General features: G+C 41.6%; 49 protein-coding genes. 19 read left to right on the forward strand and 30 right to left on the reverse strand.

Going from position 1 to position 55,930, the window contains the following annotated elements:
• The first annotated feature begins 180 nt into the window (after positions 1 to 180).
• The 11 genes from folP (at position 181) to ABIL39_00815 (ending at position 11,464) form a co-directional block, all read left to right on the forward strand.
• A complete protein-coding gene (gene folP / locus ABIL39_00765) occupies positions 181 to 1,368 on the forward strand; it encodes a dihydropteroate synthase (GenBank protein MEO0164655.1) in 1,188 nt (395 codons plus the stop codon).
• Positions 1,365 to 2,120 (forward strand): diadenylate cyclase CdaA, encoded by a 756-nt coding sequence (gene cdaA, locus ABIL39_00770; GenBank protein MEO0164656.1) that lies wholly within the window; start codon positions 1,365 to 1,367, stop codon positions 2,118 to 2,120. Before folP ends, cdaA begins: the two co-directional genes overlap by 4 nt.
• A gap of 62 nt (positions 2,121 to 2,182) precedes the next feature.
• Positions 2,183 to 2,479, forward strand: coding sequence for a lipopolysaccharide assembly protein LapA domain-containing protein (locus tag ABIL39_00775; protein MEO0164657.1), 297 nt, complete (start codon positions 2,183 to 2,185; stop codon positions 2,477 to 2,479).
• A complete protein-coding gene (locus tag ABIL39_00780) occupies positions 2,476 to 3,600 on the forward strand; it encodes a tetratricopeptide repeat protein (protein MEO0164658.1) in 1,125 nt (374 codons plus the stop codon). The genes ABIL39_00775 and ABIL39_00780 overlap by 4 nt, the downstream gene beginning before the upstream one ends.
• Positions 3,555 to 4,325, forward strand: a complete 771-nt coding sequence (locus ABIL39_00785; GenBank protein ID MEO0164659.1) for an SPOR domain-containing protein — start codon at positions 3,555 to 3,557, stop codon at positions 4,323 to 4,325. Before ABIL39_00780 ends, ABIL39_00785 begins: the two co-directional genes overlap by 46 nt.
• 99 nt (positions 4,326 to 4,424) lie before the next feature.
• On the forward strand, positions 4,425 to 6,872 hold the full coding sequence (gene mutS, locus ABIL39_00790) for a DNA mismatch repair protein MutS (protein MEO0164660.1): 2,448 nt from the start codon (positions 4,425 to 4,427) through the stop codon (positions 6,870 to 6,872).
• Positions 6,873 to 6,913: 41 nt separating this feature from the next.
• Positions 6,914 to 7,378 (forward strand): transcriptional repressor, encoded by a 465-nt coding sequence (locus ABIL39_00795; GenBank protein MEO0164661.1) that lies wholly within the window; start codon positions 6,914 to 6,916, stop codon positions 7,376 to 7,378.
• Positions 7,379 to 9,337 carry a fused ferrous iron transport protein A/B gene (locus ABIL39_00800; GenBank protein MEO0164662.1) on the forward strand — a complete coding sequence of 653 codons (1,959 nt, stop codon included), beginning with the start codon at positions 7,379 to 7,381 and terminating at the stop codon, positions 9,335 to 9,337. It abuts the gene before it with no gap.
• 80 nt (positions 9,338 to 9,417) lie between these two features.
• Entirely contained in the window at positions 9,418 to 9,933 is a 516-nt protein-coding gene (locus ABIL39_00805) for an MGMT family protein (protein ID MEO0164663.1), read from the forward strand.
• A 2-nt stretch (positions 9,934 to 9,935) separates the two neighbouring features.
• On the forward strand, positions 9,936 to 10,823 hold the full coding sequence (locus tag ABIL39_00810; protein ID MEO0164664.1) for a histone deacetylase: 888 nt from the start codon (positions 9,936 to 9,938) through the stop codon (positions 10,821 to 10,823).
• A gap of 11 nt (positions 10,824 to 10,834) precedes the next feature.
• On the forward strand, positions 10,835 to 11,464 hold the full coding sequence (locus ABIL39_00815) for a SagB/ThcOx family dehydrogenase (GenBank protein ID MEO0164665.1): 630 nt from the start codon (positions 10,835 to 10,837) through the stop codon (positions 11,462 to 11,464).
• Between the two features lie 7 nt (positions 11,465 to 11,471).
• Here ABIL39_00815 and ABIL39_00820 read toward each other — a convergent pair whose 3' ends face one another.
• The 8 genes from ABIL39_00820 to ABIL39_00855 form a co-directional block, all read right to left on the reverse strand.
• Positions 11,472 to 13,871 carry an AAA family ATPase gene (locus ABIL39_00820; GenBank protein ID MEO0164666.1) on the reverse strand — a complete coding sequence of 800 codons (2,400 nt, stop codon included), beginning with the start codon at positions 13,869 to 13,871 and terminating at the stop codon, positions 11,472 to 11,474.
• A 32-nt stretch (positions 13,872 to 13,903) separates the two neighbouring features.
• Complete coding sequence (locus ABIL39_00825) at positions 13,904 to 14,773, reverse strand: decaprenyl-phosphate phosphoribosyltransferase (GenBank protein MEO0164667.1); 870 nt, start codon at positions 14,771 to 14,773, stop codon at positions 13,904 to 13,906.
• Between the two features lie 30 nt (positions 14,774 to 14,803).
• The gene (locus ABIL39_00830; protein ID MEO0164668.1) at positions 14,804 to 16,168 is read right to left on the reverse strand and encodes a TldD/PmbA family protein; all 1,365 of its coding nucleotides are present in this window, start codon (positions 16,166 to 16,168) and stop codon (positions 14,804 to 14,806) included.
• A gap of 139 nt (positions 16,169 to 16,307) precedes the next feature.
• Positions 16,308 to 19,379: a hypothetical protein gene (locus ABIL39_00835; protein ID MEO0164669.1), complete on the reverse strand. Its 3,072-nt coding sequence runs from the start codon at positions 19,377 to 19,379 to the stop codon at positions 16,308 to 16,310.
• A gap of 1 nt (position 19,380) precedes the next feature.
• Positions 19,381 to 20,136 (reverse strand): response regulator, encoded by a 756-nt coding sequence (locus tag ABIL39_00840; protein ID MEO0164670.1) that lies wholly within the window; start codon positions 20,134 to 20,136, stop codon positions 19,381 to 19,383.
• Positions 20,137 to 20,180: 44 nt separating this feature from the next.
• Complete coding sequence (locus tag ABIL39_00845; protein ID MEO0164671.1) at positions 20,181 to 22,151, reverse strand: cache domain-containing protein; 1,971 nt, start codon at positions 22,149 to 22,151, stop codon at positions 20,181 to 20,183.
• Between the two features lie 188 nt (positions 22,152 to 22,339).
• Complete coding sequence (locus ABIL39_00850) at positions 22,340 to 24,205, reverse strand: ATP-binding protein (GenBank protein MEO0164672.1); 1,866 nt, start codon at positions 24,203 to 24,205, stop codon at positions 22,340 to 22,342.
• A gap of 56 nt (positions 24,206 to 24,261) precedes the next feature.
• Positions 24,262 to 26,232, reverse strand: coding sequence for a Na/Pi symporter (locus ABIL39_00855; GenBank protein ID MEO0164673.1), 1,971 nt, complete (start codon positions 26,230 to 26,232; stop codon positions 24,262 to 24,264).
• A gap of 613 nt (positions 26,233 to 26,845) precedes the next feature.
• Here ABIL39_00855 and ABIL39_00860 point away from each other — a divergent pair.
• Positions 26,846 to 29,056, forward strand: coding sequence for a PAS domain S-box protein (locus tag ABIL39_00860; GenBank protein MEO0164674.1), 2,211 nt, complete (start codon positions 26,846 to 26,848; stop codon positions 29,054 to 29,056).
• On the opposite strand, the gene ABIL39_00865 is transcribed toward ABIL39_00860, so the two are convergent.
• The 3 genes from ABIL39_00865 to ABIL39_00875 are packed head-to-tail and all read right to left on the reverse strand — an operon-like array spanning position 29,057 to position 31,748.
• Positions 29,057 to 30,103: a hypothetical protein gene (locus ABIL39_00865; protein ID MEO0164675.1), complete on the reverse strand. Its 1,047-nt coding sequence runs from the start codon at positions 30,101 to 30,103 to the stop codon at positions 29,057 to 29,059.
• Positions 30,100 to 31,245: a hypothetical protein gene (locus ABIL39_00870; GenBank protein ID MEO0164676.1), complete on the reverse strand. Its 1,146-nt coding sequence runs from the start codon at positions 31,243 to 31,245 to the stop codon at positions 30,100 to 30,102. Before ABIL39_00870 ends, ABIL39_00865 begins: the two co-directional genes overlap by 4 nt.
• The gene (locus tag ABIL39_00875; protein MEO0164677.1) at positions 31,236 to 31,748 is read right to left on the reverse strand and encodes a zf-HC2 domain-containing protein; all 513 of its coding nucleotides are present in this window, start codon (positions 31,746 to 31,748) and stop codon (positions 31,236 to 31,238) included. The genes ABIL39_00870 and ABIL39_00875 overlap by 10 nt, the downstream gene beginning before the upstream one ends.
• Before the next feature lie 83 nt (positions 31,749 to 31,831).
• Between ABIL39_00875 and mnmG the strand changes: the two genes are divergently transcribed.
• Together mnmG and ABIL39_00885 are read left to right on the forward strand one after the other, a co-directional pair.
• A complete protein-coding gene (gene mnmG / locus ABIL39_00880) occupies positions 31,832 to 33,700 on the forward strand; it encodes a tRNA uridine-5-carboxymethylaminomethyl(34) synthesis enzyme MnmG (protein ID MEO0164678.1) in 1,869 nt (622 codons plus the stop codon).
• Complete coding sequence (locus tag ABIL39_00885; GenBank protein ID MEO0164679.1) at positions 33,697 to 34,755, forward strand: site-2 protease family protein; 1,059 nt, start codon at positions 33,697 to 33,699, stop codon at positions 34,753 to 34,755. Before mnmG ends, ABIL39_00885 begins: the two co-directional genes overlap by 4 nt.
• A gap of 11 nt (positions 34,756 to 34,766) precedes the next feature.
• On the opposite strand, the gene ABIL39_00890 is transcribed toward ABIL39_00885, so the two are convergent.
• Positions 34,767 to 34,925, reverse strand: coding sequence for a DUF2273 domain-containing protein (locus ABIL39_00890; GenBank protein MEO0164680.1), 159 nt, complete (start codon positions 34,923 to 34,925; stop codon positions 34,767 to 34,769).
• Positions 34,926 to 34,967: 42 nt separating this feature from the next.
• Positions 34,968 to 36,455, reverse strand: a complete 1,488-nt coding sequence (locus tag ABIL39_00895; GenBank protein ID MEO0164681.1) for a hypothetical protein — start codon at positions 36,453 to 36,455, stop codon at positions 34,968 to 34,970.
• A 112-nt stretch (positions 36,456 to 36,567) separates the two neighbouring features.
• Between ABIL39_00895 and ABIL39_00900 the strand changes: the two genes are divergently transcribed.
• From ABIL39_00900 to ABIL39_00920, 5 genes are all read left to right on the forward strand, one after another.
• The gene (locus ABIL39_00900) at positions 36,568 to 37,164 is read left to right on the forward strand and encodes a hypothetical protein (protein MEO0164682.1); all 597 of its coding nucleotides are present in this window, start codon (positions 36,568 to 36,570) and stop codon (positions 37,162 to 37,164) included.
• Between the two features lie 42 nt (positions 37,165 to 37,206).
• Positions 37,207 to 37,731 (forward strand): hypothetical protein, encoded by a 525-nt coding sequence (locus tag ABIL39_00905; GenBank protein MEO0164683.1) that lies wholly within the window; start codon positions 37,207 to 37,209, stop codon positions 37,729 to 37,731.
• A complete protein-coding gene (locus tag ABIL39_00910; GenBank protein ID MEO0164684.1) occupies positions 37,721 to 38,494 on the forward strand; it encodes a hypothetical protein in 774 nt (257 codons plus the stop codon). Before ABIL39_00905 ends, ABIL39_00910 begins: the two co-directional genes overlap by 11 nt.
• 8 nt (positions 38,495 to 38,502) lie before the next feature.
• Positions 38,503 to 40,578, forward strand: coding sequence for an SdrD B-like domain-containing protein (locus ABIL39_00915; protein ID MEO0164685.1), 2,076 nt, complete (start codon positions 38,503 to 38,505; stop codon positions 40,576 to 40,578).
• A 138-nt stretch (positions 40,579 to 40,716) separates the two neighbouring features.
• Positions 40,717 to 40,944, forward strand: coding sequence for a hypothetical protein (locus ABIL39_00920; protein ID MEO0164686.1), 228 nt, complete (start codon positions 40,717 to 40,719; stop codon positions 40,942 to 40,944).
• Between the two features lie 12 nt (positions 40,945 to 40,956).
• Here ABIL39_00920 and ABIL39_00925 read toward each other — a convergent pair whose 3' ends face one another.
• The 17 genes from ABIL39_00925 to ABIL39_01005 form a co-directional block, all read right to left on the reverse strand.
• Positions 40,957 to 41,979, reverse strand: a complete 1,023-nt coding sequence (locus tag ABIL39_00925) for an alcohol dehydrogenase catalytic domain-containing protein (GenBank protein ID MEO0164687.1) — start codon at positions 41,977 to 41,979, stop codon at positions 40,957 to 40,959.
• Between the two features lie 49 nt (positions 41,980 to 42,028).
• Positions 42,029 to 42,817: a 3-hydroxy-5-phosphonooxypentane-2,4-dione thiolase gene (lsrF, locus tag ABIL39_00930; GenBank protein MEO0164688.1), complete on the reverse strand. Its 789-nt coding sequence runs from the start codon at positions 42,815 to 42,817 to the stop codon at positions 42,029 to 42,031.
• Positions 42,795 to 43,856 (reverse strand): M20/M25/M40 family metallo-hydrolase, encoded by a 1,062-nt coding sequence (locus tag ABIL39_00935; GenBank protein ID MEO0164689.1) that lies wholly within the window; start codon positions 43,854 to 43,856, stop codon positions 42,795 to 42,797. Before ABIL39_00935 ends, lsrF begins: the two co-directional genes overlap by 23 nt.
• Entirely contained in the window at positions 43,831 to 44,478 is a 648-nt protein-coding gene (locus tag ABIL39_00940) for a hypothetical protein (GenBank protein MEO0164690.1), read from the reverse strand. The genes ABIL39_00935 and ABIL39_00940 overlap by 26 nt, the downstream gene beginning before the upstream one ends.
• A gap of 14 nt (positions 44,479 to 44,492) precedes the next feature.
• The gene (gene radA, locus ABIL39_00945) at positions 44,493 to 45,821 is read right to left on the reverse strand and encodes a DNA repair protein RadA (protein MEO0164691.1); all 1,329 of its coding nucleotides are present in this window, start codon (positions 45,819 to 45,821) and stop codon (positions 44,493 to 44,495) included.
• 8 nt (positions 45,822 to 45,829) lie between these two features.
• Complete coding sequence (locus ABIL39_00950; protein ID MEO0164692.1) at positions 45,830 to 46,612, reverse strand: MlaD family protein; 783 nt, start codon at positions 46,610 to 46,612, stop codon at positions 45,830 to 45,832.
• A complete protein-coding gene (locus ABIL39_00955; protein MEO0164693.1) occupies positions 46,563 to 47,249 on the reverse strand; it encodes an ATP-binding cassette domain-containing protein in 687 nt (228 codons plus the stop codon). Before ABIL39_00955 ends, ABIL39_00950 begins: the two co-directional genes overlap by 50 nt.
• Positions 47,249 to 47,986, reverse strand: a complete 738-nt coding sequence (locus ABIL39_00960; GenBank protein ID MEO0164694.1) for an ABC transporter permease — start codon at positions 47,984 to 47,986, stop codon at positions 47,249 to 47,251. Before ABIL39_00960 ends, ABIL39_00955 begins: the two co-directional genes overlap by 1 nt.
• Entirely contained in the window at positions 47,973 to 49,346 is a 1,374-nt protein-coding gene (dnaB, locus tag ABIL39_00965) for a replicative DNA helicase (GenBank protein ID MEO0164695.1), read from the reverse strand. The genes ABIL39_00960 and dnaB overlap by 14 nt, the downstream gene beginning before the upstream one ends.
• Positions 49,347 to 49,348: 2 nt before the next feature.
• Positions 49,349 to 50,494: a bifunctional phosphopantothenoylcysteine decarboxylase/phosphopantothenate--cysteine ligase CoaBC gene (gene coaBC, locus ABIL39_00970; GenBank protein MEO0164696.1), complete on the reverse strand. Its 1,146-nt coding sequence runs from the start codon at positions 50,492 to 50,494 to the stop codon at positions 49,349 to 49,351.
• Positions 50,491 to 50,679, reverse strand: a complete 189-nt coding sequence (locus ABIL39_00975) for a hypothetical protein (GenBank protein ID MEO0164697.1) — start codon at positions 50,677 to 50,679, stop codon at positions 50,491 to 50,493. The genes coaBC and ABIL39_00975 overlap by 4 nt, the downstream gene beginning before the upstream one ends.
• 125 nt (positions 50,680 to 50,804) lie before the next feature.
• The gene (cobO, locus tag ABIL39_00980; protein ID MEO0164698.1) at positions 50,805 to 51,314 is read right to left on the reverse strand and encodes a cob(I)yrinic acid a,c-diamide adenosyltransferase; all 510 of its coding nucleotides are present in this window, start codon (positions 51,312 to 51,314) and stop codon (positions 50,805 to 50,807) included.
• Between the two features lie 36 nt (positions 51,315 to 51,350).
• Positions 51,351 to 51,770 carry a PPC domain-containing DNA-binding protein gene (locus ABIL39_00985; protein MEO0164699.1) on the reverse strand — a complete coding sequence of 140 codons (420 nt, stop codon included), beginning with the start codon at positions 51,768 to 51,770 and terminating at the stop codon, positions 51,351 to 51,353.
• 34 nt (positions 51,771 to 51,804) lie between these two features.
• Entirely contained in the window at positions 51,805 to 52,530 is a 726-nt protein-coding gene (locus tag ABIL39_00990) for a biotin--[acetyl-CoA-carboxylase] ligase (protein ID MEO0164700.1), read from the reverse strand.
• A 37-nt stretch (positions 52,531 to 52,567) separates the two neighbouring features.
• Positions 52,568 to 53,815, reverse strand: coding sequence for a 3-ketoacyl-CoA thiolase (locus ABIL39_00995; GenBank protein MEO0164701.1), 1,248 nt, complete (start codon positions 53,813 to 53,815; stop codon positions 52,568 to 52,570).
• A gap of 127 nt (positions 53,816 to 53,942) precedes the next feature.
• Complete coding sequence (locus ABIL39_01000) at positions 53,943 to 55,274, reverse strand: 3-hydroxyacyl-CoA dehydrogenase family protein (GenBank protein MEO0164702.1); 1,332 nt, start codon at positions 55,272 to 55,274, stop codon at positions 53,943 to 53,945.
• A 153-nt stretch (positions 55,275 to 55,427) separates the two neighbouring features.
• On the reverse strand, positions 55,428 to 55,930 hold a 503-nt coding region (locus ABIL39_01005), incomplete at its 5' end, for a FlgD immunoglobulin-like domain containing protein (GenBank protein ID MEO0164703.1).

Below are 55,930 nucleotides of genomic sequence, written 5' to 3' on the forward strand. Positions count from 1 at the left end.
AGTAAAGAGCATGATTAATTCAATTCTAAAACTATACTCTTATTCGCCTGAGAATCTAAATTTATTTTGGGTAAGATTTTATTTTGATGAAAGACGTAAATTTAAGTTTATTCTTTAAATATCTTAATCCAAAAAAGGCGATTTTCATTGACAAAACCCTTAATTATTGTATAATTACCTATGGAAATCCTGTTTAATTTAAAAAAGGAACAACTGTTAAGAGAACTGAAAGAGATTAATGTGGCACCAGAGGCCTATGAGATATTTATCAAAAAAGCCGAACAAAAGATTATTAAATTAAAAAAAATTTCACCAGCCCAGGCAAATATTCTCAAGCAGATTGCCCTAATTTGTGGAGCGGATGTGGCAATCCCCCAGAATATCTATCGGTGTGAAAAAAGGAGAAAATTTGATGTGATTCTTTTCGCTAATCAGCGTGAGCTTGAGAAGATAATAAGCCGTCTCCAGGAACAGCCATGGATGGAAAGCATCGCGCAGGAGTTAGGTATCTTGGCCCAGTCCAACCAGACTCCTGTGGCTAAAATCGGCAATAGAATTATAAAATTTGGAAGAACTTATCTCATGGGAATTATCAATGTTACCCCGGATTCGTTTTATAGCGGTAGCCGTTACCAATCGCTATCAATGGTCAAAAAGGCTCTGGAGGAAATGGAAAAAGAAGGCGCAGATTTTATTGATATCGGCGCCGAGTCCACCCGCCCCGGTGCTCAAATGCTCAGTGCCAAAGAGGAGATAGCCCGGTTACGGATGATTTTTCCTGAAATCGTCAGAGCCACGCGTTTGCCGATTTCCGTCGATACCTATAAAGAAGAGGTTGCTAAATTTGTTTTGGACCAAGGAGTAAAGATCATAAACGACATATCTGGACTTGGTTTCAAACATAAGAACGAAAAGTTTGCCCAATTGATTGCCCGTTATAAAGCAACGCTAGTAATAATGCACATTCAGGGGACACCGCGCACCATGCAAAATAACCCGCATTATGATAACCTGTTATCGGAAATAAAAGAGTATTTCCGGGAACGGATTGATTTTGCACTCCAATGTGGGATTGAACCAGAAAGAATAATTATTGATCCTGGTTTAGGATTTGGGAAACGTTTGGAAGATAATTATGAGCTAATTGAGCGCCTGGGGGAATTGAAGATTTTTGCCCGACCCATACTGGTCGGTCATTCGCGCAAATCCTTCATCGGTAACCCATTTAACCTACCACCGGAGGAACGGCTTGAAGGAACTTTGGGGGTAGCAGCATTACTAATAAAAAACGGTGCCTCGATCTTGCGCGTTCATGATGTCTTAGAGACACGTAAGGTTGCACAATTAATCGACCGCATCGTCCGATGAAATTGTTTGGTTTTATCAATCTTACTACCCTTGATATCATCGATATATTAGTTGTCGCGATACTTATCTATCAATTCTTGAGATTTATAAAAGGAACCAAGGCGACCCCCATTTTATTCGGGCTCATGACAATCTTTATTGTTTCCTTTATTGCCCGATGGTTTAACCTTCGGGCGCTCGCTTGGATTATGAATTCAATTCTTGCCGTCTGGGTTGTAGCCTTTGTAATTCTTTTCCAGCCCGAGATAAGAAATGCGTTGGCGTTTATCGGCCGGCAACGGCCGCTTCGTTTCTTTTTTAAAGTTGAGCCATTCCCCACCGTGAATGAAATCGTCGATGCAGTTAAAAAATTAGCGGAGAATCATCATGGCGGGCTGATTGTCATCCAGAGAAATGATAATCTGGGTGACATCATTGAATCGGGGGTCCGAATCGATGCCACCGTCAATTCCATCCTCATACAGAGCATCTTTTTCCCAGATAATCCACTTCATGACGGTGCTTGTGTAATTCAGGGTGACCGTATTGTCGCTGCTGCCTGTGTGCTGCCTCTAAGTGAAAATCCCGATCTTGGGGGTAAGTTTGGACTCCGCCATCGTGCCGCCCTGGGCGTGGCGGAAAACACCGATGCCTTCTGTATCGTTATCTCCGAAGAGACCGGCAAAATCTCTTTTGCCTACAAGCAAAAAATGGTTACGCGTGTCTCCGCCGATGCCCTGGCAAAGACCTTAAGAAGAGTCTTGCGCGAATAAATAATATATCTTGACAGATGATAATATTTGAGTATCATATGGAGTAATTTGAAGGAGGTTTGATGCGCTTTGTGGGTTTGCTCTTTGTGGTGATTGTGATTGGGTTTATAATTGGTTTCATCGTCCTCAATGTTGATGAAAGGGTAAATATAAACATATTTGGGCAACATTATAGCAACATTGCACTTTCCATGGTTTGTTTTTATTCCTTTGTGGCGGGGATGATTTTCATCCTCGTTTTTGCACTGGCTGATGAGATAGTTTTGAGAAATGCTATTAACAAATTAAAAAAGGAGAACGAAAACATAAAAAAAGAACTGGACGCCCTCCGCAATCTGCCCTTTGAGGAGGAAAAATGACTGTTCTGGTAATCATTGTCATTGCCCTCATTGCCTTTATCACTTACTTCTACTTCCGCCCGCGTCCCAAATCATCGGTAAACATTCCCTACTTAGAATCACTCATTGCGGAACTTGAAAATAATGAGGAGCTGGCAATAAAAAAGTTAAAAGAAGCACTGAATATTGATACCAATCTGGTTGCCGGATATATCCGGTTGGGGAACCTATACCGTAAGCGCGGTGATATCGAGCGGGCAATCAAGATTCATCAGTCATTGACAGTGCGACCCACCCTGCGGCGCGAGGAGGAAAAAAAGATTTACTTTAGTCTGGTGGAAGATTATTTGGCTTCAAACCGCCCCAATCGTGCCATCTCTTTCCTGCGCGAGATTTTAAAGATTGATCGGAACGACGAAAAGGCACGGGATTTACTCTTGAAAATTTATGAAGATTTACAGAGTTATCAGGAATGTATTGCTTTGAGCGAAGAATACCCCGAACAGATTGATGTTCAGCGTCTCGCTTATTACTATGCTGCCCATGCCCATGCGCTAAGCACCGATGCGGGTAACGAACCTGAGGAGAAAAGTAAAGAAGTTCAGCAACTCCTCAAAAAGGCACTAAAAATCAAACCCGATTCGGTCAGCGCGTTATTTTACAATGCTGAATTCTACAAAAATATCGGTGACCTTCGCAAGGCAAAGGAATATTACACAAAAATTCTTGAATTGCAGTCCAATTTCGCGTTTCTGATACTCACCGATTTTGAAAAGGTGGCTTACGAAACCGGGCATTTTGAACAAATAATTCCCCTCTACGAAAAAATATTCAAAGCCAATCCCAAAAATTTTGCTGTGGGTTTTGCCTTGGCTAATTTGTACGAAAAGAAAAACGAAATTGAACAAGCCCGCAGTATTTATCGCAAGACCGGAGAACTATATCCGGAGGCTGTCCTGCCCCACATCTACCTGATGAAGTTATCTGGAGAATCAAAAGAAATCAAAAAAGAAATCGCGGAAATTGAAAAGATACTACTCCCCTATAAGTTTGTTTGTCAGAAATGTGGGACCAAAATTCCCAAATTTAATTTTCTATGTCTAAATTGTCGCGCTGTAGAATCATATTTGCCGCAGCTTTGATTGCCTTTGCGGGTTTCGCTCAAAATATTGATGAGGCAATAAAGCTCTTCAACACCTTTCAATTTGACAAAGCCAAGGAGGCGTTTACCGCATTAGCACGAAATAAAAACCATCCCCGAATTGCTGAAATTTACTATTATCTCGGCAAATTGGCGGTACATCCGGACTCCGCAATCTATTTTTATAAATTAATCATTGATAATTACCCACAATCCCGATATGGGGATATCGCCTACCTGGAAATTGCCAAAATTTTTATCGGTCAGGAAGATTTCAAAAATGCCTTCTTCTATCTAAACGAATTGATTAACCGTTATCCTAACACCGAATTAAAAGATGAAGTATTATTCTGGAGTGGCATTGCTTATATTGAAACCGGAAACAAAACCAGTGGTTATCAGACTCTCCAGGAATTGATCAAAAGATACCCCCATTCAATTTGGTCCAGTCGTGCCCGGGACCTTCTTCCTCCTGGTCCCTCTCCAGCAGCCAAGGAGTATTATACAGTCCAGGTAGGGTCGTTCCGTAATAAAGAAAATGCCCTCAAGCGCGTAGCTGAACTCAAAGAAAAAGGGTTTGAAGCCCGCATTACCGAAGCAGTGGTAATGGAAAAAATCCATTATCGCGTCTGGGTTGGTGAATTTGAAACCCAGGAAGAAGCCAAGGCGCTTGTGGCTAAGCTTGATTCGCTGGGTATCAGGGGGAATGTCGTCAAGGGTTATTGATTCTTTCAATAGCCCATTCGCGATTTCCTCGTTTCAATTAATCAGGATAGCAAAAAATTTAAAGTTTCCTGGTGATATCCTGAAATCATTCACGGGGATATGCAATTAACGCCACTTTTAGAACAATATCAAAGGATAAAAAATAAGTATAAGGATGCACTCCTTCTATTCCGCGTTGGAGATTTCTACGAATTTTATTATGAGGATGCCAAGCGGGCGAGCATTCTACTCGGCATAACCCTCACCTCTAAAACGATTAGCAAAGGCAATCGGGTGCCCCTGGCCGGCATTCCGGTGAAGGCGAGCGAGAGTTACATCGCCAAACTGGTTAAAAATGGCTTTAAAGTGGCAATCTGTGAACAACTGGAGCCAGCAGATAAAGCCAAAAAACTTGTCGCCCGGGATGTGATTGAAGTAATCACTCCTGGGACTGTCTTGCGCCCTTCTCTTTTAGAAGAGAATAAAACCCTCTATGTTGCGGCGATTATCCCGGAAGAAAAAAATACGGGTATTGCCCTTTGTGATATCACTACCGGTGAGTTTTTCAGTGGCGAGATAACATCGGAACAAGTACCAGAAACACTCATGCGCAAAGAAGTCAAAGAATTGGTCATCCCGCAGGGAATTACCCTTGATCTTGAAATTCCTATTACCTCAATCGATGGTTATCACTTTATCTATGAAATCGCCTATCAAAATCTCAAGGAACATTTTAATGTTGTCACCTTAGATGGTTTTGGTTTAGAGGGCAAAAAACTAGCAATCTCGGCGGCGGGTGCATTGCTTTATTATCTTAAAGAAAATCAAAAATCCACCCTACCGCAAATCACGAAATTACGATTATTTGATGCGGGAAATTCTTTATATCTGGATAGCACCACAAGAAAAAATTTGGAATTGGTAGTGAACATCCGAAATGGCGAAACCAATACTTTATACTGGGCGATAGACAACTGCCTGACCCCTGCGGGTAAAAGACTATTGCGTAACCAAATTCTTGAACCCCTCATTGATTGTGAAGCCATAAATGAAAGACTGGATGGGGTTAGCGAATTGAAGGATAAAACCTTTTTGCGCCAGCAGTTGCGCGAGTTCTTAAAAGAAATTCGCGATGTCGAGCGGATCACTACCCGCTTACTTTGTGGGAGGATCACACCCCGGGAGATGAATACGCTTAAAGATTCATTAAAGATCTATCCACAAATAAAAGATCTTCTTAGAAATAGTGATTGTAAGATATTAAAACGAATCTATGATGATATTAATAATTTTGATGGGGTGGTGACAAAAATAGAAAACGCCATTGCTCCGGAACCACCTGCCACACTCGATGAAACTGGCATAATCAAACCGGGATACTCAAAAGAATTGGATGAATTACGAGAATTGGCGCGTAATGCCCGCGAATGGTTGATCCGTTTTCAAAACCAGGAACGGGAAAAAACCGGTATCAACTCCCTGAAAGTTGCTTACAACACAATCTTTGGCTATTATATTGAAGTAAGCAAACCAAACCTCCATCTAGTCCCCGATTATTATATTCGGAAACAGACTCTCGTGAATGCCGAGAGATTTTACACCCCAGAATTAAAAGAATTTGAAGAAAAAATTCTCAATGCTGAAGAAAGAATAAAAAGCTTGGAATACGAAATCTTTGTTAAATTGCGGGATGAAATTGCACAGGAAGGTAAAAAAATTCTTCACAGCACCCAGGCAATTGCCCTATTAGATATGCTCCAGGCATTTGCCGAAAATGCGGTTTTATACAATTATACCCGTCCAGAGATAAACAATGGTGATAGAATCGTTATCACCGAAGGTCGACATCCGGTCCTGGAACGGTTGATGGAAAAAGGTTCATTTGTGCCCAATGATACCGAACTGGACCGTAACCGGAATCAAATTCTCATCCTCACCGGACCCAATATGGCAGGTAAATCCACCTACCTACGCCAGGTAGCTCTGATTATAATCATGGCGCAAATCGGCAGTTTTGTGCCGGCCCGCGAAGCTCAAATTGGTATCGTGGATAAAATCTTCACGCGCATCGGTGCCAGTGATGATATTGCCCGGGGTGTGAGCACCTTTCTTGCCGAAATGATGGAAACCGCTAATATATTAAACAATGTCTCAGAACGGAGCCTGGTCATCCTGGACGAAGTCGGCCGGGGAACCTCTACTTATGATGGCCTTGCCCTTGCCTGGGCAGTCGTTGAAGAATTACATAACAACAAAAAACCCCGCTCCCTGTTTGCCACACATTTTCACGAATTAACCAAAATTGAAGATTTTCTCCCCGGAGTTAAGAATTACAACTTTCTGGTCAAAGAATGGGGTGATGAAATAATCTTCCTGCGTAAATTAAATCCAGGTCCGTCCGACCAATCCTACGGGATTCAGGTTGCGCGGCTGGCCGGGCTGCCCAAATCCGTTATTGACCGTGCCAGAGAAGTACTTGCCAAATTTGAAGAAGGCGAAGTATTCAGCATCCGTAAACTGAAAAAGACAAAATTGACTCAACCGGATCTCTTTATTGATAAAAAATAAAAATGTCTTGACAATTTTGTCTTTTGGATTATAATAAAAAAATGAAAATGAATTTCAAAATCAAAAAAACTTATGAGTACCAATTGTTTTATGATTATGCACGGCGTTACAAACTTAAATCTTCCCGAAAACGAAAATTCATCATGGATTATTTCTTAATGCAGGACAAACATTTAAGTGCCGAAGAGCTCTATCAACAGGTGAAAAATAAAATGCCGAATGTTGGTTATTCCACAATTTACCGAACCTTGAAATTGCTCGTGTTATGCGGTTTAGCAACAGCCCGCCAATTTGAAAAGGGCATTACACGCTATGAACCAATACACCACAAAGAGCACCATGACCATTTCATCTGCACAAGTTGTGGACGCATAATTGAATTCTGCAATCAAAAAATTGAAGATCTCCAGAGGCAGATCGCCCGCCGCTACCGATTTCTCATTTATGAGCATAAACTGGAAATTTACGGAATGTGTCCAAAATGTAAAAAGAAGGAGAAAAGATAAATGGCACTGGTCAATCTAACCTTAATGAGATCAGGGGAGAAAGGGAAGATCGTAGAGATCGTAGGCGGCCGCGGCATCGCCAAACGTCTGGAATCGCTGGGTATTATTCCCGGCGCCGAAGTGACCAAAATAAGTGAACAATTCATGCATGGGCCGATTGTCATAAAAGTCGGTCAGAGTCAGTTAGCGCTCGGCTACGGGATGGCACAGAAGGTGCTGGTAGAGATAACCTATAAGATAAAAAAGATCCTCCTCGTCGGTAACCCCAATGTGGGTAAAAGTGTAATATTTTCCCGTTTAACCGGGGTTGATGTCATCGCCTCTAATTATCCGGGCACGACTGTGGACTATTGTCGGGGTTGCACCGGACATGGAGACAAACGGATTGAAGTAATTGATGTACCGGGCACATACAGTCTGGAACCAACAACCCCAGCGGAGGAAGTAGCAGTCCAGATGTTGAATAAGGCAATTGAAGAAGGCGAAAGTATTGTGGTAAATGTCGTGGATGCGACCAATCTTGAACGGAATTTAAATTTGACCCTTCAACTTTTAAAAAAGAATATTCCTATGCTCATTGCCTTGAATCTCTGGGACGAAGCAAAACATACGGGTATCGAAATTGATGTAAAAAAACTCGAAGAAATTTTAGGTGTACCAATCGTACCCACTGTTGCTGTAACCGGCGAAGGGGTTAAAGAACTTGTGAATAAACTCGACCAGGCAAAAAAAGGGGCTTACAATTTTAAAGATGAGGAACGCTGGAAGATCGTCGGTCAGATAATTGCCCAGGTCCAGGTCATCAAACACCGCCATCATACTTTTTTAGAGAGAATTGGCGACTTGACGATCAATCCGTGGTCAGGAATTCCTGTTGCCATAGTGCTTCTATTCATTCTCTTCCAGTTGATAAGATTAATCGGTGAAGGGTTGATAAATTTTCTATTCGATCCCATTTTCATAAATCTTTGGAAACCCCTGATGCTTTCTTTTTCCTGCCTTTTTGGAGGAACGGGAATAATTCACAATATCCTGATTGGCGAATTGATAAACGGAGATATTGATTTTGGTATCTCATTCGGAATATTGACAACCGGTCTTTATGTTGAATTCGCCCAGGTACTTCCCTATGTCTTTGCCTTCTATTTTATCCTCAGTTTCCTTGAAGACTCCGGCTATCTTCCCCGCCTGGCGGTCCTGGTGGATAAATTTCTGCACTTTTTCGGACTCCATGGCATGGCAATAATTCCGATGCTCCTTGGCTTAGGCTGTAATGTTCCCGGCATGTTGAGTACAAGAATTCTTGAGACGAAAAAAGAAAGATTTATCGCTGCCACACTCATGGCGATATGTATACCCTGCATGGCAATGAATGCCATGATATTCGGACTGGTAGGAAAATACGGAGCTAAAGGTTTGTTTCCGGTCTTTGCTACTTTATTTCTAATATTTTGCCTTGGGGGTATCTTATTAAAGTTCTTCTTTAAGGGCGAAAGTCCGGAAATCTTTACCGAAATTCCAGCCTATCGCATACCATATTTTCCGGCGATGATCAAGAAAGTTTTGATGCGGGTCAAGTGGTTTATTCTGGAAGCGACACCATTTGTCTTGCTGGGCGTGTTGATTGCCAATATCTTTTACACATTTGGAATTTTCCGATTTCTTGCCCAGCTCCTTGATCCCGTGGTAGTTAATCTTCTTTCCTTACCCACGGAAGCCACCATCGCCCTCCTCATCGGATTTCTAAGGAAGGACATTGCGGTTGGCATGCTCGTTCCCTTGAATCTCTCTTTAAAACAATTGATCATCGCCAGCACAGTATTAGCAATGTATTTTCCCTGTGTTGCCACTTTTTCAGTCTTTATAAAAGAATTGGGAATCATCGACACCTTAAAGGCTGCGGGGATAATGCTTTTCACTGCATTTACCGTAGGAGGGATATTAAATCTAATTCTTTAAATTGCCCAATATGATAAAAATTGTTTCAGGATGGATACCAAATGCCTTGCCTTGGTTTATTTTTTAGATATAATTAACTAATGGCAAAAAGAAAGTTATTTTACTATGCAATAAAGACAAAAATTGGCAAGATCTTGATAGTCTGGCAGGTTCAGAATTGTAATTCAAAGATTTACTCCATTCTGCTACCGCCATTTACCCTTCGCACAATAAAAGAGCGATACCCCAAGATCCAACCCAAGGTGAATGGAATAATAAAGAAAGTAGCCAACCAAATAAAACAGTTCACCGCGGGAAAACAGATCCAATTTTCCCTCCAGTTACTAGATCTGACAATTTTAAAAGATTTTCAGAAAAAGGTATTATTATTGACTTACCGCATACCCCGCGGTCAGGTGGAAACCTATGGTTCTATTGCGCGCAAATTAGGCATTCTCAGAGGTGCCCGGGCAGTGGGCCAGGCACTCGCGCACAATCCCTTCCCTTTAATCATTCCCTGCCATCGGGTGATAAAATCTGATGGTTCACTCGGAGGATTTGGAGGTCGGGTAGGCTTAAAAAGAAAATTATTATCATTGGAAGGAGTGAAGGTTTAATTATGAAGTTTGTTTATTCTCCAAATTACTGCGTAGATCTGAAAGGGCATATCTTCCCTACCGAAAAATATCGGCTGATTTATGAGACCTTAAAACAAGAAGGGTTTATCACTGATTCCAATCTTTACCATCCTGAGATGCCTGCACTTGAGGATTTAAAAAAAATCCTTACCCCAGATTACCTTGACGATCTTTTAAACAGCCGTGTTACTTTCCGGACCTGGCGTTCGGAACTACCTGTAGAACCAGAAATAATCAAATGGCAGATATTGGGCTGTGGTGGGTCCTACCTTGCCGGCAAACTTGCTCTAAAGAGCGGTGCCTGTTATCATATTGGAGGTGGATTACACCATGCCTTTGCTGATCATGCTGAAGGTTTTTGTTATCTCAATGATGTAGCGTTTGCCGCTGTGAAACTGCTTGAGGAAGGTGTGAATAAAATAACCGTGATCGACTGCGATCTACACCAGGGTAATGGTACTGCAAAATATTTTCAAAATGAAAACCGAGTTTTCACATTCTCAATTCACCAAGAGCACCTCTATCCCGTAAAAGAAAAATCAGATTTGGATATTGGGCTGGATTTCAATGTCGGCGATGAGGAATATCTTGAGAAACTGCAATGGGCGCTGGAAAAAATATTTAATGAATTTAAACCTGAGTTTGTCATCTATCTTGCGGGTGCTGATCCTTATCTCTATGACCAGTTAGGCAATCTAAGACTCACGATTGAAGGGTTGATAAAAAGAGATGAACTCGTTATAAACTATGCCTACAAAAATAATTTACCCATGATTGTTGTGTTGGGTGGGGGCTATGCCCAAGAACTCGAGGATACAGTCGAAATCCACTGTAATACTGCCCGGATTTTGCATAAAATCTACGGCTGATGGAGGTTAATATGATTTTCTTTAGTATGATCCTTTTAAATCTAATAACCAAGGGGGTTGAGATGATTGAACTCCCTGCACCCCAGTTTACCAATGTCGGGCTGGAGGAGTGTATTAAAAAAAGACGCTCAATAAGAAACTTTGAAGATAAAGAACTCAATCTCCAGCAGATCTCTAATTTGTTATGGGCTGCCCAGGGGGTGACCGATTCCATAAAGGAACTACGGGCTGCGCCGAGTGCTGGCGCTACCTATCCTTTAGAAATTTTTGTGGCTAAAAAAGATGGATTGTTCCGGTATATTCCTCAAGGCCATAAGTTGAAGAGAGAAAGCGCTGAAGATTTAAGAAAAGAACTCGCCCATGCCGCCTGGAACCAGATGTTCATTGCCGATGCGGGCTTGGTGATAATCATCACCGCGGTCTACCAGCGTACTGCCAGCCGGTATGGGGAAAGGGCATACCGTTATATCAACAACGAGGTAGGTCACTGTGCCCAGAATATCCATTTAGAAGCCGTGGCCCTAGGTTTGGGTTCGGTTCCAGTAGGTGCCTTTGATGATGGACGCGTCAAAAAAATACTAAAACTAAAAGACGAAGAACCGCTTTATATCGTTCCGGTCGGTTACCCGAAGATTAAATAGGAACCGCTTATTTCTTAAAAACAACCTCTCCCCTCTCCATATCTACTTTGATCGTACTGTTTTTGGCAAATTCGCCGGCGATTATCTTTTTTGAAAGTGGGTTTTCAATCAATCGTTGAATCGCCCGACGCAAGGGTCTTGCACCATATACCGGGTCAAATCCTTCATGGGCGAGAAAATCTTTAACCTTCTCTGTGAATTCAATATTATAGCCAAACTCGGCAACATTCTTACCAACCTTTTTCAACTCCCGCTCCACAATCCCTTTTATCTCCTCAAAACCCAATGGTTTAAAAACAATCACTTCATCGATCCGGTTCAAAAATTCAGGCTTGACACTCCGCTCTAAAACCCGATAGACTTCTCTCTTGGTTTGTTCATAATCAAATTTACCATTCTTCAAATTTTCAGTAATTATCTCACTCCCTAAATTAGAGGTCATGATCACAATTGTATTTTTAAAATCCACGGTCCGCCCCTGCCCATCCGTTAAACGGCCATCATCCAATAACTGAAGTAAAACATTAAAGACATCTGGATGGGCTTTCTCAAATTCATCAAATAATATCACCCGATATGGTCGGCGTCTTACCGCTTCGGTCAATTGTCCACCTTCTTCATAACCCACATAGCCAGGTGGGGCACCAATCAATCGGGAAACAGTATGTTTTTCCTGATATTCGGTCATGTCAATCCTCACCATGGCATCTTCAGTATCAAAAAGAAATTCGGCAAGGGCTTTTGCGAGTTCAGTTTTACCTACGCCGGTAGGTCCTAAGAATATGAATGAACCGATCGGCCGTTTAGGATCTTTCAAACCAGCCCGGGAACGCCGGATTGCATCACTCACTGCCACCACTGCATCTTCCTGGTCCACCAGTCGTTCATGAATACGTTCTTCCATTTTTAACAACTTATCCATCTCTGATTCCAACATTCGGGAGACTGGAATTCCGGTCCAGGAAGAAATGATTTCGGCAATATCCTCTTCAGTCACGCGGTCATCAATCCCTCTTTGTTTCATCCATTCATTTTTCTTTTTCCGGTATTCTTTTTGGAGTGTCTCGGTTTCATCGCGGAGTTTTGCGGCCAGTTCGTAATTGCGCATTTCTACCGCCCTTTTCCCCTCTTCAGTCAGTTGCTCCAAACGCTTTTCCATCTCCTTTAATTCCTCAGGCATTGAATATATCTCAATCCGGGCTCGAGCACAGGCCTCATCAATCAGGTCAATCGCCTTATCCGGAAGATGTCGTTCGGTGAGATAGCGATGGGAAAGTTTCACGGCGGCATTTATTGCCGAATCGTCAATGATCACACCGTGATGGGATTCATAACGGCTCTTCAGTCCCTGGAGTATTTTGATACTATCCTCAATTGATGGCTCGCCGACATAAACCGGGGCAAAACGTCTCTCCAATGCTGCATCCTTTTCAATATGTTTGCGATATTCGTTCAAAGTCGTGGCACCAATGCACTGTAATTCACCCCTTGCCAATGCGGGCTTGAGCATGTTGGAGGCATCTATCGCTCCCTCCGCAGCCCCGGCTCCAACGATCGTGTGTAATTCATCAATGAATAAAATTATCTCACCTTTACCTTTTCTTATCTCGTCCATTACCGCTTTTAACCGCTCTTCAAATTCGCCCCGGAATTTAGACCCGGCAACGAGTGCCCCCATATCCAGCGCCAGGATTCTTTTATCTTTTAATATCTCTGGAACATTCTTCTCCACAATACGCTGGGCGAGTCCTTCCACAATCGCAGTTTTGCCCACACCAGCTTCGCCGATGAGCACCGGGTTATTTTTGGTTCTTCGGGATAAAATTTGTATCACTCTTTTTATCTCATTATCACGGCCAATAACTGGGTCTAATTTCCCTTGCTTTGCCAGGGCGGTGATATCCCGGGCGTAGCGCTCGAGTGCCATGTATTTACTCTCCGCATCCTGGTCAGTAACTCGTTGGGAACCACGGATAATCTGTAATGCCTGATAGATCTTCTCCTTGGTGATCGCGAATTCGCGCAATATCTTAACAGTCTCCCCTTCGGTCTCTTCGGCGATAGCTAAAAATAAATGCTCGGTTCCCACATACTCATCCTTCATCCGCTGGGCTTCGGCCTGTGCCAAGGAGATCAATTTCTTTGTCCGGGGGGTAATATAGATCTGGGCAGTGGCAGCGCCATACACTTTCGGTCTGAAATCCAGTATGGATTCGAGGCGACGCTGAATCACATCCGGCATGATATCCATCTTTCGCAAGATCTTTGGAACCAGTCCATCTTCTTGTCTTAAAAGCGCCAAAAAAATATGCTCAACATCCAGTTCCTGATGATTATACTCATCAAGGATCTCCTGGGCGAGGGCAATCGCTTCTTGGGCTTTTTGTGTAAATCTATCAAATCTCATACATCCTTTAGACAAAGATTTTCAAGAAATGTTTAGAAAGACAAAATTAAAATGCAGGTTCCAATCCAGAGAAGAAAATTGATAATCAGTGGGGGGTCATTTAACAATGCCTGATTGGGGATATCGGCGCCAGTTTTTTTCTCAATGATATAAAGATAGCGAAACATGCCATAGATAACAAAGGGGATGGTAATAATCAAATTACGGGTGTTAAATTTATGCACTGTCTCAGGTGCAAGCGTGTAAATACAATATGATACAATACAAGCGGAGATGGTAATATTGATCATGTGGTTCAACATATCTACGGAGTAATGAAATAAAACGCGCCGGTGGCGGTTGGCTTCAACACCCAGCAGTAACATTTCTGATTTTCTCTTAGCCAAAATGATGAAGAGTGCAATCAAAAAAGTGCAGAGGATTAACCAAGAAGATATTTCAACATTGATGATTACAGCACCGGCTATAGATCTCAAAACATATCCAATCGCTACCACCAATACATCAAGAATCACCAAAGATTTAAATACTAAAGAGTAACCGATGCTCAAACCTATGTAGCATAAGGCAACCCCAAAAAATTTTTGAGTAATCTGGTGGGCGAGATAGAGTGCAACGGTACCGATGACAGCGGCGCAGATTAGCGCGGGGATAATCTTTATTTTTCCTGAGGCGATAGGACGGCCTTTCTTGGTTGGTATCTCCCGGTCATACCGGTAATCCAAAAGATCATTGATGATATAACCGGTACTACTTAACAAAGAAAAAATTACAAAGCCGGCGCCGGCGGTGAGAACCTTTTCTAAATCATAAAACTCCCTGCTGAAGATCACACCGGCAAATAAAAAGATATTTTTCACCCATTGTTCGGGACGGAGCAATTTTGCATAATCTCTGATCAAATCGCTATCTCTTGGATTTCGGCAGAATTTTCAAAATTCCGTGGCGCTGGTGAATGTGAAATCTTTTATCTTTAACGCCGGCACCACCATTCCACGGGGCATCCGTGCACCGTAACCCGGTTCATCCGCGATAAAGAAGGTATTCCGGGATATCGCCTCAACTCGATTCAGGGCCTCAAAAATATTTTCCGTAAACCGCAGATTTTTTATCCCATGGATGATTTGCCCATCTTCAATCAAAAATGTGCCATCACGGGTCATGCCGGTGAAAACCAGTTTATAAGGGTCAATAACATTGGTATAATGGAGTCGGGTGATGAGAATCCCCTTTTTGGTCGTTTTAATCATCTCTCCTAGAGAACTATCACCCCCCCTCATCACAAGGTGGAGAGGAACTGGACCAAAAGGATTGGGATACATCAGAGCATGGCCCGTGCTCTTTTTCTTTGCCATTGCCGCGGTCAAAGAATCATAAACCACGTTCTTTGCTACACCTTTTTCAATCAAGACGAGTCTTCTTTTGGGAATACCTTCAAAATCAAAGGGGGTTATAAACCCTTTTCGATAAAATGGGTCATCAACAATCGTTATCCGCTCATCAACGATTTTTGTCGACAGTTTCCCACAGAGAAACGAACGTTTCTCTTCATAGGCTTTACCATTGAAGGCATAGTAAGCCAGATAACTTATCAAGTCACTTACTGCCAGTGGTTCAAAGATAGTCGTGTACTTTCCCGGGGTGAGTTCTACCGGATTTCTGGATTTCAATGCCTTTTCAGCCGCAAGTTTTGCCATTTTTTTAAAATCCATATCTATTAAGCTTTTGGCACCCCCCTGGACATACCCGGTAGAATTTTCTGTAGCCATGACAATATTACAGAAAATATCGCTCCCCTGATCATACGCGAAGACCCCCTGGGAATTACCAATAGCAATCGTGGTGGTTCCATTGGAAACTGAACCATAACAGGTGAGATTATTCTCCCGAGCTACGCTGATGATCATCTTTACAATCTCTGCTCTTTTATCCGGCGACATCTGGGCAGTCTTTTTATCAAAATGGATCAAACGTTTATAGGCAGTGGGTTTAATTGCAGGTAAGGAATCAAAATATGGGTTATCCACCTGGAAACGGGCAATGGTTTCGGCCCAGTGTAGCGTCTCCTTAATACGCTGGAAATCGATCGAATTTGTGTATGAAGAACCAATCTTTTTGCCCAAAGCGACACGGATATGGACTCCCGTATTTGCTTCCTGAACATTCTGGTGAATATAATTGTTTGCATACCGGGTTAACGCCGAATCAAAATCAAATATCACAATTTCGGTCTGATCGGCTTTTGATTCTTTTAAAACATAATCAATGATTTTCTTTGCCTGCTTTTTCTCAATCATAGCACTCCTCTTTGGTAGATTTTATATAAAAATTTTCCAAAGTCAATATAGCGATTTAAATCAGGAAATAGTCTTACTGTAATGAAAGCTATTTTTTATCTGCGGCCTATGCTTTCGCTAATTTCAAAAATGAACTCAATTAGAAAATCATACTATGGTAATAGAATCTTTTTTTTGATTCTTTCAAAATCCTCAATTTTTCCAATTCATTACGCACATATAATTCACTACCCCAGATATATAAAATATTCTCACTGGTAGTAATAATTCTCGGACCCATGGTTAAAATACCGGTTATCTTTCCGTCTTGGAACCCGATTATGGCATAAGTGTTCATTTCTTTCCAGGGTTCAAGTACCACTAGCACACTTTTATCACCATTCCGAAATCCCACAAATATCCTCCCATCATAATAGGGGAAAAATGCAGTCGCTTCACTCATCTCATTTATTGTGAAAGTCTTCAAGCTATCCGTTTCAGGATTTAAAATGTAAATATTATTTCCGGTCAATAAAATAATGTCATTGGAATATGGATAAATCCCTAACTTGTTGGTAGCAAATCGAAAATCATTGTACATCTTCACGATGCCCTCGCTAAGGTCCCATATCCTCAATTCTCCATCGGCACTGTTTGAAATGATAAATCTTTTTTTCTTGATTACTATCCCGCAAATTGCCTCCTTGTGGCCAGTCAGGATTTGTGTTATCCCGGAATTTATATCCCATATGATTATTCTTCCATCCCTTTCACCGGTAGCAATGAGATTGTTACGGTCAGAAACAATTAGTGAAGGCTGCGCCAAAGTTTCAAAATTGATCAATCTATTCTTCTTGAAATCCATGGCATTGACCGTATTTTTTTGGTTTATCCAGCAAATGAGCTCATTATGGATGCAAAAATTGGAAATGATTTTTTCTTTGACCTCAATAAAGTAATTCTGATTGTTTATCCCCATTAGCAGGCCTAAAGTTTCATTTCTATCAGAATACGCAATTATCCCTGGACTATAATAAGCTATCTGCTGTGGCTTAGTCTTATCCAACTTTATGGTCTGAAGGAGGTGAGGCAGCAATTGGGGATTTTCATTATTAATCCTTGAAAAATGTGTGGTTTCTATTTTAATCGGTTTTTCTTCAATTGATATTTTGTTGCCAAAAAGGGTCAGAAAATTTTCGCTTTTACTTTTTAACGATTCTTCGGTAGGAAGAACTTTTGTCAACGATTTGGTGAATTCTCCAATGCGAATGTAATCAGCCCAGGCGCGGACTTTTTTTCTGCCAAAGACCTCTTTTATCTCTTCATTGTTCAAACGCGAACCTACGGAATTATCAAGGTTATAAACAAAAACATCCCCATTACGATAAAATTCGGTTTCCTCAATGGGCGGTTTTTCGGTGAAACTTAAACAATCCCTAACCCGCTCTAAAATTCCCTCTCGGGTCTCAAGGTTGATTCTCCTTGTGGAATAATTTGTGCGAAAATTTACAATACAATCAAGATAATTGTTTTGATAAAATGTCTTCAGAACCTGATAAAAATAAAACTCATCCAGCCAACCATCAAGGATAATTAATTTTTTATGAGCATGCTGTTTTATAAAATTAGAAAAAGCTTCCGCTGGTGAAAGTCTTTTTTCCCCCATCATCTCAAGAGTGTAATATTGAGGGGGCATGAATTCTTTGACAAATTCTTCTCCGATCATTTTGCTGAACATTGTGCGATGAGCCGGATTGTCACGCATCAGATAAAGAATGTCATTTTTTGATATATTACCAAAACCATTCTTTAGGGCCTCACAAAAGTAGGTTTTGCCGGTTCCCGAATCGCCAGTGACAGCGATAACGACGGGTTTTTTGAGACTCATCAGATGATAGATGGTTTCAGAAAGTTCATAAAGACCCACACTGCTTGGCTTGAGGGATAAGATTGGAGTTGCGGGGATATTAGTAAAATTTACATTTTCAATTATTTCGTAAAAGCCTATTTTTTTGAGACTGTATAGAACTTCCTCAAAGATAATTTTATCATTTTCATTCAGCAATTCCAATAAGGTCGTGACAATGGATAGATCAACGGCTTCTTCTTTATTCCTTTCTTCGGCACCAATCATCCCTATCGCCCAGGCGAGGGCAATTTTAATTGATTTTTCGCGGTGGACCCGGTATTTGGTCATTTCCGGAAGAAGTTTTCTTCCTAAAATACCGAGTTTCCCAATGGCCCACAGTGCTTCCGTTTTTATCTCAAAAACCGGCTGTTGATATCCAGGTGAGACTATCAGATAATCGGGTAATCGGAGAATTCTACTTAAAAATTCAACCATCGGGTAGTAGCGCACATTGCCTAAGGCATAAATGATGTTTGAGCAGAGATTTGTATTTTCTGGTTTGGTATTTTTTAAAAGATCCATCAGCGTCACCGCACAGCGAGGGTCTTTTAGAGCTCCTAGCACTGCCACGATTTCAAATTGCAGCCCGGGCAAATCCAAATTAATAGATTCTTTTAGAATTTTTATAAGTGGTCGAACAAATGATTTTCCTTGAACTTGCGAATAGCCAATATCAAATTCACTGGGGAAACTCAATAATTCATAAACCTCGCTTATTTCCCTTTTCTTTTCAAGCTTTTCTCTAAATGAAATCTGCTGGTCGTAAAATTTAATTTCTTCGTTTATAATGGTGGAAATGAAATTAAAAAATTTATTTTCTTTTAATACCCTATGGACCTGGCAAAAACTTTTATATAATGAATCGTCTTGCAAGAGATTTCTTAATTTTTCCTCAAATTTATTCTTTCTATAAAGATATTCCTGTTGTCTTTGTTTTGTTTTATAGTCCCATGGTGGAATGTACTGATTTACATTATTAACATAGCAGTCATATTCAATCAAATCGTAGAGAAGCTCAAAGGTTGCGAGTGTATCTGCAAACTCTGTAAATCCTAAAACATTTTTGAATTTTAATATTAAATTGGGATAGTCATCATTGCTGGTTATAGTGTTAAAAAGATTAAGAACCTGCTCTTCGTCTCTAGCAATATTCAATAATTCCCAAATCCGAAACCAGACCTCGCATGAAATTATCTCCCTGAGCGTCCGGGGATTTTTTTGCCAATTTCCATTTTTATCAAGAAAATAAAAATCATAACAGTCATAATGTTTTAGTAAAATCTGAATATCATTCGGTATTCTTTCCGAATTTAATGAACCCAATTTAATATTTGGTTAGATTTTTCAAATCGGCTTCTAAGTTCGTTGGCTGGATAACTATTAACCAGCCCCTACCATATGGATCGGTTATCAATTCGCTATAGTTTCTGTGTAAATCTTGGTTAACTCTTATCACCTTTCCCGATACCGGAGTCCATACTCGGTAAACCTGTTTTGTACTTGTATTTATCCGGACGCAGGCCTCTCCCTGATATCTCATTTCCCCAAGGCCGGGTAACTCCAGCATTGCAATTTCTTTAATGCTTTTGACCAGTTTTTCATGTGCACCGATTTTAACATTACCATCATCTTCAATTTTAGCCCACGAATTATCCACGATACAATAATAGCCGGATGGAATGGGCTTCAATGCAATCTTATCTTTTAGAGAAGATTCAAGGGCTCGTTGCACCAGACTTCTTAATTCTTCCGGAGTGAACGGCTTTGGTATATAATCAAATGCCCCGAATTTAATCGCTTCTACGGCAGTTTTTATTGAAGGAAATCCGGTAATGAGAATGAATTGAACATCGGGTGTTATGGCTTTAACCCTTTTTAAGAGTTCAAGCCCTGTGATGTCCGGCATCATCAAATCGGCAACAATTAAGTCATAACGGTTGGTATTATGTTTAACTGTAGCTTCCTCACCGCTCAATGCGATATCAACAATATAATCAAAATCTTCAAGGGCACTCGCTATGCTTTTGCAAATCGTTATCTCATCATCAACCACTAAAATTTTAAATTTTTTTTGTTCCATTTATACCTCCCTTTTATTTGTATCACTTTTCCCATCGTGACATTTCAATCTCCTAATTTTGGTAATTTTATTTTAACGGTTGTTCCTTTATTGACTTCGCTTTGAACTTCAATGCTACCATTGTGTTGCTGGATAATACCGTAACTTATCGAAAGCCCCAGTCCTGTTCCTTTGGATTTTTTAGTGGTGAAGAATGGATCAAATATCCGGTCTAAATTTTCTCTTGGGATACCAATACCTGAATCTGTAATAACTATTTCAACAAATCTATCATCACCCGACGACTGAGAGCAAATTTTTAGATTTCCTCCGTTAGGCATTGCATCGATTGAATTTAATAAGATATTCGTCAATACCTGTTTGATTTTACTCTCATCCGCCATAATTGGGGGGAGATTTTTATCGAGATCGATTTCCACTTTTATATTATTAGCAAGGAAAACGCTTTCAAAAAGAATTAAGGTCTTATTAATAATTTCATTTATTGAAATTAGTTTCATCTCAGGTGGGGTCTGACGTGAGAACTCTAACAACCCACTAACAATCTTTGCACACCGCTGGGTTTCGTCAATAATCATATCAAGTTTTTCCCTTAATTTAGAATCTTCTTTCATCTTTTCTTTAATCAGATGACTATTTATGAGAATCGCGGTGAGAGGGTTGTTGATTTCATGGGCAATACCGGCGGCAAGCCGACCAATTGCGGATAACTTTTCATTTTGGACTAATTGTTCCATTGCCTTCTCTAATTCTTTCGTCTTTTCCTGCACTTTTTGTTCAAGGGTTCGCGTCAGACTGACATACCCTTCGGTGGCTTGCTGCAGAGATTCGACCATTTGATTGAAAGATGAAATAAGTTCACCGAGCTCATCGTCAGAGGTAATCCTTGCCCGCGCTGCCAGGTCTCCTTTTGATACCCTTTTTGTTAGCTGATACAATTCATTTATTGGTTTTGTTATACGCTTTACCGTGAAGAAAGAGATAATTGCCAAGGCGACAATGCTGGAGAGTGCAATAAGGATGAAGATTGAAACCACCCGGTTTCTTAAATAAACATAAGGTGCCTCAAGCATCCCCACATATAAAATCCCGACAATTTTATCGTTGATATCCCGGATTGGTTCATAGGCAGTTATAAACCAATCATTTACGACAAATGCTCGGCCAATCCAAGGTTTCCCAGTGATGAGAACCTGATTGTATACCTCCTCAGAAACTCTGGTTCCAATCGCCCTCTCTCCCGAGATATCACGAACATTGGTAGTTATTCTTAAGTCTTTCAAAAATATGGTGGCAGTTCCAATCTCCTTGCCCCGGAAGCGTTCGTCTTTGTAAACAATGTCCTTGATTTTATCAACTATCTCAAAATTTCTATTTAATAATCTACCGCCATACACCACTCCGATTAGATTATTGTTATCATCAAAAACTGGTGCTCCCGCAATGATTATCAAACCAGCCGTCTCGAGGGTGTCAGGGCGAGGTTTGGCCTTGGGGGTTGGGAGAATTTTGATTTTTGCACGTTGGGACAGTTTTTCACTTTCTTTTTTCAACTCCTCTTCCGATATAATCATTACTCCATAAATACTTTCCTTTTTTTCCAAAACCATTTTTAATATCTCATTTTCGGGATAATCGTCATAATATCCAGGATTTTCCGCCCGGATGATGACTCGTCCATTGTGATCGGTGATGTTCAATATATCAAGATTTTCATCTTCTTTAACCTTCCTCAACTCCTTTAATAAGAAAAACCGATTTTTTTTGACCAGTGCATCTTTCACAAAATATCGGCCAGCCGTTAGCCGGATGATATTCTTTATAGTCCTGCCTTCCTCTTCCAGAACTTCTCGGGCGGTATTCAGATCAAGTTTGACCTTTTCTTGTCCTTGAGCAACGATTGTATTTCCAATTAGTTGAATCCCAGTAAAAGTAGAGAGAAATATGCCAATAACTATTACTGTTGAAAAACTAAAAATCAATTTCGTCTGTAATGGGAGAAATTTATGTTTCATTCGAGTAATTATACTGATTTAATTGCCATTGTCAATCCATAATTGAGGAACCCGTTTTCATCAAAGTGTTGAAATTACGGTTTTCCTCCGCCGAGGAAAGTATCATTTTTAAATTTCAAACCTTGGCTGAAAACCCTCAAGTTAACAAAGATTATTGTCTTAAGGCGGATTGATGTGCTAATTTGAATCTAATTTTTTATTTCTGAAAAGGGCAAGAGAATGGTAAAAACTGTGCCCCCTCCTTTTTTGTTTTGCACATTTATCGCTCCGTTATGGTCGTGAATAATTTTTTGGGCGATATACAAACCCAAGCCTGTTCCTCCTTTTTTGGTAGTGAAATAGGGTTCAAATATCTTTTTTAATAACGGAGGTGGAATCCCCGGGCCATTATCCATTATCCGAATCTTAATATTTTTTCTGCCCTTTCTTAATTCAATACGGATTTCGGGTTCCAAAATCGAACCAGAAGTAACTGCTTCAAGAGCGTTTAAGAGCAAATTTATAATTGCACGCCGGAGTTCTTCTGGATTTCCTTTTAAAATTATATTCTCATCAATTATTTCACTGTATTTTACACCCTTTGCTTTAGCCTGCTCCTTTATAAAGCAACTGAGCTCTTTGACCAGTTGACTCAAATCAAAATCCTGTTTTATCTTTATTTGCGGACGCGCCAGCGAAAGAAAGTCGCTGACTACCCGGTTGAGAGCATCAATTTCTCTTATTAACGCAGTAAGGAGCTGGTTGTATGTTGCATCAGAAGACGGAAATTCTATCTGGAGGCGCTGGGCAGCAATTGCTAAACCATTGAGGGGATTTCTTATCTCATGGGCAAAATTTGCCACCAGATTGCCCAGTAAACTTAACCGTTCTTTCTCCTGCTGTTCCTTTTCTATTGCGCGCATATGGGTAAGATCATTCACAATAGATATCGTGCCGGTAAATATCTGCCCGGAAAGATATAATGGATAGGTGGCATATTTTATTACCTTTTGATAAATCTCTTTCTCTTCCTCAACAAACTTACCCGTTTCCCGCACCAGTTTAACAGAAAATTCATCCTGCAAAAATATTTTTTCATATTGTTGATTTAATAAATCTGTTTCTGGTATACCGGTTATTTTAGTGAACATTCTATTGACACCTTTTATTTTTCCTTTTTCGTCAGTGAGCAAAATGCCTTCGGCAATGGAACCAAGGAGTTGGGTAAAGAACTGCTCACGAATTTGATAACTTTGCTGTCGGATAAACACCGTAAAAAGGGCGATACCGCCCGCCAGTAATATTAAAAAAATAATCCCCAACTGGATATAGGTATCCTTAACATATTGGTGATATCTATCAAGATTCATCCCAATCCGGAATAACCCTACAGTTTCCTTTTCTACGGTAAAGGGGCGGACAATTTCTAAAATCTTTTTATTGTTGTATTTTATTATTCGCGTGACTTCTTCACCGGTCTGATATGTCTTTAAAAGAACGGCATCGTTCTCAATTCGTGGTAAGGCCTTGACCCCAGGGGTGGCAAATATAATCCCTTTTAAATCCTGGAGCGCAATATAACTTATTGCAGGATTTACTGCCAGTTCAGTAAGAATTTTTCCGATACCGTAACTCTGACTGAATTTTTTGACTTCTTCCGCGGATAATTCAATTTGATAAATAAACCGCTCACCGCGATAGATGAGACGGATATAGTGCTCACCTAAAACAGAAAAATAATGATAAGTAACTTTTTCATTCTCTTGAAATTTTTGATAATCAATCTCGTGGGGCATGCCCGAGGTTAGAATGATTTTTTTTCGTGCAGGCTCATAAATGAGTAACGAGCTAAGATTAAAATTACGCCGGAGGCGGTCAATGTTTTCTTTATTCAGACCGGTTTCGTTGATATAGTAAATAATGTTAAGCAAATTCTCCGTAACCTTATTTTCAAGTTCCCCTTCGGCAAAAATTGAATTTTCCTGGGCAAGCGCAATTAAACTCAAGAAAGAACGAGCCTCTTCCTGAAAAAGAGCGAAAAGAGTATGCTGGTTATTGATAATTCCGAAAATCAAAAAAGCACCTAAAAGAAAAAATAACGCAATGCTTACGAAAAGAAAGTTTCGGGTGTTCATATCAGATTTAGTACTGCATTGCCGATTTCGGTAGCATGAAAATTAATCCGCTCCAAATCGCTCAGAATATCAAGATGGATGGTGGAAGTTTCCAGGCTCTCTTTTAAACCACGATGCAGTCTTTCAATATGTTTTATCTCCAGTTCCTTCGCCAGTTTTAAACCGGTTTCCCGCCGTTTGACAACTTCTTCAGCAAGTTTTGCTTCCCGGGTCGTCAAGCTGGAGATCGCCATCCGCAGGGTGGTAAGCACATACTGGTGAAATTCCTTAAGTTGTGAGAGTCCTTCAGGCGAAAATTCCATCCCCCCATCTATTTGTTTTTTGGCGTAATTCATCAAGTTTTTTGAAATGATATCGCCGATATGCTCCAGTTCCGCAGTGATAGTCAAAAAACTGATTTGCATACTTTTGAGTTCCTGGTCCATTTCTTCTGGATTGAGTCGGGAAAGATAAGGTGTAACACGTTCCTCTACCTGGTCAATCTCATCGTCTGCCTGGATGATATTCTTACGCAAGACGATGTCTTTTTTTTCAAAAACAGTCATCGCATCTTCAAGCATTTTAATTGTTTTATACCCCATATCTATAATCTCTTTAGCTGCCTGGCCCAAACCAATTGCTGGAGTATCCAAAAATGATGGGTCAAGCCGTTTAATTCTGAGAAATTCCTGTTTTGTCTCACCAATCAACAATTTCAGAAATTCACTGTAGGGGTTAAGAAGCGGTAGAAATATTAACATAATGAAAAGGTTAAATAGAGTATGAAAATGGGCAACTTCCCGGGGTCCAATTTCTGACGGTGGTTTTATTAAATTGATGATTATTCCCAACAATATCACGCCGGTCATTTTAAACAAAAAATTGCCGATAGAAAGCCGGCGGGCTGTAGCTGAATCCGCGATAAGAATTGGAAATATCGTTGCCCCCAAATTGGCACCCAACACGAGATTGAAGGCCGCAGTGCTTGATATCCCTGATTCTAAGGTCAGGATTAATACCAGCCCAATGACCGCAGTGCTGGAACGGAAGACAAAAGCCATAAGTGTACTGACCAAAATTGCTATTAGCTGATTGTTTTTGAGATATTCCAAAAACGCTGTAAATCCTGGCAGATATTTAACATCGCTGATGCCGGTAGAGATAATTTTAAGAGAAAGGAACAATAGCCCAATTCCAAAAATAAACTGGGCAAGATTACGCAAATTGGGGAATAATAATCTCAAAAAGACACCCAAGGCAATAATTAATAACGCATAGTTTAAAATATTAAAAGCAAGGAGTTGGATAGCAATGGTGGAACCGATATTTGCGCCTAATAAAACCGCCAGCCCGGGGAATAGTTGGACAATTCCGGCAGAGGCGAATTTGGTCAAAAGGGCAGCCGTAGCAGTGCAGGAACCTAAAATAAGTGCCGCAATAAAACCGCTTAAAACAGCAGCGAAGCGATTATTGGCAAGATTGAAGAGCCAATCGCGAGTGCGAGCACCGAAACCTCTTACCAGACCTTTGCTTCCGTAATTTAAGGCAAAGATAAATAACGCCAGACCTCCGATGATTGAAACCAACATGACCCAGAACCAATCCCTCTCCATTGCCACAAAGTGAAAAATCTGAGATTCTTCTCGGTATTTCACAAGAATGTAGTAATCACCAGCACTCGCCCCGAGTTTAAGAAATGTCTTTGCATAGCCATCTTTATCTGTGTAACTAATTTCAGACTGGAGAGATGCTTTATTACGGGTGATAAAATTCTTTACCGGTTCTTTAAGGATTGAGAATGTAACCGGTACATTTGGAATCCCCACCCCCTGTTCATCAACGATCCGGACCACAATCGGGTTTTTTAATAAGGTGTTGACAATACCGATTTGTTCATCACCTGAAATATTCCGGCCTAATGGGTCACTTGCTTTTAAAAGAACTCCCAAGACAAAAAACCAGATTAGATTTATACCAGTCATTATCATATATTATTCAACTCCCAGTGAAAGTCAATATCACGGGGTGTTGACTTTTGTATGATGGTTTGTTAAGACCAACGCGAAAATGAAAATGCAAGCATAAATGGAGCTTGTGTCACAATCCAAATTTTTGTAGTAGCCGCACGCTTCAGGGTGCGAAATGACTTAAGATTTTAGATATATTTATCCGCAGGCTAAAGCCTGTGCCTACCATTTACAGGATTTTTTATCAAAATTCGCCCAATTGAACCTATGGACAAAATTTATAAAAGCGCAACCTGGACTTTGTTGATTCTCTCGTAGGGGAATTCTGGGTTCTGCAAAAACGGAGAAAATGCAAAACCAAAAACTTTCCCTACGGGTAATGGTGTAATAAGTGCAACCTTAAAAGGTTCAATCTACATTGCCAATTAGAAGGTGAAAGTAGGATTTTTTTACGAGGCTAAAATACAGGAAAGGTAAAAAAACAAAAATTTGAACAAAGGTAATGAAGGAGAAGCTCTTGGTGATATTTAAAAGTGTGGAAATTTTTCTTTTAGGTCTTGATTTTTTCAAAATTTTCTATATACTATCTTATAAAAATTTTTTATGATGGCCCCGAAAGGAGGTCTTTTTTATTATGAAAATTTTACTTGTCGAGGACAACATCGCTGTAAAAGAAACGCTTAAAAAAGTGCTGCAAGATATGGGGCATCAAGTGGTGGAAACGAACAACTGTGTAGACGCCTTATGTAATCTCCAGGGGGATGGTTTTGACTTAATAATCAGTGGCCTACTTCAACCTGTCCTGGATGGTTTACAGTTCTGTCAACAGGTGAAAACTAATGAAAAAACCAAATCTATACCATTCATAATATGTATCCCAGGCGAAATTGAAGAAAATGAACGCCATTATTTTGAAAATCTCGGTGCGGATGGTGTTTTAAACAATACCTTACCTCATGAAGCATTAAAGACTAACCTCATTAAGTTAATGACCGAGATAGAGAAGAACCCTTTAAAATCACGCATCCCCTCTCAATCTTTTGATATCGGTGTCCTGCAGCGGTATTCAAAATATTTCTTAGATAAATTTACCGGCATCTCCACAAAGTATCAAACGCTTTTCGAAATCGCTGGTGATGGAATAATGATTTTAAAGGACTACAAATTTATAGAATGTAACCAGAAGGCTTTAGAAATATTTGACTGTCAACTGGCTGATATCATCGGTGCTTATCCATATGATTTCTCTCCAGAAAAGCAACCCGATGGTAAAAATTCAAAAGAGAAGGCGATTGAGATGATGAACAAAGCGCTTGAGGGTGAGCCAATAATGTTTGAATGGCTCCACCAGAGAAAGAATGGCACATTGTTTTATACCGAAGTAAGTCTCAAAAAATTTGAACTTATTGATGGTGTATATCTACTGGCATTAGTGCGTGATATTACTGAGCGGAAAAATACACAAGAAAAACTCAAACAGAGTGAAGAGCTTCTGCGCGCAGTATTTGAATCCGCCCGTGATTGTATTTTTATTAAGAATAAGAATTCACAATACCTAATGGTAAATGAATGCTTTACAAAAAACTTAGGCATACCGATTTCTGAAATCATTGGTCGGGATGATATTGAATTGTTTGGTCCCCAAAAAGGAGAAAAATTAATCGAAGATGATCGAAAAACCTTAAAGGGTGAAATTGTTGAATCTATCTGCGAGATCGGCGTAGGTAACAAAAAGAAAAAATTCCAGATCATCAGGGTTCCCTTGCACGACGAGCAAGGCAATATCTGGGGTTTATGTGGTATTGCCCGTGATATAACCGAACAGGAAAAGATGCGAGAGAATTTAGTGAAAAGTCGAGAGCGTTTAAGATTGATCACCGAGAATATCACCGAGATAATTTTCATGCTTGATATGGATTTAAAATTTACCTTTGTGAGCCCCTCAATTAAAATTCTGGGATACGAAATCTCTGAGTTATTGGACGGTGGTATAGAAAAGTTATTAACTCCGGAGTCCTATGCTGAGTTATTGAAGGTACTGAAAGAAGAAATAGAACTTGAATCCTTACCGCAGAAAAATCTGGAAAGATTCCGGTCTTTGATTCTACAAGTAAAAAGGAAGGATGGCACTAAATTGTGGTTTGAAACGCGATTGCGGTTCATCCGTGATAGTGAACTAAAACCAGAAGGCATCCTCGGGGTAGCCAGGGATATAACCGAAACCTTTGAAGCCCACCAGAAATTGAGAAAGAGTTACGACCAATTAAATAAAATCTTAGAAGGAGCGGTCACGGCTCTGGCATCGGCGGTAGAAAAACGCGATCCTTATACTGCCGGTCATCAGAAGAGAGTTTCCGAGTTGGTCTGTGCAATTGCGGAAGAGATGAATTTATCATCAGAAGTGGTTCACTATCTAAGGATTGCTGCCTTGCTCCATGATGTTGGCAAGATATATATTCCTGCTGAAATCCTTGCCAAGCCTACCACCCTTACCCCACCCGAATTTGAGATTATCAAAACCCACCCTCAGGTGGGATACGAAATCTTAAAACCAGTGGATTTTCCCTGGCCCATTCCTGAAATCGTTCTACAACACCACGAAAAGAATGATGGCTCTGGATATCCCAATGGTTTGACCAGTGAAAAAATAATGCTGGAGGCGAAGATTTTGTGTGTTGCGGATATCGTGGAGGCGATGATGTCACATCGTCCCTATCGCGAGGCACTTGGTCTTGATCAGGCACTCGCCGATATCAGCAAGGGAAGGGGGATTAAATTTGACGAGAAAATCGTGGATATCTGTATAAAACTTTTTAGGGAGAAGGGTTTTTCCTTTACCAAATAATCATTCCCTTCTTTTTATCAGGGCATAAAGGACACTACCCAAACCGATAGTGGAAGCAACATAGAAAATCGTAATACCAAGTAGCCAGATAAGAATCCCTACGAAACCGGTGTTTTTTAAAATTATCCCAATCAGTAAAACTAATACCGTTGCCAGATAGCCAATCGTGAAAAGACCGATTTTATTTGAGACCTGCCAGTTTAATCCCTGGACCAGCCTTTCGCCCATAACTTGAGCAAAGGCGGTTAATCCAAAGATAAAAGCCATGAAAAATGCGATTAAGAAGGCGGGTATTATTGGAATACCAATGATTGAGATGACAAAAAGAAGAATGAGTGGTATGAAAAGTATCTCTGCACCAATACCTAAAGCGATCCCGATCCAGATATCTTTTTTTATGCGCATCCCAATTCTTTCGATCGCCCGCGGAAAGATTAAAAGAGAAAGGAGCGATAAGATATAACACACCGCGAGTGCTGCCAGAGATCCGACCAGAAATCCTGTATAGAATGTTCTAACCCCTTTGCGTCCCTTCAATAATCTACTGAGTTTTGGCATTACTTTATCAAGTCTACCTATATCTAAGGCCTTAATTTCCCCTTTAACGATTGCGTAGTCAGAACGTTCAACACTCCCTCCGATCACAGCAATATCACCTTCGATCACCGAGCCAGAATCTAATTCCACAGTTCCACCGGCGACCGCAATATCACCTTCAATCCGACCACAATTCTTAACCGAACCACCCGCCACTGCCCCATCGCCGGTTATCGTGCCATAGTTTTCCAGAGCACCACCCAATACTACTACATCACCATCAATCTTACCCTGTAAAGTCACTGAACCGCCCATCACAACAAGGTCACCCTTAATCACCCCTTCGATGAAGGCATTCCCACCACTGATTGAAACATCTTCCCAGAGTGTATCGCCCGCTTTCAACGAAAAATCACCTGCAACCTTATGGGTGCAGGATTCAAAATGCCAAATGTCAACGATATCACTCTTAAACCAGAGCAATGCAATTAAAAGAAAAAAAGAACTCATTCTGCCTCCAAAATGGTTCCTGAACCCTTCAATAATTTGTAGAGAAGAATTACCAGTATTCCAGTGCCCACAAAAAGGACCACCAGCCGGATTAGGAAACCGAGGTAGGGGATCATGCTCACCAGGGTTATTATCACCAGCCCAAGAATAAATGAAATAAATGGGGTAACTTCCCCTCCCCTTTTGAATAATTTAATCAGCAAATCACCAAACCCTGTAGCAAAGACGATAGAAGAGAGATAAGCTAAGGTGAAAAATAAGAATAAGCCAAATATTGCAACAGGAAATCCGATTATCGTAAGCAAGGCGATCACAATTGCCACCGGAATGACCGCCAGTATCAAAAATCCCAAGCCTAAGTTTTTCCAGAACTGGGTTTTAAAAATCCTACTCATCTTTTTGAAATGATCCTTGAAAAGGGCAATAAGGACTAATCCAATTACTAATTCGCTGATGAAAAAAATTATTTTCATTATTCGCATAAAATCGGAACCCTTTTTTCCTACTTTGGGTTTTTCAGTTATTTTTTGAAATTCTACTTTTCCCACAAGTTTTGCAGCAGAATCAATCGTAGGTTCCTTCTCACTTTTAATGATTAAATGACCCTTGATGCACGCCGTGGATTTTATATTAACTTCGCTACCTTCAATCTCACCATCCTGAACATTACCTCCGATATCATAAATTTTTGCAGCTCCTTTAACTGTTCCCTTAATATCCCCATTTAAATTTATCTCCTTACCGTAACCCCAGAAGTCTTTTTTAAGAAAAAATGTGCTATCTGTATCCAATCTTTTACCGAGAAACAGGATATTGTTATCTACCGCTCCTGATACATCAAGTTGACTGCAGAAGGCTAAGATCGTTCTTGTGCCAGTGGTATAAATCTTTATCTCTGCACCACTGACAAAGATCGTGCCATTCACCTTTCCGGTTACCTCCACTTCCTGAGCGCAGGCAAAGATATCACCATTGATTACCCCCTTGATCTTTATTGAACGAGCCAGGGCAATTATATCATCGTTGATTATTGTCCCTTCAGAACCTATGGAAAGATCTCTACCGGTGCGCAACACCAGTGAGAATCCAGGCACGACCAGAATGACAACACTGAAAACCATCCCGATTGTTTTTAATTGCATAAAGCCTCCTTTTCCTTAAAAATTTTACCAAAGAAATAAAACAGAATTATGATTGAAATAAAAATGTAGACGAAAGTTAAAAAATGGAATCTCAAAAAATGAATTACGATATTTGATAGTTCAATAGTAAAAGGTTTAATTTTGCCGAAGATTTTAAAAACCCAAAAGGAAAAATGCAATACTGATGCCAAAGAGCGATGCCCAATTGGAGTAAGGACCAAAATCACCAATCCCGATAAATAAACGAATCCCAAAATAGGCACCAATTTATACCATGCCTTTCTTCTTATATTGAGGGTTAAAAGAACCCGGTCATTGAAATCGATACGCGGAAAGAACTCAGTGAGTTCAAAAATATCTTGGCATAAATCTTCCATTTCATTGTAATAATTCAAGCATTGGGGGCATTCTTTAAGGTGTTCATTAAGCTTTACCAGTTCCTCCTGGGTTATCTCCCTGTCTAACTTTTTTTCAATAAGATCCAATATCTTTTTATGTCTCATCATTAAGTAATACGAAAAAAAAGCAAAAAAGTTTCATGCCAACAAACCCATTGATTTTTCCGGAATTCTATTTATTATTATGTGTGAGTTATTCGGAGTCGTTTGATATAATCGTTGTCGGTGGTGGTCATGCCGGAATAGAAGCATCACTGGTCAGTGCCCGTTCAGGGTTCCACACACTTTTACTCACCCTCAATATTGATAATATTGGACAGATGTCCTGCAATCCATCGATCGGCGGCCTTGCCAAGGGACATCTGGTAAAGGAAGTCGATGCCTTAGGAGGCGAAATCGGATTCCTTGCCGACCGGACATGCGTCCAGTTTCGGATGCTCAATCGCTCCAAGGGTCCTGCAGTGTGGTCGCCCCGCACCCAGAATGACCGTGCCCGTTATAAACAGGAAGCTCAACATGTCCTTACCAATCAAAAAAATTTGGTCATCAAACAGGAAGAGGTGATTGAAATCCTTACTGAAAATGGACACGTAAAAGGAATAAGAACCGGCATCGGCAACGAGTACTTCTGTCGCGCCCTAATCCTGACAACCGGAACCTTTCTAAATGGGCTGATGCACATAGGTCTGGAAACCTATCCAGGTGGAAGACTGGGTGAACCAAAGGCTGGTAATCTGAGTGAATCTTTAAAGAGAATTGGTTTTAATCTGGGAAGGTTGAAAACTGGTACTTCACCGCGGGTTGCTAAAAATTCGGTCGATATTTCCCGTATGGATATACAAAAAGGTGAAGAACCGATTGAACCATACTCATACCGAACAGTCAATTTGGGTATAGAGCAATTACCATGTTATATTACAAGAACAAATCCTCAAACCCATGCGATTATCAATAAAAATCTGGACCGCTCTCCACTTTACACAGGCCGGATTATTGGCATCGGTCCCCGGTATTGTCCCTCAATCGAAACAAAGGTGGTAAGATTCCCAGATCGTAATTCCCATATTGTCTTTGTTGAACCTGAAGGATACGACTCAGGTGAATACTATCTCAATGGTCTTTCCACTTCCTTACCTTATGATGTCCAGGTGGATATCCTCCATTCAATAACAGGTCTGGAGCAAGCAATAATCACCCGACCGGGTTATGCGGTTGAATATGATTTTGTTTATCCTATTCAATTATATCCGACCCTGGAGACAAAATTGATAAAAAACCTTTTCTGCGCCGGTCAGATAAATGGCACTTCGGGCTATGAAGAGGCCGCAGCCCAGGGTTTTGTGGCTGGAATAAATGCAGTGCGGAAATTGAAAGGTGAAACTCCATTTATCCTGAAAAGGTATGAAGCATATATAGGGGTATTGATTGACGATCTGGTCACCAAAAATACCTTAGAGCCTTACCGGATGTTCACCTCCCTTGCCGAGCATAGATTACTTCTGCGCATTGACAATGTCTATGACCGATTGATGCATTATGGCGTGGAATTCGGACTGGTGAATAGAGAATTCTATGAAAGAACAATGGAAGAAAGGAAAAAGATTGATGAAACAATTTGCACTTTGAAAAAGACGATCGTCAAACCAGAAACTATTAATCCCCTGCTTTTGAGTCGGAATGAAACACCATTAACCGAAACAATTGGGGGGACGAGCTTGTTTCAAATCCTAAAAAGACCAAATATCCACTGGTCAGATATTAAAGATTTCTTATCTAATTCATTAACGGAAAGAATATGGTTTAGGACCGAGATTGAAGTAAAATATGAGGGGTATATAAAACGCGAAGAAGAATTAATTGAAAGATTGAAAAAAATGGAGAATGTAACAATCCCTGAAGACTTTGATTTCAATAGTGTTCCCGGAATTTCTAATGAAGCAAAGTCAAAGTTAAATGAAGCCCGACCAAGTAATTTAGACCAGGCCTCAAGGATTCAGGGTATTGGTCCGGTGGATATCATCCTGTTGCTCATGCATCTGCGCAGGAAAGGAGCATGACCGTGTATGAGGAGATAGTTGATTATCTACATACTAAGATGTTTATTGTAGAGTCCGTTCCTCTGGGGACGAATTTAATCTTTTTTGGACGTTTATATGAACCACTGGAGAAGAATATCGAAGATATAAAGGCATTTTGTAAAGAACGCGGCTACACGCCGTTTTTTAGCCAGGAAGGAATACACCACAAAGTGATGATGGGAATAATGCCTGAATTCACGGAGAAACCAAAAATCTGGCTAAATGTGCTGCTTTTCGTGGCTACCATTTTCACTACACTCCTTGCCGGTTCATTTAATAGCGGCGGGAATCCCTTACAAAACTTCGCTGATATTTTACTCGGTGTTCCTTTCTCTTTCTCCCTCATGGCAATATTGACCTGCCATGAACTCGGACATTACTTTGTCTCTAAAAGATATGGGCTGGTGACAAGTCTTCCCTATTTTATTCCTGTCCCCTTCCATTTTTTGGGCACCTTCGGGGCAATCATCAGGATGAAATCTATTGTCCCTTCCCGTAAGGCATTATTAAGAATCGGCATGGCTGGGCCATTCTCGGGATTTATGGTCGCCCTTATCGTATCGATAATTGGCATTGCCCTTTCTGAAATAAAACCCGCACCCGCTGCCGGGACGTATTTGAAACTCGGCGATTCCTTACTTTTTTATATTCTCGCCCGCATTGTTCATCCGGTGATACCCGAGGGTTCGGACCTCTTTCTACATCCCATGGCATTTGCAGGTTGGATTGGATTTCTGATCACATCAATGAATCTGATGCCTATCGGTCAACTTGACGGTGGACATATCGCCTATAGTGTTTTATTAAAAAATCAGAAAAAAATCTATCTGCCATTGATTCTCGCTCTGATCGGCTTCGGTATCTTATGGCAAGGTTGGATAATTTGGGGTTTGCTGGCTTTTATCCTTGCCCGACAGGAACCCTTAATTCAGGATACCCTGACACCACTTAGGCGGCAGGAAAAAATCTTTGCCTTGATTGCCCTGGTGATATTAATTCTGACTTTTATTCCCCAGCCCTTTTCAATCTTTTAAGACTTATCGGTTTACTCTTTCTTTCTCACTTCCCAATAGGTGCCAATCATAAATCCGATAACAATTAAAAAGAGTATCAATAGGGTGCGCCAAAAACCGAATGTGGCAAGAAATACGCCGATGATACCAGCAATTATTGCACCGACAATACCTTTATTGAATCGTTCCATGAGATATTTTATTCATTTTCTCCGGTATGTCAAGGAATCAAACTAAAAAGAAAGGTCATAAAGATAAGCTGCGGCACCTGGGGCAACAAATCCGTCAACCCGTTTTCCCAGGAGGTCTAAGTAGGTCAAAAACAGTTTTTCTTCATTAACTCCCAAATGGGTAGCAATATGAGAAAAAACAAACCAGACCCGCTTGCTGCCATGGAGTCGCTGGATGTCATAGTAATATTGGGTCCAGTTGTGGCGTGCTTCAATACCTGTTATATAGGAAATGTTTAAATCCGGAAACCGAGTCTGATAATAACGGAAGGCATTCACTGACCCATAATAGAGATAAACAATATCCCCTTCCCGTTTGTTTTCTAACAGGTATTCCAGAACCGGGCGCAGTTCTTCTGGTGCCCGGGGTTTAAAAACATGAAAGAAAGAAAGTCCGACAGGATAAAGATATAAAAGCAATGCGAACATGACTGCTATCGTGCGGTTGTTCTCTTTTATCAACACAAAGACTTCAGAGATCCCTTGGGCTACGAAGATCATCAGCGCTGGAACAAGAAAAAGGAGTAGCCGACCCTCAAAAGGATAGAGTTGACCCATAGAAGCGAGGATAGTTATTAACAAAGGGAGGCTGAATTCTCCGAAATAAATCTTGTTTTTACGGAAAAGATAAATTGCTCCCACAACGAAAAAGAATGCCGTGGGGATGATTTCATACAGTGAAAATCCCCCGGGGTTTTTTAAAATGCGGCCGAGGAGATAGAAAAATCGATAAAAATCCTTCCAGGTGAAAGGAAGAGGAACAAAACTTTCTTGCCAGAATGCGCGCAGTTCAGTATGGATAAGATAATGACGCAAGGAAAGTGCATAGTTTAGGAGTAAACTGATTATCCCGAGTAACCCCATGACGAGAATGACAATCAAAACATTATGCCTTCTGGTTTGTAAAGCACAAAATAGCAAAACCAATCCCGAACCCAAGAAGATGAATACCGAAGGAAAAGAAAACCAGTGGATGATGATACCCAGGATACCCCAGCTGAGGAGAATACTAATTTTCAAACCATTCTGACAGGCACGGAGAGTGATTAATACTAATAGCAAGCCCCAAAAAACATCGCTTGCATAAGGTTTGACTTCTGAAGAGAAATAAATCAGATGGTCATTTAAAATAAAAAGACCGAGGGCAAAAATTAGAAGCCGGGAATCACCCATCAATTTTAAAATAGCATAGAACAAAAAAATGGTGAGGATGCCGGTGATTAAGGGAAAGAGTCTCAGGGCATATTCATTATTACCTAAAAGATTAACCAAAGACTTTTCAATGTAAAGGAAGCCGATGGGTGCAGCCTGGACATAATCTAATGGTTTGAATAACTCTGAGTATGATCGGGTAATGATGTTCAAGGCTAAAGGGGCTTCTCCTTCGGTCAGAGAACGGTTGTAAAAGTACTGGGCAAGCCGGAAAAAAACACCAGTTGAAATTAAGATATAAAGAGATATTCTCCAAACTTTTTTGACTGTTTGCGGCATTTAAGATTATAATGATGGTTACAAACCTGTCAATCACTCTTGACAATCAACGATTTGTGAATAATATAATCATATATTTCCTTTCACAGGGGAGCGATTAAAAGGAGGTCCTATGCGCGTGATGCTCTCATTGCTGATTATGTTGCCGGTTCTGGTCTTCGGCAACATAATCTACGGTGGTCCAGGAGACCGGATATCGGGTTTTGCACCGGGTGATACACTGGTGGATACATTAATCGTAACCGTTAAAGTGCCGGCAAGGATAGGATTGTATGTCTTGGGCAATACCGAATTTGATTTAAGCAATCCCGCACTCACCTATCCACCAGCAGTATTCCCGGGATACTATGACCCGACGAGTGTCCAGGGGACGAATACCGACGGTATCAATCTTCAGGTCTTTTCCAACTCTAATACAATGACCTGGCATCTGGAGACCTGTGGAAGCGGTGATTTTACGCCCACGATTGCCCTTGATCAGTTGTATTATGCACCGGATGGCGAACCAAATCCACCCGATGGTCAGGACCCTCCAGGTGGAAACTGGAGACCCTTTACAACCACCTATACCGAAATCGCCAATGGTCAGAAGACGAATGGCTGGCTTTCCCAAGACCAGGATTATATCTTCCAGGCTGAAGAGGATGACGAACCTACACCTGCTGGTGGTGCTACCGCGACCATCTATTATCGCCTCTACGCCCAATAATCATCCGGTATCCTGTCCAATTCACCAAAAATTGGGAGGTTGATGAAGATATCTTTGAGACTTATAGTCCTGATATCTTTTTCAGCCTCCCTTTCCTTTCCAGAAACAAGAATCCGTATGGAATTAGATACTAATGTGGAATTTGATCTGGGACTCCTCGTCTTTCCTCCACTCATCTATCCCACCTACTATTATCCGACTGCTGCCTCACCTGTCAACCCCCAGGGAATAAATCTAATTCTGGGCTATCAACGGATTGGACCCAGCCATTCTATCTCCAGAATTTATCTTGCCACTCGGGGAAGCGGCGATTTTTGTCCTTCTATTCTGATCGGACAGTTATATTTTGCTCCGGATGGTGAACCTTTACCTCCACCAGGGCAGGACCCTCCTGGTGGAAACTGGCGACAATACTCCTTGTTTTATCAGGAAATAGCCCAAATCCCTGTCTTTGGTCCGGGGCTGGACCGTATCCCCTTTCCCCAGGATTTTGTCTTCAAAACAGAAAGGGATGATGAGCCGGGAACTTATCACATAACTTTATACTTTCGCGTTTATGGATTATAATAAACAAAAACTGACTCTCATTTTTTTGATTCTGCCAGGGTTTCTTTTTTCATATCTCGGTTATACGGTGACACCTGCCCGTATTGATAAAGCCCTCTTCAATGTGGAAGAGATAACCGAAGTTTTTGAAGTTCAAAATCTCGCTAACGATACCCTGCGTATTAAACTCGCTTTTGAATCTTTTGAGATTGATGAGAATGGCAGAACTGTTTTCTTTAGCAGTGAGAGTCTTAAAAATTCAATCGCCTTATACTCCCTTGTGAACCCTGAAGAATTCCTGATACCACCCCAAGCAAAAGAATTCGTCCGGTTTACTTTTCGCATGCCCGAAGATACACTCGTGGAGTATTATGGAATGTTGATCTTCAAATCACAGCCTATACCTTCGGTCTATCAACCAATGATTCAGATTGCCGGCGAGATCGGCATACCGATCTACTACTATAAAGCGAATGAGTCGATAAAGGAGATAGGAATTGAAAGTCTGTATGTAAAAAACGACAGCTTTTTTGTGGTGGTGAAAAATAAGGGCAATATCCATGCACGGCTGACCGGTTCAACAGTGATTCTTACCACTGACGGGAAAATCAGATTCAAGGATACCATACCGGAGTTTGTGATTTTACCCCAGAAAATAAGGAAATTAAGAATGCCGGTTAAAGAGTCCCTTATTCCTGGTGAATACCTGCTCAAGGTATGGTTGGATTTTGGGGCATCGAAGGTGATAGAGAGTGAGCGGCATTTGAGGATTGAAGATTTCTGAGAAGAAATATGATACTGGTGTTTGTTATCTTTGTCTCCGGTGCCCAGCTCCACACTGCATTTTACACCTACCAGAAATTAGGAGTCTATGGGATAAACGACCTGTATCTCAATTACCGCTTTTCACGATATGCCATCAATTTGAACTTTGAAAAAAGAACGACAGAATGCGGGTTCAAAAGTTTTAATTGCCAATTAGATTCTATTATCCGCGATTTCCGAATGACAGCTGGTGAACGCTACTGGTATATAAATGGGCCCCTGGGCACCATTCTACCAATCTGGGGATTTTCGCTGTCCGGGAAAGAGATGGATTTCATAGTAGGCAAAACTAAAGACCCGACCGCCTCTTTACCTCCCACCTTCACCCAGAATAATTACACTTTAGGATTCAAATATACGAAATACCTCCACCCCGGTCTTCCATGGGAATTAATCTTTTCAAGAAAGAGTGATGCTTCGGGACCAATCCACACCAATAATTACTTAGGCACAAATGTAAAAATCAAACTTTTGCCCAGAGTGAACATAAACACACAGTGGGCAACAAATCTGAGCGAAGCCGGAATAGGTAATGCCTGGACCTTAAGTGCTGATTTTAACGGACAGCGCTATGGTGCTGGTGGTTTGTTTAGAAAAGTATTCAACAATTTTGTCACACCTACCAATCATTTATCTTTGCCAGGAGACTGGCTCCAGTTGAACAGTTATTTTAACCCAAGAAATTACCTATCTCTCAACCAGAATTTTTCCTATTGTAGTTTCGCGGATCTGACGGGAAGTTTTGGTTTTAGTATCAACAGATCTCCCCTTCCTGAATTAGGATATGGCATCGGTTTTGCATTCAAAAGCAAAATTGTCACCCAGTATCTCCATTCGGGTTTTCGTTATAAAGGTATCTCCATATCCGGCGATTATTATTGGTCGGCAAAAGAGAATCGCTTAGGGTTGAAGATAACCAAAGACTTCAAAAAACTCCAGTGTTGGTCACAACTGGAGATAAAAGATTCAAAAGTTTATCAATTCGGAAGTTCTTTTTTCCTGTCACCTAATATTAAAATCAAAACCCTCTTGGGCATTCTTAACCAGAATGGTTTTACAAAAACCAATACCGGGTTAGAATTGACATTGAAATTTTTACAAAGTCTTAATCTAAATGCTACCTATGAGTTGATAAATTATGACCACAAAAAAGACCATAGTGTCGCTGTAAATCTCACTAATACCTTCATCTTTGAACAAATGGGCTTTAGTTTTATTTCTGGGCGGGTATTCATGGATTTGAATAACAATGGATTCTTTGACGCCACCGATGTCCCCATGCCCGAGATGGAAATCTTCCTTGATGGAAAACAGTCAACCCGCACGGATGAAAACGGGAATTATCGATTTTCGTTCGTGCCCAGAGGAGAACACACAGTGGGGATCAACCTCGGCTGTATTCCTGCCGAGATGGGCACCCAGAAAAAAGGAGAAAAAATAAATACACAGTTATTTTCACGCCCACGTGTGGACTTCGCCCTGGGAAAACTCGGTCTTATTGAGGGCATAATCTTTTATGATGATAACAAAAATAGTAGTTTTGATGAGGGAGAGAAAGGGCTCCCTAATGTTGTTTTGGGATTGAATGGTTTCTTAACCACATCTGATAAAGATGGCAGGTTTAGATTTGCCAATCTACCTCCCGGGACTTATGTCTTAGAAATAAAAGTTCTACCTCCGGAGACCTTTTTAGCCAGCAGCGATTTGATATATATCTATATCAAACCCGGTCAAGAATTTAAGGATTTCTATATCCCAGTTTTAAAAAAAGAACGTGAAACCGAAAAAAAGTTTTTTGAAGAACCTCAAATCCTCAAATATCCCAAACCGAGTAAAGCCATGAGCGAAAAAAAGGACCAGGAAATGAGGACGGCTGAGATTGAAAGACTTTTTAAAACCGGTGTGGAACATTTCGTCCAGCAGCGGTATGATGAAGCATTAAAAATTTTTGAGCAGGTCTTGAGGCTTGACCCTAAACACAAACGGGCACAGGAATACAAAAGAAGGACAATCGCCCGTTTGGAAATACTAAAAAAAGAATAAACCAGTAAAAAACTCCGCTTAGATTGTCTATCTAAACAACATCTGTCTACATTTACACCACCATTTTAATTAAAAAATCCTCAAATTTCGTGAGTTTTCAGGCACAAAATTTGCATTTTACTGATATGGAAGGCACGTATGAACCGATTAGTGGCTATCATTATAATCCTTTCCTCTTTACTGCTTGGAGAAACTCCAAATCTTAATTCAATGCATCGCCAGATTGGGACCAAAGAGATTAGGGCTTCCTGTCAGGTAAAAATTATAATCCCTGGGAAAAAGGAGATTGATAATGCCGGAGAATGTGACTCGTTAAAGATAAAAAAAGATTCGCTTTTAAAATCCACTCCCCGCCAAAGGCGGTAGAAATAAAGTCAACTATCTTTGGGGTTCAATTATAATCTTTAATGAATCTCCGGCTTTTTCCACCAGTTCAAAACCTTTTTTAATTTCTCCAAGACCAAAGCGGTGGGTAATCATATCGCGCACCTCGATTTTTTTCGTCCGCAATAATTCAATCGCCTCTCTTATATCCAGTTCTACCGCCGCATAGGAAAAGATGATTTTGACCCCTTTGAAATAAAGGTCGAACAGGGGCATGGGAATGCGCACCTCAGGTGCTGTAGGTGCAAAAAGCAGTAGGGTTCCGGCACGATCCACCGCCGCGAATGCCTGATCAAAGGCGGATAGCGCCGTGGTGTTCACAATCACTACATCGGCGAGACAACCATTGTTTAAATCCTTCACCCGCTGAGGAACATCTTCCCGGGCATTAATAACCTCAGCTCCGCATTTTTGGGCAAAATCAAGCCGGTATTCATTTATGTCAGTGGCAATGACCCTTTTCACCCCTTTTGCCTTTAACAATTTTATATGGAGTATTCCGGCTATCCCAGAACCAATCACTAAGACTGTATCGTCATTTTTGATCTCTGCAAATCGCTGGCCTCTTATGACACACCCAAGAGGTTCGACAAAAGTTCCTACTTCATAAGATACTTCATCAGGTAATAAAAATGTCCCAAATTTCACATTTATTTCTGGAACACGAAGATACTCTGCAAATCCACCGGGGTCAAAATTTGTCTTCTTGAGCGTCTCACAGACCGTATGATAACCTTTTTTGCAATATTTACACTCATTGCAAGGAACATGATGGGAAACGAATACCCGATCTCCTTTTTTAAAATTCTTCACATTCCCACCCACCGCCACGATCTCACCCGCAATCTCATGACCCAAGACCCGCGGTGCGGTCTTTATTCGATACCACTCCATCACATCACTCCCACATATACCACTGGCAATGACCTTGACCAGAAGCTCATTATTGCCAATGGTGGGAACCGGTCTTTGTTCAATCCTTATATCGCGGTTATTGTAATAAACTGCCACCCGCATTCTAAAATAGCTTTTGGGTCAAAGGCCAAAATGACAAAGGTACAAATCCTTACTTTTTTGCGCGCTTCTTTTCAAATAACTCGTATGCCTCATCTACACTCGCATTCTTGTGGACGATTGCCCGGACTGCTTGAATCATCGCCACCGGGTCTGCGGATTGGAAAATATTCCTGCCCATATCCACACCCACTGCACCTTTTTGAATTGCATTGTATGCGAGTTGGAGTGCTTCTTTTTCAGGCACCTTTTTACCTCCGGCAATCACTATCGGCACCGGACAGGTTTCCACCACCTTTTCAAAATCTTCACAATAATAGGTCTTCACAAAATGGGCACCGAGTTCAGCAGCAATCCGGCAGCAAAGGCTCAAATATTTTGCATCCCTTTCCATCTCTCTCCCCACCGCAGTTACTGCCAACACGGCGATGCCATAATCTTCGGCTTGATTCACAAGTTCGGAGAGCGCGAGGAGGGTCTCCTTCTCATGCTCAGAACCGACAAATATTGATAATGCCACGGCACAGGCGTTTAATCGGACCGCCTCTTTTATTGAAGTCGTCATCCCTTCGTTTGATAAGTCTTTGGCGAGGATGCTTGTGCCTCCGGAAACGCGTAGCACAATCGGAATATCAAAATCCGGAGGAACCGAAGTTCGCAGGACCCCACGAGTGAGCATCAATGAATCGGCAAACCGCAATAAAGGTCTAATGGTTTTTGCAGGAATTTCGAGGCCAGTCGTCGGACCAAGAAAATAGCCATGGTCCACCGCCAGCATCACGGTGCGCCCCGTGGCGGGTTTGATTATTCTTGATAGTCTATTTTTCAATCCCCAGTCCATGATTACTCCTTTTTTCTATCTTTTTTAAAAATTCAACAATCAATCTGGCAGTCCTTTCAATATCTTTCAGACATACGACCTCAACCGGCGTATGCATGTAACGGAGAGGGATACTCACAAGGGCTGTGGGAATCCCTTCACGATTAAAGGCAATGGTATCTGCATCTGTCCCGGTATAACCCGGTAAGGGCTCAATTTGATAGGGCAACTCACAGGATCGGGCAGTTTCACTGAGGAGTTGGTATAGCCGAGGTGGGATTGTGCCCCCCCGGGCAAGTACCGGTCCTTTGTTGAGCATAAAATATTCACCCTCTGTCAGACCTGGGTATTCTCCGTGGGTCACATCCAGAACCAGACAATAATCCGGGTTTAAACGATAAGAATGAATTCGGGCACCAAGACCACTAAATTCCTCCTGACTCGTTGCCACAAAATGGATCTGAACCGGAGAACCATGTTCGAAGAGTTCCTTCAGAATTAAAAGCCCGCAGGCTACACTTGTGCGATTATCAAGGGCTTTGGCGCTCCGGAAATCGTTCTGGAGATGTGTATAATGACCCGCAAAAGTTATAAAATCACCGATCCGGACAGATCTTTTTAAATTCTTTACATCCATTCCGGTATCAATGAATAGTTTATCCAAGGGTTGGACTTTGTCTCGTTCTTCCTTCTTCATAAAATGGGGTGGTTTGACACCCACCCAGCCTTTGATCCGCTTCTTTCCGTGTATCACTACCTCCTGCCCAGGCAATATCCGTTCATCACAGCCGCCAACCGATTTGAAGCGGATAAAACCATTATTTTCAATATCCGCAACAATAAAACCGATTTCATCAATATGACAGGCAAGCATCACATTGAGTGGTTTGGAACCCTTAAGATAACCATAAACACTACCATCCGGAAAAATTTTTGCTTCCTCCACCCAGGGTTTTATTTCTTCCAGCAGCGTCTTGCGCACACCACCTGTATAGCCTATACCATCACTCACGCAGAGACGTTGTAAAACTTCGTCAAGAAACTTCAAATTTTCGCTCATTTTCTCCCTCACTTTTTAGTTTATCTTCCATTTCCAGTGAGTTCTCCGCTGGTTCAATGGCTGTCCCAAAAACAAGGTTGCCGGTTTCGGATTGAATCATGGAAACAACCTTCACATCAATATTCCGATTTAAATATTTGGCACCATTTTCAACCACCACCTTTACCCCTTCAATATAGCCAATACCCTCATTTACATTCAATCCTTTTTTTATTATCCGCACCGAGATTATTCGTCCGGGGTAGAAAATAGGTGTGAGGATGCGGTAGAGTTCTTTGATATTGATGATACGGATATCCGGAAAAGATTTTGCATACAAATCAAAGGTATCCGAAGCAGTAACCACCTTTGCCTTTCTTTTTTCTGCTGTCTTCAATACACAAATCTCTTCAACCACACCATCAACATTTTTGTCCACAAACTCCAAGGTTGAGAATTTTTTAAGATTATTGATTATCTTATCGGCCTCAACGCCCACTTTACGGCGGACGATAATTCGTACCAAATAAGGTATTATCACTTTCCCCTCAAAAAATTTCTTTTCAAAAAGATTGACCACCCGACCATCAATGATACTAGATGAATCAAGGACAAACCTATCTTCTTTTTTAAAGAATAACATCAAACCTCCTTGTCTCAGTTTGTAAATACCGCCGATACCGCTTCATTGACTTCGTTAACCCCGATTGTGGTTATCTTCAAATTTTGCGGAATTTTATTCTTTGCCGGTACAATACCAGTCTTAAAGCCAAGGCGCTCCGCCTCTTTTAATCTCAGATCAATACCGAAAACCGGACGGACTTCGCCCCCAAGTCCAACTTCACCGACCACGAGGAGGTCTTTGCTTATCGGTTTATTTTTCAGCGATGAAGCAATCGCCAGGATTATACCCAGATCGCTGGAAGGTTCGGTCAGCTTCATACCGCCTGCCACATTGACAAAGCAATCAACATTATAGACATTGATCCCTACCCGGCGTTCTAATACTGCTAAAAGCATCGCCAGTCTCTTCGCATCCAGGCCCGTGGTTACCCGCTGGGGATAATTGAAGAAAGTAGGACTGGTGAGTGCCTGGACTTCCACCAGGAAGGGCCTCGAACCTTCAATGATAGAAATTATTACTGCACCCGGTGCTACAATGTCGGAGATAAAGATGTGCGAGGGATTTGTAACTTCTTTTAGACCCTGACTTGTCATTTCAAAAACCCCCAGTTCATTCGTTGCTCCAAATCGATTCTTTATTGCCCGGATAATCCGATACTGCCCTTCTTTATCTCCTTCAAAATACAAAACCGTATCAACGATATGTTCCAGGGTCTTGGGACCGGCAATGACACCGAATTTTGTAACATGTCCGATGATGACCGTGGCAGTATTATGGAGTTTAGCAAATCTCATGATATCACTACCGCACTCCCGAACTTGAGCAACACTTCCAGGTGCGGATAAAATTTCAGATTTGTAAATCGTTTGTATTGAATCAATAACCATCAAATCAGGCTTTAGTTCTTCGGCAACTGCAAGAATCGTATTCAACTCTGTCTCCGCAAGAATCTTGATATTGCTGGAATCAATGCCGAGGCGTGTAGCACGCAGGCGAATTTGGGCAGGCGACTCCTCGCCGCTCACATAGAAAACAACACCATTGTTCTTACCAATGTAATCAGAAATCTGAAGCATCAGGGTGGATTTTCCAATGCCTGGATCGCCACCCAAAAGGATTAAGGAACCTGGTACAATTCCTCCTCCGAGTACCCGGTCCATTTCCGAAATTCCGACGCTCTTACGTTGATATTCCTCACTGGGGACCTCAACAAGGTTGAGCGGACGGGTCTTTTTTATCGTCTTCGGCGCCTTTTCTACGATCTCTTCCACCATTGTATTGTATGCTCCACAGTTTGGACACCGCCCAAGCCATTTCAAAGAAATTGCACCGCACTCCTGACAGACGAATTGGTTTTTCATATTCTTTATCAGAAGACCTTTATCTCCAGGTATTTTTTAGGATTCGCCTTGATGTCTTCAATCAAGGATTTGAGCGCTTGATTAGTCTCTCTTATCTCCTGGTATAATTCATCGGATTCTACCAGCCGGGCAAAGGTGCCATCTTTTTTGAGCAACGCATTTAAGGAATCAAGTAAAAGGTTCATTTTCAATGCCGCCAATTCCAATTGGTCCTTCGGATCCTTTAATAAATCTTTCAGTTCCTTTATATTTCTCTCCAGCATGGCGGTGAATTTATCTCCGAGATTCCCCAAATCCGGCAGTTTAATATTACTAAAGAGATTGCTCAAACTATCAAGTTTTGCCGCCACCAGTTCAATATCAAACGAGGCATTATAACCGCTGTAGTATTCAGGAACTCTCCCACTCTTTCCCGGAACAATTTTTATGTAGCGGTCCGAACCCAGATAGTTGACAAGTCGGATAGAAATCCTGGAGTCATCATAAAGCACAACATCAGGTTCCATAGCCAGAATTACCAGCACCCGGTCGCCTTCCAGCCTTAGCGATTTCACCTTTCCTTTTTCAATACCATAGATGATTACTGGATCACCTGGGCGCACCCAGGTGACATCATCAAAATAGACCTTTATCTCTTTGGTGTGATGTAAGGAAATCTTTCCCGAAAGCAAGATATAAAAAACAATAAAAAGCATCACCCCAATGAAGATATAAATTCCCACCAAGGTTCTTTTTATCTGTCTATCCATACATTCCTTTCTCAATCTTTTCCAGTCTTCTAATCTGCCCATCCTTTAACATATATATCACATCTCCAACGATCTGGGCAGTCTCAAGATCATGGGTAACAACGATGCCGCTTTTCTGGAAATTTTTTTTCAAACCCACAATCAAGTTCACAATCCGATCCCGCATCATCGGATCCAGACCGGTCGTCGGCTCATCGTAGAAAAGATAGCGAGGCTCAAGGGCTAAAGCCCGGGCAATCGCAACGAGCCGCTTCATACCACCGGAGAGTGCCCGGGGATACAGTTTTTCCCGGCCTGGCAGTCCTACGATCTCCAACAGATTCTTTACCTTTTCCTTTGCTGCCTTTTCCGAGATTGGTGTATGTTCAAGCAAGGGCAGGGCAATATTTTCGTAAACATTCAACGAATCAAATAACGCACTACTTTGGAAGACAAAACCGACACTCTTTCTTATCTGATACAATTCTTCGGTGTCAGCAGTAAAAACATTCTTTCCTTCAAAATAAACCTCTCCCCCATCAACCGATATCAAAGCCAGGATAGCCTTCAAAAGGACAGTCTTGCCTGTGCCTGAGGGACCGAGCACAACGACGAGTTTACCATCCTCAACACAAAAGCTCACATCCTTAAGCACATAATGACCGTCAAACTGTTTGGTCAAGTTTCTTATCTCAATCATTAACCAAAAACAATCAAGGCGACGATGAAATCCAAGATAAGAATGAGCACGCAGGCGGTTACCACCGCATAGGTGGTTGCAATTCCCACCTCGCGAGCCCCACCCTTTACCTTAAAACCGAAATAGCAACCCGCAACGGAAATAGCGAACGAGAATAACAACGACTTTAATAGCCCCCCAAAAAGATCTCGATGATAGAAATTGCGCACGATTCCATAATTGTAAACGCTCAGTGGAACATTTAAAAAAACATGGGCATAAACACCGCCGGTGTATATTGCCACAAATTCAGAAAAGACCGTGAGAATGGGGAGTGAAATGAGAGTGCCGATTATTCGTGGAAAGCCCAAGAACTGGTAAGGATTAATCGCCATTGATTCCAAGGCGTCAATCTGTTCGGTAACCCGCATGGTGCCGATCTCTGCAGCCATTGCCGATGCGCATCGGCCGCTGACAATAAGCGCGGTGAGAATAGGACCGAGTTCAATAAGCACCATCCGGCACACAACCGCGCCTAAAAAATATCTTGGCAACAAACCGAGCAACTGGTAGGAAAGTTGGACCGTGGTCACCAAACCAAGAAATGCGGAAATAAGCACGATGATGGGCAAAGAACCAATCCCAACATGATCGATCTGTTCTAAAATTCGGGTGCGATGTCGGCGTAAATTCCAACGAAAGACGAAACTGCGCAAAAAGAAATTGCAGAACTCGGCGATATTCTCAAAAAGGTTCATATTCTTCGTCCATTATCAGCGACTCTGGTGCTAAATTTGTAAACCGGGTAAATTCTTTTTGAAAACCAAGTTGAATCCTGCCAGTGGGTCCATTCCGCTGTTTGGCAACATCAATCTCCGCTTTGCCTTTGGCTTCTTCGTCGTCAGGAAAGTAGTATTCATGGCGATAGAGGAGTATTACCATATCTGCATCCTGCTCCAAGGCACCGCTTTCGCGTAAATCTGCCAGCCTGGGCCGATGGTCCTCTTTCCGATGCTCGGGCATCCGCGAAAGCTGGGAAACAACCACCAACGGCACATCCAGTTCTTTTGCCAGGGCCTTTAGGGCACGCGAAATTTCAGATATCTCCTGCTGTCTTGATACTGGTTGTTTTATTCCCGGTGTTCCTGCAATCATCTGGAGATAATCCACTATAACCAACTGGATATCGTGGTCCACCTTCAATCGCCGGGCTTTGGTTTTCAATTCCAACATGGTCAGTGCCGCGGTATCATCAATAAATATAGGTGCCCGGTCTAAATTACCCGCGGCGGTAGCCAGATTGACCCAATCCTGATCTGTGAGGATATTGCTCCGGAGATTACGGAGATTCACCCGCGCCTCACTGCATAACATCCGTTGGGCGACGCTTTCCGCAGACATTTCCAGGGAAAAGATCGCTACCGGCACATTGTTTTTTATAGCGGCATGAGCCGCGATATTCAAAGCAAAGGCAGTCTTACCCATGCTCGGTCTGCCAGCGATTATTATGAAATCTCCTTTTTGGAAACCCGAAGTCAATTCGTCCAGTTTATAAAATCCCGTTTCAATACCAGTGATAAGCCGTCTGCTCCCCCTGCGGCGTTCTGCAGTCTCAAGGATTTGACTTATGAAGACCTTTATCGGCATCGGTTCCTTGCGTAGACCCTTTTCCTTGATTTGAAAGATGAGGTTTTGCGCTGTATCCACCATCTCGGCTGCGGTGTGGGCATCTTCAAAAGCATCCTTGAGAATATCCATCGCCGATTTTATCAAATTGCGCTTTATCGCCTTGTCGAGAACGACGCGCGCATGATGTTCCACATTGGCTGTCGTGATCACGCCCGCCACGATATTCGATAAATAATCCGCTCCACCAATCTCTTCCAATATCTTATTTTTTCTTAACCAGTCAGTGACCGTGACCAGATCCGGAGTGACATTGTGATTGTAGAGATCAACAATAGCACGAAAAATCTTCTGATTCGCAGGAGAATAAAAATGTTCTTCGCGCAAAATCTCAAGAATTTTTGCCACTGCTGTCTCATCCAGCAAGGCAGAACCAAGGACCGATTCCTCTGCCTCTAAGGAGTGGGGTGGCACTTTTTTTTCGTCCAACATCTTTATGTTATCAAATCAAGAATATAATTTGCCAGTTCCCATTTGGTCATCGGACCCGGCTCAATATGCTTCCCATTTTTATCCAAGATTAGAGCCTCGGTGGTAGTCTTGCCGATGACCGAGACTGGATTCGCGACGATGTAATCCAGCCCTTTTTCTTTTAACTTCTCACCAGCCCTTTTCACATTGTCTTTATCCTCTACCGAAAATCCAATGAATATTCTATCTTTTTTATACGGGCAGAGTGCCTTTAAAATATCCACATTCCTTTCAAGATTCAAAGTTAAATTTTGCGCATGAATTTTACTCTCATTTCTTTGAATTGGTTTGTAATCACCCACCGCCGCATTCATTATCAACACCTCGGACCATTCAATATGCTCTTTTAAAATTTCAAACATCTCTGCTGCAGTGCGCACCCGAAAAATCCCCGATTCGTCCGGCACCGGGATATTCGCCTGACCCATGATCAACCGCATCTCTCCATCCCGACACAAGCCAGCTTCATAAAGCTCCATCGCCATGGTCCCGGAAGCACGATTAGTTATCACCCGCACTGAATCAATATCTTCCTCGGTCCTTCCTCCGGAAATCAGTATTTTCCTGCCATTGAGCGAACGATAATTGCCCACACAAACTAAAATTTTTTTATAAATCCGAGAAACCGCGGGAAACCGACCCTTGCCTATCTTACCTGAAGCCAGCGGACCGGTTTCAGGTTTGAGGATATGAAAGCCATTAGCTATTAACTTTCGTATATTCTCCTGAACAATTTTATTATTCCACATTCCAGAATCCATTGCTGGCACAAAAAGAACGGGCTTCTGAAAAGAGATGATGGTGGTAGAAAGCAAATCGTCACCAATCCCGCTCGCCGCCTTGCCTATTACATTAGCCGTAGCTGGAGCAATGACCAGAATATCCGCCCATTCATTAAGGGCAATATGTTTTATGCCTTTAGTGAGCACAAACTGGTCTATGTAGACTTCGTTTTCCGAAAGAGTCTGGCAGGAAAGGGGCGTAACGAAATTCAATGCTGATTTGGTGAGGATTACACGAACCTCGTGTCCCTCACGTCTCAAGTGTCTTATAAGTTCTAAGGCTTTGTAACCAGCGATAGAACCGGTTATCCCTAAGACTACTTTCAATCTTTGTATTTTATCTTCCCAGCGGATAATTTAATCAACGCCTCTTTTATGGGATTTAAGTTCTTATCAATCAACCCCTGCGATTGGTCGTCCTTAACCTTACGCGCATAAAGAGCCCCTACATTGATCGCCAGATATTTGTTATTTTTATAATGCTCCCAGATTTTTTCGATCGGAAAAATCATAAACCTCCTTTTGTCCCAGAAAATGTAATTTTCGCTTTAAAAAAAGCTATTTCTTAGCGATATATTATATCAAAATCCCCATTAAATGTCAAGCCAGGCAAAAATCCTTCTTATAGATTAACTGCTCAGTAATCGATCCCTTTTCGGGCTCTTATACCCTTTTGAAAATAGTGCTTCACCTCAACGATCTCACTTATCAGGTCTGCATGGGTCCCCAGTATCTCTGGCATATACCTTCCAGTGATAATTAGCTCAGTTTTCTTAGGTATTTTTTTAATAAGCTCAAGTACTTCTTTAATAGAGATTAAACCATAATCCAGCGCCACATTCAATTCATCAAGGATGATGATATCATATTTCCTGCTCTTTATTGCCTCTTTTGCTCTTTCCAATCCCTTTTTAGCGAGTTCAATGTCAATCTTTGCTGGATGGTCACGATCTACAAAATCCGGCCGGCCGTATTGTTCGATCTCAAAATTTTTTAAAAATCTTGCTGCCTTCAATTCACCATAGTTAATTCTGCCCTTCATAAATTGGATCATGAGAACTCTCCTGCCGTGACCTAAAGCACGCAATGCCAAACCCAAGGCTGCTGTTGTTTTGCCCTTTCCGTTTCCAGTGTAGATCTGAATCATAGGTCTTCCTTTAATAAAATCGGGCTGACAGGCAATTCATAATGCCAGCAAATTCAAACCGGTCTCCGCATCTCTCTGACGCACCAACTTTTTTACCAACGGAAATACAATTATCTCCAGTGTCCCGGGAACATAACCTGAAAAGAGATGACCACCAAAGGCGTTGAACTTCTTGCCGGTAATTGTAACATGGATATGGATGACTACCTCCTTTTCAAAATAGGAAATATTGCCCAAGAAACTCGTGAACTCATATTCACCTGGAAATTGTTTTTCAATGTAGGACTTTTTATGGGCATCAAAAAAACCAAGTCTTAGATTCTCACCCACCCCCAAACCATAGAGAAAGGCACCTTTCAGTCTTGTCTTTTGGGCAAAATCCTTCAGACTTTGAACTATCTCAGCACCTTTGGGGAGTCTTAACACATAATAACCCCGCTGTTTTTTATAATACATGATCACTCCTTTTTAAAAGCCCATTCACCCTAAGTCATAATGACGCCTTATTCTCCTTTATTATCCGGCAATCTCCAGCCAGAACCTTCTCAATTCTTCCTTCTGAAAGTGACAGAACCAAAGCGCCATTACCCGCAATATCGATTACCTTTCCGGATATTGTTCCCGCGGGAGTCTCAATTATCACTTTTTTTCCGAACATAATTGTATAGTGTCGCCATTTTTGGATAATTTCGCCAGTCTCTCCCTTTTGTAACAGTTGATACAACTTTTCTATCTCCCGAAAAAGATCGTTAACCACCATCATCTTATCAAGTTTCTTCCGTGTCTCAAGGAATATTGAACTGGCAGTATTTTGCAACTCCTCGGGAAATTCAGCGATATTCAAATTTATCCCCAAACCCATGATTATTGCGAGATCTACCATCTCCACGAGGATTCCAGCAACTTTTTTATCGTTCAAGAGCAAATCGTTAGGCCATTTTATACCGAGGAGGATATCGTAGTTATTGTAAAATGTCTCACATATTGCCACACTGGCAAGAATAGGAATCATAAGTGGTTTATCCGTGAACAGGATGATTGACATATAAATCCCACCTTCTGGAGAATACCATGTGCGTTCGAGTCTACCTTTACCAGCAGTCTGCGTATCCGCAAGAATGACCGTGCCGTCTTTCGCTTCACCGATGATTTTTTTGGCGAATTCGTTGGTGGAATCTATCTCATCAAAGTAGTAAAGTTTAGAACCGATACTCACAAAATTTTAGTGGTGAGGGGTTAAACCAAAATCACAATCAATCTGTTTTCTTAAAGATCATCACGACCACCGTCTTATCATTCCCGCCCATGCTCGAAAGCATTCCGAAAGGTCGCCGTGTATCGATCGTAACCTGACAGTCACCCGCCTTACCCAAAAGCTGATGGACTATATCCACTGCCTGACGCACACCAGTCGCTCCGGTAGGATGACCATAGCCGATAAGTCCGCCAGTCGTATTGGTGGGAATGATACCATTAGCTCGCGTTTTTCCTTCCCGGACAAAATCTGCACCTTCACCATATCCGGCAAATCCTGCGGCTTCGATCGCCATGATGCCGGCAATGGTAAAACAATCATGAACTTCCAATACACTCAAATCTGCAGGCTTTATCCCGGCACGTTCATAAGCCCTTTGTGCTGCAATCTCACAGGTCGTCAATTTGGTCAAATCCGGGGGCGGAGTCGTGATGTTATCCTGAACCTGGGCAAAAGCCACAACTTCTACCGCGTCCTTTTTTTCCACTCCAATCTTTTTTAACCCTTCCTCAGAGGCAAAAATCAAAGCACTAGCACCATCAGAAACCTTGGAGCAGTCATAGACATTCAGGTATTCACAGAAAGTTTTCGGATCAGGCTTAGCCATGGCGGTGTTGAATAAATCCGGATTGGTATTATGATATTCCTGGGCTTTGGGATTCTTACGCGCATTCTCAATCGCATTCACATACCATTGGGCCATCGCTTCCCTTGTCTTCTGTTCACCAAATTTTTTCATATACGCACCTGCACGTTCAGAAAATTTATCGGGAAAGAAATAAGCATGACCATCCTTTCTTTCTCCCGCATACCAGCCAGCTGCAGCCAGATAGTCCGCACCATAGAGGGCTTTAACCGTGTTCTGCACCTCAACCCCAATGCACAATACTACATCGGCTAAATCCGAGAGAATAGTCTTAACTGCAGTGACGAGTGCCAGTCCACCCGAATCACAGGCGCCCTCTACTCGAATACAGGGCTTATACTGAAATGTCGGATGGACATAGGGGAAGAATCCACCCAAATTTCCCTGCCGGCAAAAACGGGCAGCAATAAAATTGCCGATGACTCCTTCGTCGATGTGCTCAGGATGTCTGATCTGTTCAATAGCACCTAACCCCGCCTCTTTGATATAATGCTCAATTCCGGGACGGGGTTTCTTGGGATGGAACTCTTTCCGTCCGGATCCCAGTGCGACCGTATTATAACCGGCACAGGCATAGATCTTTTTTCTTAAAAAAGCCATAGCAACTCCTTTTCAATAAGTAACAAAAAGGCACCTTCCTGTGGAAATCAATAAAATGAACAGGAGGGTGCTTGCTCCAGCTACAATACCTTCTTGAACCACTGAGAGTATAAAACGAATGGACATTTTATACCAAATCATTTATCGGTCCGTATAACCAGTAAAACCCATTGGTCAGCACCGCATTGACATCGGCGGCGGAATTTGCTACATTCTGTTTTACCAGATTCTCGGCAATCTCTTTCGTACGATTTAAATATTTTAAGGCGAGTTCTGCACCCAGGGTATTCATTTGTTTTAAAGCCGCAAAGTGTTTTCGCAGTTTTTCATCTCTGTTTTTATCCGTGAGTAATGCCTTCCAGGGTGTGAATCCCTCCGGCAGGTCGCCGAGTGCTTTGTCCAGTTTCTTTCTCCATTCATCGGTAATCATAAAATATTCACCTTTTTTCAAATCGTAAATTCCTACCGGACGATTTTTATCGTATTTCAAAAATCCGTCTTTCTGGGAACCATCTGGATACTGACCACCCTTTATGCCCATTTTTATCATCTTATCAATTAACTTATGTCTTAAGGAACCATCGCGGAGATGGGTGCGCATTACCTTTAGAATGCACTGAAAGACATCAATGCCCACATAATCAATCAACTGGAATATTCCCATTGGCCGCAATAGAAAATCCTGACTCACCCGGTTCATTATATAAATTGCTCCGGGTAGCTTATATTTTCCTTTTAACTTCAGAACTTCATCCAAAGCAAAAAGCCCATCACGCATAAAATGACCATTGCCAATAAAACCAGAGATATCATTCGCCGGCACCAAGGTCTTGCGGAGGCGTTGCCCCAGTTCTTGTGCGATTGCACTCAGTTCAGAGCGTGTATTTCGGGATTTTATGACCTCCACGAGTCTCTGGACAACCGGTGGATTATAAAAATGATAACCGATGAGCCGTCCGTCCAACCCTGCTTTCTCGTCCAGATAACCGATCGGAATACTTGAAGTATTGGTCAAAAAGAAAGCCTCTTTTGAAACGAGTTTCTTCAGTTGCTTAAAAGTCTTTATCTTCACCTTCTCATCTTCAATAATTGCCTCAAATATCAAATGGCTATTCCGGGCCATATATAAATCGGTGCCAAAATTCAAAAGTTTCATCCCATCATTGACATAAGCCTCCACAATCTCTGCATTTTCCACGAGGTCGGAACGATCCCTGTAACGTGCACGGAGGGCAACGATAGTCTTTTCCGCAGTCCGCTGAAACTGATCTTTAAGATAATCACGCAAGCCTTCAAGACCTTTTACACTCACATCAATGAGATTGAGTTGATATATTTTGTCGGGATTTTCTAGTTTTAAGCGCAACATCTCCTGGGAGAGCAATGCCGCAATCCCACTACCCATCTTGCCCGCGGCACCGATTACCGCCACATTCTGAAGTCTCTCGTCAAGATTCATCAAAACCTCCCTTTTAAAAATAAAGCATATGCTCTCTTAACCGGTTATATCTATCAAGATTTTATGATCCACCCAGAACGAATAATTCCCAACGCACAATTTTAATGAAATTAAGGAAAAAGTCAAGTTGTGGTGTTTTATGGTAAAAGATTTTTATCGCAGAATAATGAATTTTTGTATTCTACTCCAACCCTTCCCATTTAGCTGGAGAAAATATACTCCGTCTGGCAATCTCCGACCCCGGGCATCAGTTCCATCCCAGAAAAATTCGATGGAGAAAGTACCAGAATCATAAATCCATTGACGTCTCAATTCTCCACGGACATCATAAACATTAAGACTAATCAAATCCTCAGGAGAGGAAGTTCTGTACTTAATCACACCGTGTTCTGAAAACAGGTTGGGGAAAATACCAAACTCTACCCCATCCGGTCCAGCAACAGGTCTGGTCTCGCTCACTCCTACCCCTACCTGTGTGCGGGCAAGCATAGAATAATCACCCCAGCCCCAGGTAGTATTATATCCCCGCACATAATAATAATATTCACCCACTGGATGATTCGTAAATGTATATGTTGTATCGGTTATGTTATTCGCAATCACAGTAACATTATTGAACAAACAAACCGGCCGAATATCATCAACATAAAAACCAC

It is taken from the genome of candidate division WOR-3 bacterium (genome assembly GCA_039802205.1).
Taxonomy (GTDB): domain Bacteria; phylum Hydrothermota; class Tepidihabitantia; order SM23-42; family JAOAFX01; genus JAOAFX01.

What these genes read in the sequence shown, in the direction of transcription:
- folP (MEO0164655.1), top strand. Translation starts at nt 181, where the DNA reads ATGGAAATCCTGTTTAATTTAAAAAAGGAACAACTGTTAAGAGAACTG.
- cdaA (MEO0164656.1), top strand. Translation starts at nt 1,365, where the DNA reads ATGAAATTGTTTGGTTTTATCAATCTTACTACCCTTGATATCATCGAT.
- ABIL39_00775 (MEO0164657.1), top strand. Translation starts at nt 2,183, where the DNA reads ATGCGCTTTGTGGGTTTGCTCTTTGTGGTGATTGTGATTGGGTTTATA.
- ABIL39_00780 (MEO0164658.1), top strand. Translation starts at nt 2,476, where the DNA reads ATGACTGTTCTGGTAATCATTGTCATTGCCCTCATTGCCTTTATCACT.
- ABIL39_00785 (MEO0164659.1), top strand. Translation starts at nt 3,555, where the DNA reads ATGTCTAAATTGTCGCGCTGTAGAATCATATTTGCCGCAGCTTTGATT.
- mutS (MEO0164660.1), top strand. Translation starts at nt 4,425, where the DNA reads ATGCAATTAACGCCACTTTTAGAACAATATCAAAGGATAAAAAATAAG.
- ABIL39_00795 (MEO0164661.1), top strand. Translation starts at nt 6,914, where the DNA reads ATGAAAATGAATTTCAAAATCAAAAAAACTTATGAGTACCAATTGTTT.
- ABIL39_00800 (MEO0164662.1), top strand. Translation starts at nt 7,379, where the DNA reads ATGGCACTGGTCAATCTAACCTTAATGAGATCAGGGGAGAAAGGGAAG.
- ABIL39_00805 (MEO0164663.1), top strand. Translation starts at nt 9,418, where the DNA reads ATGGCAAAAAGAAAGTTATTTTACTATGCAATAAAGACAAAAATTGGC.
- ABIL39_00810 (MEO0164664.1), top strand. Translation starts at nt 9,936, where the DNA reads ATGAAGTTTGTTTATTCTCCAAATTACTGCGTAGATCTGAAAGGGCAT.
- ABIL39_00815 (MEO0164665.1), top strand. Translation starts at nt 10,835, where the DNA reads ATGATTTTCTTTAGTATGATCCTTTTAAATCTAATAACCAAGGGGGTT.
- ABIL39_00820 (MEO0164666.1), bottom strand. Translation starts at nt 13,871, where the DNA reads ATGAGATTTGATAGATTTACACAAAAAGCCCAAGAAGCGATTGCCCTC.
- ABIL39_00830 (MEO0164668.1), bottom strand. Translation starts at nt 16,168, where the DNA reads ATGATTGAGAAAAAGCAGGCAAAGAAAATCATTGATTATGTTTTAAAA.
- ABIL39_00840 (MEO0164670.1), bottom strand. Translation starts at nt 20,136, where the DNA reads ATGGAACAAAAAAAATTTAAAATTTTAGTGGTTGATGATGAGATAACG.
- ABIL39_00845 (MEO0164671.1), bottom strand. Translation starts at nt 22,151, where the DNA reads ATGAAACATAAATTTCTCCCATTACAGACGAAATTGATTTTTAGTTTT.
- ABIL39_00855 (MEO0164673.1), bottom strand. Translation starts at nt 26,232, where the DNA reads ATGATAATGACTGGTATAAATCTAATCTGGTTTTTTGTCTTGGGAGTT.
- ABIL39_00860 (MEO0164674.1), top strand. Translation starts at nt 26,846, where the DNA reads ATGAAAATTTTACTTGTCGAGGACAACATCGCTGTAAAAGAAACGCTT.
- ABIL39_00865 (MEO0164675.1), bottom strand. Translation starts at nt 30,103, where the DNA reads ATGAGTTCTTTTTTTCTTTTAATTGCATTGCTCTGGTTTAAGAGTGAT.
- ABIL39_00870 (MEO0164676.1), bottom strand. Translation starts at nt 31,245, where the DNA reads ATGCAATTAAAAACAATCGGGATGGTTTTCAGTGTTGTCATTCTGGTC.
- ABIL39_00875 (MEO0164677.1), bottom strand. Translation starts at nt 31,748, where the DNA reads ATGAGACATAAAAAGATATTGGATCTTATTGAAAAAAAGTTAGACAGG.
- ABIL39_00885 (MEO0164679.1), top strand. Translation starts at nt 33,697, where the DNA reads ATGACCGTGTATGAGGAGATAGTTGATTATCTACATACTAAGATGTTT.
- ABIL39_00890 (MEO0164680.1), bottom strand. Translation starts at nt 34,925, where the DNA reads ATGGAACGATTCAATAAAGGTATTGTCGGTGCAATAATTGCTGGTATC.
- ABIL39_00895 (MEO0164681.1), bottom strand. Translation starts at nt 36,455, where the DNA reads ATGCCGCAAACAGTCAAAAAAGTTTGGAGAATATCTCTTTATATCTTA.
- ABIL39_00900 (MEO0164682.1), top strand. Translation starts at nt 36,568, where the DNA reads ATGCGCGTGATGCTCTCATTGCTGATTATGTTGCCGGTTCTGGTCTTC.
- ABIL39_00905 (MEO0164683.1), top strand. Translation starts at nt 37,207, where the DNA reads ATGAAGATATCTTTGAGACTTATAGTCCTGATATCTTTTTCAGCCTCC.
- ABIL39_00910 (MEO0164684.1), top strand. Translation starts at nt 37,721, where the DNA reads ATGGATTATAATAAACAAAAACTGACTCTCATTTTTTTGATTCTGCCA.
- ABIL39_00915 (MEO0164685.1), top strand. Translation starts at nt 38,503, where the DNA reads ATGATACTGGTGTTTGTTATCTTTGTCTCCGGTGCCCAGCTCCACACT.
- ABIL39_00920 (MEO0164686.1), top strand. Translation starts at nt 40,717, where the DNA reads ATGAACCGATTAGTGGCTATCATTATAATCCTTTCCTCTTTACTGCTT.
- ABIL39_00925 (MEO0164687.1), bottom strand. Translation starts at nt 41,979, where the DNA reads ATGCGGGTGGCAGTTTATTACAATAACCGCGATATAAGGATTGAACAA.
- lsrF (MEO0164688.1), bottom strand. Translation starts at nt 42,817, where the DNA reads ATGGACTGGGGATTGAAAAATAGACTATCAAGAATAATCAAACCCGCC.
- ABIL39_00935 (MEO0164689.1), bottom strand. Translation starts at nt 43,856, where the DNA reads ATGAGCGAAAATTTGAAGTTTCTTGACGAAGTTTTACAACGTCTCTGC.
- ABIL39_00940 (MEO0164690.1), bottom strand. Translation starts at nt 44,478, where the DNA reads ATGTTATTCTTTAAAAAAGAAGATAGGTTTGTCCTTGATTCATCTAGT.
- radA (MEO0164691.1), bottom strand. Translation starts at nt 45,821, where the DNA reads ATGAAAAACCAATTCGTCTGTCAGGAGTGCGGTGCAATTTCTTTGAAA.
- ABIL39_00950 (MEO0164692.1), bottom strand. Translation starts at nt 46,612, where the DNA reads ATGGGCAGATTAGAAGACTGGAAAAGATTGAGAAAGGAATGTATGGAT.
- ABIL39_00955 (MEO0164693.1), bottom strand. Translation starts at nt 47,249, where the DNA reads ATGATTGAGATAAGAAACTTGACCAAACAGTTTGACGGTCATTATGTG.
- ABIL39_00960 (MEO0164694.1), bottom strand. Translation starts at nt 47,986, where the DNA reads ATGAACCTTTTTGAGAATATCGCCGAGTTCTGCAATTTCTTTTTGCGC.
- dnaB (MEO0164695.1), bottom strand. Translation starts at nt 49,346, where the DNA reads ATGTTGGACGAAAAAAAAGTGCCACCCCACTCCTTAGAGGCAGAGGAA.
- ABIL39_00975 (MEO0164697.1), bottom strand. Translation starts at nt 50,679, where the DNA reads ATGATTTTTCCGATCGAAAAAATCTGGGAGCATTATAAAAATAACAAA.
- cobO (MEO0164698.1), bottom strand. Translation starts at nt 51,314, where the DNA reads ATGATTCAGATCTACACTGGAAACGGAAAGGGCAAAACAACAGCAGCC.
- ABIL39_00985 (MEO0164699.1), bottom strand. Translation starts at nt 51,770, where the DNA reads ATGTATTATAAAAAACAGCGGGGTTATTATGTGTTAAGACTCCCCAAA.
- ABIL39_00995 (MEO0164701.1), bottom strand. Translation starts at nt 53,815, where the DNA reads ATGGCTTTTTTAAGAAAAAAGATCTATGCCTGTGCCGGTTATAATACG.
- ABIL39_01000 (MEO0164702.1), bottom strand. Translation starts at nt 55,274, where the DNA reads ATGAATCTTGACGAGAGACTTCAGAATGTGGCGGTAATCGGTGCCGCG.